Consider the following 57,497-nt stretch of genomic DNA (forward strand, 5'->3'; position numbering starts at 1 on the left):
AGAGTTACGAAAAGTCGTTGGTACAAGGCCGCTTATTCTCGTAGGATCAGCAATTATTATATTAAACGATAATCAAGAAGTATTGCTTCAATATCGTTCAGATACATATGATTGGGGTGTACCTGGTGGGGCGATGGAACTGGGCGAAACGACAGAAGAAACTGCACGTAGAGAGTTATTTGAGGAAACGGGGTTAACTGCAAAAATAATGCAATTTCTTGGTGTTCTATCTGGAAAAGAAGTATATTTCCGTTATCCGAATGGCGATGAAATTTTCAATGTTATTCATCTGTATCAGGCACATCATGTGAGCGGGGAATTAAAGCTCGATCATGAAGGGTTAAAACTTCAATATTTTCCAGTAGATAAGTTGCCAAAATTGAATGAAACGACAGAGAAAATTTTACAAAAGTTTTTATATGCGCTGACAGAATAGAAGGTTAATTCCTTCTATTTTTATTATATTAAATATTTTGATTTTTTAGTATGTTTATAGTATGATAGTTATAGATATACATCTTATGGAATTTCACCTAAAAACTGACTAGGGTACATAAGAGAGGGGCAAGTGCAAAATGCATAATGTTGTTATTACAGCTGCAGTTCGTTCGCCAATTGGAACTTTTGGAGGAGCGCTAAAAAATGTAACGCCAGTAGAATTAGCTGTTCCTGTACTTCAGGAAGCTGTAAAACGAGGCGGGGTAGAACCACATGAAGTTGATGAAGTAATTTTAGGTCATTGTATTCAAAGAACTGATGAAGCAAATACGGCGAGAACAGCTGCATTAGCGGCAGGATTTCCTGACACAGTTACGGGATATACAATCCAACGTCAATGTTCTTCAGGTATGCAAGCAATTATGTCAGCTGCAATGCAAATCCAATTAGGTGTAAGTGATGTTGTTGTTGCAGGTGGGGTAGAAGCGATGAGTTCGAGCCCTTATGCATTGAAACAGCACCGCTGGGGACAACGTCTACAGCACGGAGAAATTCGTGATACGGTGTGGGAAGTGTTAGAAGATCCGATTCACCATATTATGATGGGTGAAACAGCGGAAAATTTAGTTGAACAATATGAAATTACAAGAGAGGAACAAGATGAAGTTGCTCTTCGCAGTCATACATTGGCACTGAAGGCAATCGAGTCTGGATACTTTGACGATCAAATTGTTCCTATTACAATAAAAGAGCGTAGAAAAGAAGTTGTATTTTCGAAGGATGAACATCCACGTGCAGATATTACAGCTGAAAAATTAGCTGGATTGAAGCCGGCATTCCGTAAAGATGGATCAGTGACTGCTGGAAATGCATCTGGCCTTAATGACGGGAGTGCAGTTCTAGTATTAATGAGCGAAGAAAAAGCGAAAGAAAAAGGTTTACAACCGTTAGCTAGAATTGTTGGATATTCAGTAGCTGGAGTAGATCCAAAAATTATGGGTATTGGACCAGCACCAGCAATTCGTAAAGGTTTAGAAAAAGTAGATTGGTCATTGGAAGATGCAGATTTACTTGAAATTAATGAAGCTTTCGCGGCTCAATATTTAGCTGTAGAGAAAGAGTTAGGCTTAGACCGTGAAAAAGTGAACGTAAACGGTAGTGGCGTAGGACTTGGGCATCCAATTGGTTGTACAGGGGCTCGTATTACAGTAAGTTTAATTCACGAATTAAAAAGACGTGGGTTAGAAAAAGGAATTGCCTCTTTATGCGTCGGTGGCGGTATCGGGGTTGCCTTATTTATAGAAGCACTATAAAAAAGAAGCAGCTATTGCTGCTTCTTTTTTTACGACTCAAATAGATGATGGAATAATCGATCGCGATTTTCAAAGAAAAGTTTCGTCGTTTGGTAATGCTCAGTTTCTTCTAATGTGGATTCGTGAATTCCCTCTTGTGTTAAAGAATATATAGTGGATTCAGGATAAGCCATTAAAATAGGAGAATGCGTTGCGATAACAAATTGTGAACCTTGTTCAGCTAGTTCGTGCATTCGAATGAGCATGGAAAGTTGTCTCATTGGTGATAAAGCTGCCTCAGGCTCATCTAAAATGTATAAACCTTGTCCTGAAAAACGGTTCATAAATAATGAGAAGAATGATTCACCGTGTGATTGTTTGTGTAGTGAGATACCACCATAAGAGTTGATAACCGGATTCCCACGTGCTTCTCTATCAGCATCTATTTCATCAATATAAGAAGCAACGTTATAAAATGATTCAGCGCGAAGAAAGAAACCGTCGTTTGGTGTATTGAAACTTTTTGAAATGCGAAGGTATTCATGTAAAGATGAATGGGAATCGTTTGTGCTAAAGCGGAAGTTCTTCGTTCCACCTTCTGCATTAAAACCTAACGCAATTGCAATTCCTTCAAGTAATGTTGATTTACCTGTTCCGTTTTCTCCAATAATGAATGTTACATTTGGATGGAAAGCTAGTGATTGTAATGTTCGAATAGCGGGTAAGCAGTAAGGATATGCGGAAAAACTAGGGATATTTTCTTTTTTTAATGTGACATTTTGTAAAAAGGGTACGTCAATCAATATATAAACCTCAATTCATAACGGATTTTGAATTTAAAAAGGCAGCAAATACAAGTGTTAATGACACCTGAATCCCTTCTTGTTTTCTGAATATTTTATGTGGATTATATCATTTAAACTATCATATTCCAATGTGAAAATAAATATTGCATGAAGATCCATTCTCTCGTTATGATATATGGTATTCTATTGAAAATGTGAGAAGGAGTTAAAGTATGCCGTTTACATTTGCACATCCAGCAGCAGTTCTTCCTTTTGCGAAAAAGCATTCTAAACATATTTCAGTAACGGCTCTTATATTAGGTAGTATGGCGCCTGATTTTGAATATTTTTTGCACTTTAGACCCTATGGTGTTATTGGCCATACATGGCTTGGGTTCTTATATTTAAATTTACCGCTTGTATTTCTAATCGCATACATATATCATTACATTTTAAAAAAGCCGTTTATAACGCATTTGCCTAAACCGTTTGCTGGTTATTATTCATATGCAATAGATGAGAGGTGGGGGCTACATACCTGGAAAGAATTCTTTGTATTTTGCTATTCTGCATTATTCGGTATGCTCACGCATGTTGTTTGGGATGCATTTACTCATAATACAGGCTATTTCGTTATGAAAATAGCATTGTTACAAATTGAATTACGCAGTATTCCATTGTATAAATATATGCAACATGGGAGTACATGTGTTGGCTTATTATTGCTATTATACGTACTATGGAAGTATAAAGATGAAACAGGGAAAGATATGATTGTAGCTTTAGAAAAAAGAAAGTATTGGGTTTCGATAATCATTGTGACAGCTTTTATATTTATCGTGCATGCGTTCCTAGATCCCTATTTTCATATTTTCCAAATTGGAGGTATAATAGTATCTGGATTGACAAGTTCATTTTGTGGAATTGTCATTGTTTCTATAGTTTACAAAGCAAGGGACTAATTTTATATTCATGAATGATAGCGTTAGGAGAAATGAAATGATGAAAGCATGGAAAAGTATTTTTGTTTTATGTAGTTTTCTTCTTATGTTAAGTGGTTGCTTCCATCAAGAAGAAAAGAAAGCTGAACCGAAGAAGAAAGAATCTATTCCTGAAACGAAAGAATATGGTGGGCGTGAGCTGAAAAAAGTAGGACAAAAAGTGAAAGAAACAGGATGGGGTACTTTCAAGTTAGAGCAGATGCATTCTGTGAATCAAACATTTGAAGTAGCGCCAATGAAAATTCACGTACAAGATGTGAAAGTAATCTCTTTATCACAAATGAGTGAAAAGGCAAAAAATACATTGAAAGTATATACGGCACTAACTCCTGAAGAAGTAAAACGTAGATTAGGGGATAAAGTAAGCCAAGAAGATGCAGAATTATATGCATCGCTAAGTGGAACAGAGATTAGTAATACAATTCGTTACGTTGAGATTACATATAAAGTGGAGAATAGCGGAAATAAAAATATGCAATTTTTCTCTATGAATGATGTTATGATTAATGGTAAGCAACATTTTAAAGTAGCCACTCAAAACTTTTTATATGACGAAGATACGTTAGTTGGTACAAAAAATGTATCAAGAGAAGACTATAAGCCTGGTGAAATAAGAGATGGTATTATTGGTTTAATACTTGACGATGGAAAAGACAAGGTAAAGGATATTCAGTTTACAACTGATGATTTACTTGCAGGAGATTCAGAAACACAAGATGTTGTAAAAGAGCCACAAACGTTTAACATCTCACTAAAATAATGTAAGACAAAACAGTCAGCATACAAATATTATGCTGACTGTTTTTTTATTTCTTTTATGTATGAATCTACATTTTGAAAAGGCACCTTAATTTTAAACGCATCTTTTTGTTCATTAAATTGCTTTTCATTGTAGGGACCGAAACGTTTATTGTGCTTTACATCAATAATCCAATAATGTTCACTTTTTTTATTTGCAATTGCTGCGTCAGGGTTATTTGGATCTGATTTTTCCTCAGTTTGTTTTGCAATAATGTATTTATCATCCCAAGCAATGTCTGTAATTTTTGCAGGGATGTATTGTGTGGCATATACAGCATCTTGCGAGGGGAAAAGTTCAAATGCATTTCCAGAAGTACGTATGAGTTCGTATTCATCGTTAACCATATAAGTTAAGTGACTTGTGTTTCCTGCACAACCAGTTAATAGGAAGGCGACGAATAGGATTATCCATTTTTTCAATATGGGAACCTCCTTTATAATGCTATTGTAACAAATTGTACAAGAAAAGTAAGAGAAACGCTAGTTTACAATGTTTTTTAGAAGTGGTACGATGAGACGGGTAAAGAAGGATATGAAGGAGTCGACATAAAATGAAGTTAAAGATGCATCGTCCAGCGCTTGTAATGAATCGCATAGGTGCTTCCCTAATTGACATGTTTTTAATCTCGGTTATGTATGGTGCAGTAGTAGCTATTATGACCGGAAACTATAGTGCTATGTTTAAGCGCTTTAATATAAGCTTAGGTGATTTTAGATATGATTTTGCAGTAGTTTTCATATTAATGGCGATATATTTTATTGTATTACCCTTTCTTTGGAACGGTGTTACACTTGGAAAAAAGATAACGAGAATAAAACTAATTTCATTGAAGAGTGAAAAGCTAACATTGCAAACATTAATTATAAGATTTTTTGTAGTGTTATTACCGAACGTATTGCTATTAGGAATTCCATTAATATGTAATGTATATATGATGTTGTTCCGCAAAGATAATTGTGGTTTTCAGGATTTAATTACAAAAACGAAAGTAATAAGTCTTGTATAATGAAAAAAAGACCTTTTTATATATAAAAGGGTCTTTTTGATTTTATAAGTATATGGGGAATGTTTACAGTAAGGAAAAGCCAAAATGTATTATTTCTATTTGTAATAGATTGAAAATTAAGAAAATGATATAATGATTAAAAATAATATCTTTATTCCGCCATATTGGGGCTGAGTAAAATTTCACTTTATATAATAAGGGGGAAGTTAAAATGACAGGAGGTAGCATAATTTTTTGGGGTATTCTCATTTTTATCGGTCTAGTTTTCGATCAGCGTAATAATAAGAAAAAAGAAGGATAAAAAGTAAACGTTTACAAATTAAATAGCAATTTTTCTTGCTTGCAGATTAATCTTATAAAGGAGTATACTGAATGACGGTAAGACTTATAGAAGGGGTAATGAAAATGAAGCTTGCAGGAAAAGTTGCTATCGTAACTGGCGGTGGCATCGGTATTGGACGTAATACAGCTCTTTTGTTGGCTAAACAAGGCGCAAAAGTTATTGTGACGGACATTGATCAAGAGAGTGGACAAGCAACAGTGGAGGAAATTATGAATCTAGGCGGAGAAGCACTTTTTGTATCCTATGATATGGGAAAGCAAGGAGATTGGCAACGCGTTATTAGCATTACTTTGAATGCATTCAGTCGCATTGATATGCTTTTTCAAAATGCTGGTTTATATAAAATAGATTCTATTTTTTCTCGCCAACAAGAGAACGATTCCAATGTACTTTGTATTAATGACGTTTGGATAGAGATAAAACAATTAACGTCATCTTTTATGAAACAGCAAGAAGAAGTGGTGCTTAGTGATTTACCGATTTTCGGTATTATTAGCACGAAAGGACAATCATTTCATACAGTAGAAGCCCTAGTATAATAATGAAAACCGCCCTCAATATATGTGGACGGTTTTTTGTATGTGTATAGTAAAGATAAATTTTTTAGCGAATACGTTGTTCAGTTTGGTTATCAAAGAAATGCGCTTTATTCATATCAAATGCTAATTTAATTTGGTCACCAGGTGAAAACGTATGTCTTGCATCTACACGTGCCGCAAAATCTTGATTCCCAAGTTTCATATATAAAATGGATTCAGCACCTAATAACTCAGCAACTTCAATTTTTGTTGTGAAGGCAGTAGATTGTGAAGCTTCTAAAAATAGTAGTTCATCATGAATGTCCTCTGGACGAATACCTAAAACAATTTCCTTATTTACATAGCCTTGTTCACGTAGCATCTTCATTTTTCCTTCAGATACTTTAATTTTTATAGTATTGTCTATAACGAAATCGGTTTCAGTCAATTTACCACGGAAGAAGTTCATAGCTGGTGAGCCGATAAATCCACCCACGAAAATGTTTTCTGGTGTTTCATATACTTCTTTTGGAGTTCCAATTTGTTGGATTTTTCCATCCTTCATAACGACAAGACGCGAAGCCATAGTCATTGCTTCTGTTTGATCATGTGTTACATAAATTGTTGTTGTTCCAAGACGATGATGTAGCTTAGAAATTTCTGAGCGCATTGCAACACGGAGTTTAGCATCTAAGTTTGATAATGGTTCATCCATTAAGAAAACTTTTGCATCTCGAACGATTGCTCTACCTAAAGCAACACGTTGGCGCTGTCCACCTGATAATGCTTTCGGTTTTCTATCTAAATATTGTTCAAGTCCTAAAATTTTTGCTGCATCTTTCACACGACGATCGATTTCATCTTTTGGTATTTTTCGAAGTTTTAATCCAAATGCCATATTATCATATACACTCATATGTGGATAAAGAGCGTAGTTTTGGAATACCATAGCGATATCTCGATCTTTTGGAGGAACATCATTCATTAGTTTACCATCAATTGAAAACTCGCCTTTTGAAATATCTTCAAGTCCAGCTACCATTCGTAATGTTGTAGATTTTCCGCATCCAGAAGGACCGACAAATACAATAAATTCTTTATCTTGAATGTGTAAATTAAAATCAGTTACAGCTGTTACGTTATTATCATATATTTTATAAATGTTTTCTAATTTAAGTTCTGCCATGGTATTTCCCCCTAGAAATAATTATGCAAACGTTTTCTTTGAGTTCATTATAAACGAATAGATTCAAAAAATAAATAAAAAAATAAAACGTTTTCATTTATTGGAGATTTATTAGTGGTTTTCATATGTTTTCTTAGAAAAAGAACAATAAAAATTGTAAGCGCTATTTTAAATTGAGATAGAATCTGTTATCATTCATTAATGAAAACGTTTGCGCCTTAAAAAAGAGAAAAATGAATGATGAATGAAATGGGGTAGCATAATGGAAAAACAATGGTGGAAAGAAAGTGTAGTATATCAAATTTATCCTCGTAGCTTTATGGATAGTAATGGTGATGGTATAGGAGATCTTCAAGGGATTATTTCAAAGCTAGATTACTTAAAAGAGTTAGGGATTGATGTGATTTGGTTATCACCAGTCTATGAATCTCCAAATGATGATAATGGTTATGATATAAGCGATTATTGTAAAATTATGAACGAGTTCGGAACAATGGAAGATTGGGATGAGCTATTACATGAAATGCATGAACGTAATATGAAACTTATGATGGACTTAGTTGTTAATCATACTTCGGATGAACATAATTGGTTTATTGAATCACGTAAATCAAAAGATAATAAATATAGAGATTACTATATATGGCGCCCTGGAAAAGAAGGAAAAGAGCCGAATAACTGGGGAGCAGCGTTTAGTGGATCAGCATGGCAGTATGATGAAATGACAGATGAATATTATTTACATCTGTTTTCTAAAAAACAGCCAGATTTAAATTGGGATAATGAAAAGGTAAGACAAGATGTTTATGAAATGATGAAGTTTTGGTTAGAAAAAGGAATTGATGGCTTCCGTATGGATGTTATTAATTTTATTTCTAAAGAAGAGGGATTACCAGCTGTTGAAACAGAAGAAGAGGGGTATGTTTCAGGTCATAAGCATTTTATGAACGGTCCAAACATTCATAAATATTTACATGAAATGAATGAGGAAGTATTATCGCATTATGATATTATGACGGTTGGTGAAATGCCTGGTGTAACGACAGAAGAAGCGAAATTGTATACTGGAGAAGAACGAAAAGAATTGCAAATGGTATTCCAATTTGAACATATGGATTTAGATTCAGGAGAAGGTGGAAAGTGGGATGTAAAACCATGCTCACTTCTTACTTTAAAAGAGAATTTAACAAAGTGGCAAAAAGCATTAGAGCATACCGGATGGAATAGCCTTTATTGGAATAATCATGATCAGCCTCGCGTTGTATCTCGTTTTGGTAATGATGGAATGTATCGCATTGAATCAGCAAAAATGTTAGCGACAGTTCTTCATATGATGAAAGGAACGCCATATATTTATCAAGGAGAGGAAATCGGAATGACGAACGTTCGGTTCCAATCAATTGATGAATATCGAGATATTGAAACGTTAAATATGTATAAAGAAAAAGTGATAGACCATGGTGAAGATATAGAAAAAGTAATGGAATCTATTTATATAAAGGGTCGTGATAATGCTAGAACTCCGATGCAGTGGAATGATCAGAATCACGCTGGATTTACAAAAGGTGAACCTTGGATTACTGTAAATCCTAACTATAAAGAGATTAATGTGAAACAAGCAATCCAAGATGAAGGTTCAATTTTTTATTACTATAAGAAATTAATTGAACTACGCAAAAATAATGAAATAGTTGTGTATGGATCATATGATTTAATATTAGATAATGACCCTTCTATTTTTGCTTATGTAAGAACATATGGAGATGAAAAACTACTTGTCATTGCAAACTTTACTGCGGATGAAAGTGTATTTGAAATGCCTAAGGATATTAGTTATAGTGAATCAGAGTTATTTATACACAATTACGATGTAGAAATCGGATCAATAGATAACATTCCATTACGTCCGTATGAAGCGATAGTGTTCAAATTGAAATAAGAAAAAGCCTTATGCCACTTCAAACTTGGCATAAGGCTTTTTTGGATTACCATTTTAATATGGAGAATCCATATGGAGGAAGTGTAACTTGTAATACACTTGCTTCTGCTGAAAATTCTTCGTTTGTATAAATGTTAATTATTTTCTTACCAGTAACATGAAGAGGGAGTGAAACTGTAACTTCACTATTAGTAGGGTTTAAAACGAAAAAGATAGTTTCATCCTCATATGTTTTCGTATAAGAAATATAATTATGTTCATCATTTGCTTCGATGAATTGAAAAGTACCATGTCCTCCAAATGCTTTATGTTGTTTCCGTAATAAAATCAATGTTTGTATATGGGTAAATAATGCATGATCTTGTTCTTTAGTATCCCAAATCATACATTTACGGCAATCAGGGTCCATGCCGCCATCCATACCAATTTCATCTCCGTAATAAATACAAGGAGAGCCGATGAAAGAAAGATGGAATACATAGAGCAATTTCAACTTATTTTTATCTCCGTTGCATGTTGTTAAAATTCTTGGAGTATCATGGCTGTCTAATAAATGAAATGCTGCTTCATTTACATTCATAGAGTAGGAATGTAGAGATTCTGTAATTTGCTTCATGAATTCACTTGCTTTAATGGAATCGTTAGCAAAGTAAGAAAGTAGAGCGTTTGTAACAGGATAGCTCATGACAGCATCAAATTGATCGCCTTGTAGCCACGGAAGGGCATCGTGCCAAATTTCTCCCAAAATATATACTTCAGGATTTAGTGTCTTTATTTCAGTTCGGAATTCTCTCCAAAAGTTGTGATCGACTTCATTGGCGACATCAAGGCGCCAGCCATCTATATTGAATTCTCGTACCCAATAACGTCCTACTTCAAGTAAGTATTCTTTTACATCTGGATGAGCTGTATTTAATTTTGGCATATACGGTGTAAAGGCGAAAGTATCATAATTTGGAAGTGGTTCTGTTATAATCGGAAATTCATGAATGTGGAACCACTCTTTATATGCGGACTTCTCACCATTCTCTAGTACGTCTTGAAATTTCTCGAAAAAGTATCCACTATGATTAAACACAGCATCGAGCATTACTTTTATACCGTGCTTATGACATTCTTCAACGAGCTCTTTAAAAGTTTCTTTCGTCCCAAATTGTGGGTCAATTTCCATATAGTCAATTGTGTCATATTTATGGTTTGAATGAGCTTTGAAAATAGGTGTGAAATATATTCCGGAAATGCCAAGCTTAACAAGGTAATCAAGGTTTTGAATAACACCAGAAAAATCTCCGCCGAAAAAGTTAGTTGGAGTTGGATTCGCACTTCCCCAAGGGAGGGTGTTTTCTGGATTCAGCGTACTATCGCCATTAGCGAATCGCTCAGGGAAAATCTGATACCAAATGGTGTCTTTAATCCAAGATGGTGCTTTGAATACATCATCTGCATGAATAAATGGAAAACAGAAAAAGTTACCAACATCATCATTTGGAATGCTAGAAAAGAATCCTCGCTCTGCATAAATAAGAGTGTCTGTTTCAGATTTTAATTCAAACCCATAACGTAAGCGCTTAAATTTTGGTTCGATTGAAATGAACCAATAATCAAATAATGCAGTAGAACCCGTTTTTTTCATGGGTGTACTTGCTGATATCCATTTCCCGTCTTTCCATTCGTAAGGATCACCGTAAATAAGATCGGCGCTTTGAATATCATCTCTCTTAGTACGTACTCGGATGTGAATTGTTTGTTCATCATAAGCGTATGCATAATTATCTTTCGGCCTATGATAAATGGCTTCTTTAAACATATAGAAAATCCCCCTTCAATATCTCTATACATAGTATTCCCTTAAGTGTAATAATAAAGCCTATATTGCAAACGATTGCCTTTCTCGTAGCTTTAATATTGCTTATAAGAGTAGTATTCATTTCATATAAAGTCAATGTATAAAGAGTATAATGACATAATTTTTAAATTAATATTTGCAAAATGAATAAAAGAATGTATAATGATAGACAAATAGCGCAAACGTTTTCATAGATTGAGATATTGTTTGCGCTTCAATTAAACTATTAAATGCAAACGTTTTCAGTTACTGAGGTACATAGACAATTTAGGGAGGTTTTTGGGATGAAGAAAGCATTATCATTATTAACGGTTTCAGCATTATCTATTGGTATGTTATCTGCATGTGGGCCGAAAGATTCAGGGAAAAAAGAGGAAAGTAAAGCGAAAAAAGACTATGATCTTCTTGTTTGGGAAGATGATAAAAAAGGTGTTGGTTTAGAACCAGCAGTGAAAAGCTTTGAGGAAAAATATAAAGTAAAAGTAAAAGTTGTTGAAATGCAAATGACAGATCAAGTGAAGAAGTTACGCCTTGATGGGCCAGCGGGGACTGGACCAGATGTTGTAACATTGCCACACGATCAAATCGGAAATGCAGTAACAGAAGGTTTACTTTCTGAAGTGAAAGCAGATGATGCTGTAAAGAGTAAATTTACTAATTCATCAATAGAAGCACAGACATATAATGGGAAATTATATGGTTTACCAAAAGCAATTGAGACACCAGTCTTTATTTACAATAAAAAACTAATGCCAAAAGCGCCAGAAACGATGGACGAGCTGTTTAACTTCTCAAAAGAATTTACGAAAGATGGCAAGTACGGATTTTTAGCATTAGGAGATAACTTCTACTTTGCTAATGCATTCATGGCAGGTATGGGCGGTTATGTATTTGGTGAAAAAGATGGAAAGCCAAATGCAAGTGATGTTGGATTAAATAATAGCGGAGCAGTACAAGGTGCTGAATATCTTCAAAAATGGTACAAGGAAAAATTATTCCCAAAAGGTATTATCGGTGAATCAGGTGGGCCTGCTGCTGATGGACTATTCAATGAAGGAAAAGCAGCTTCTATCATGAATGGCCCATGGGCGTTCCAAGCAATGGAAAAGAACGGGATTGATTATGGCGTTGCTCCAATGCCGAAATTACCAAATGGTCAACCAATGAAAACGTTTGTTGGGGTTAAAGGATGGCATGTAACAAGTTTCTCTAAACAAAATGATTTAGCTACAAAATTCACTGAGTGGGTAACAAATGAAGAAAACGCAAAAATTCGATTTGAGAAAACAAAAGAAATTCCTCCAGTAAAATCAGTAATGGAAGATCCAATTATTAAAGATAACGAAGCTGCAAAAGCAGTTGCAACGCAATCTGAAAATGGAATTCCAATGCCAAACATTCCAGAAATGCAAGAAGTTTGGAAACCAGCTGGAGATGCGCTTCAATTAGTTGTTACAGATAAAGAGGCACCAAAAGCGGCGCTTGATAGTGCAGTGAAACAAATTAAAGGTAATATTGAGGCAAATCATAACAAGAAAAAATAAGGTGAAATTCGTGCCTCGAATATGAGAGGCACGAATTCTCTCCCTTCCATGTAGGAAGAAAAAAGGGGGAAGGAACATGCAAACATCTATGGAACCAGCAAATGGGTTAAACCATTCAAAGCATAGGAAAATGGCAACCATGTTATCAATCATTCCAGGCGTGGGCCAAATGTATAATAAACAATTTGTAAAAGGTCTTATTTTTCTAGTATTAACAGGTTCATTTATTGTAGCCTTTGCTGATTTATTAAATATGGGATTATGGGGTATTGTAACGCTTGGTACAGAAGTTCCACGTGACCATTCTGTTTTTCTATTAGTAGAAGGAATCTTGGCCCTTATCGTTATCGCTTTTGGGCTCGGCATATATGCATTTAACTTATATGATGCATACCAAAATGGAAAGAAACGTGATAGCGGAACACCGTTAAATTCTGTAAAAGAGCAATACCGTAATTTGTTAGATCAAGGTTTTCCTTATTTAATGGTTTCACCAGGTTTTCTACTACTTATCTTTGTGGTTGTATTTCCAATCATCTTCGTAATTTTAATTGGATTTACAAACTATGATTTATATCATTCTCCTCCAGCTAAATTAGTAGATTGGGTGGGCTTTAAAAACTTTATTGATATTTTCACTTTACCGATGTGGAGAGAGACATTTGTAAGTGTATTCTCTTGGACTGTTATTTGGACATTCGTTGCAACAACATTACAAGTTGCACTTGGTATTTTCTTAGCGATTATCGTAAATCAGCCCGGTATTAAAGGAAAGGCGATTATTCGAACAATCTTCATTTTACCGTGGGCGGTTCCAGCATTCGTATCTATTCTTGTTTTCTCTGGTATGTTTAATGAAACATTCGGAGCGATTAACAATCAAGTATTAGCTTTATTCGGAATTGAAAAGATTGCTTGGATGACAGATCCATTTTGGGCGAAGATTGCTTTAATTATGATTCAAACGTGGCTTGGGTTCCCGTTTATCTTTGCGATGACAACAGGTATACTGCAATCGATTCCGGGAGAATTATATGAAGCGGCTACAGTAGATGGAGCGACAGCTTGGCAACAGTTTCGCAAAATTACATTGCCACTTGTGTTATATGCAACAGCACCAATATTAATTACGCAATATACGTTTAACTTTAATAACTTTAGTATCATCTATCTATTTAACGGTGGAGGTCCTGCTGTAGCTGGACAAGACGCAGGTGGAACGGATATTTTAATTTCATGGATTTATAAGTTAACGATGACTTCAGCGCAGTATGGAAAAGCAGCAGCTCTTACAATGATATTATCGTTAATTGTTATTACAGTTGCGTTATGGCAATTTAAGAGAACAAAATCATTCCAAGAAGAGGATATGATGTAAATGAATATTAAAAGACAGAAGATGTTACGTCTCTCATTAAGTTATTTAGTTATTTTCGTAATGTGTGCCATCATTTTCTATCCGTTATTATGGATTATTGGCTCATCGTTTAATCCGGGTGATAGTTTATCTGGATCAAGTATTATTCCACAAAATGCAACGTTAGATCATTATCGTAAGTTATTAGATCTAGAGAATAGTAATTACTTACTATGGTATAAAAACACATTAAAAGTAAGTGTTTTAACGATGATTTTCTCAGTGTTAGCAATTAGCTTTACTGCTTATGCATTTTCGAGATATCGTTTTGTTGGAAGAAAAAATGGTTTATTAACATTTTTAATTCTGCAAATGATTCCAAACTTTGCAGCGTTAATTGCTTTATACGTATTAGCTCAATTAACAGGATTAATTGATACACACCTTGCATTAATTTTAATTTATGTAGGTGGGGCTATTCCGATGAATACATGGCTTATGAAAGGGTATTTTGATACGATTCCGAAAGAACTAGATGAATCAGCTCGAATGGATGGAGCAGGGCATTTTCGTATTTTTTGGCAAATCATTATGCCACTTGCAAAGCCAATCGTAGCGGTTGTAGCGTTATTTACTTTCATTGGTCCATTTACAGATTTCATTTTAGCGAGTATTATTTTGCGAACACCAGAAAATTATACTTTAGCAGTTGGATTATATGAAATGGTTGCGAAGAAATTCGGTAATGAATTTACAACGTTTGCAGCGGGTTCTGTGTTAATTGCGATCCCAATTTCAATTTTATTCCTATCACTACAAAAATACTTTATTTCTGGTTTAACAGCTGGAGGTACAAAAGGATGAAAAATGGGACATTACGTCCCATTTTTCTTTTCATCTCCCTATAAATAAGTTTATAGGGAGATGAAAAGAGATTTGACATCACATGTGAAAAGAAGTGAAATAAATAGTATATTATAGTATAGGAAAAAATAGCTATATCCCTTACAATACATGAAGAGGGAGAATAGGATTAGTTTTGCAAGATATAAGAAATGAAAGTTTATGACTTGCAATGAGTGCGAGATAAAATATATGAAAAATGGCAGAGAAATGAGAGGAGGGGGATTTTTATGACAGTTACAATTAAAGATGTGGCGAAGCAAGCGAATGTGGCACCATCAACAGTTTCTCGTGTAATTGCTGATAATCCAAGTATAAGTGAAAAGACAAAGCGCCGTGTTAGGAAAGTGATGAGTGAATTAGGGTATCATCCCAATTTAAATGCGAGAAATCTTGCGAACCAAACGACGAAAACACTTGGTCTTGTTATGCCAAGTTCTGCAAGTAAAGCTTTTCAAAATCCATTTTTCCCAGAAGTTATAAGAGGGATTAGTTCATTTGCACACGTAGAAGGTTATGCGCTTTACATGTCGACAGGTGAAACGGAAGAGGAAATTTTTAATGGTGTCGTAAAGATGGTACAGGGACGCCAAATTGGTGGCATTATTCTTTTATATTCAAGGGAGAATGATCGGATTATTCAATATTTACATGAACAAAATTTCCCGTTTGTTTTAATAGGAAAACCATATGATCGAAAAGATGAAATTACATATGTAGATAATGACAATTATACAGCTGCAAGAGAAGTGGCAGAATATTTAATTTCATTAGGGCATAAGCAAATCGCGTTCATTGGTGGTGGATCAGATTTACTTGTAACGAGAGATCGTTTAGCTGGTATGAGTGATGCCTTGAAATTAGCAGACATTGTATTACCAAAAGAATATATTTTACATTTTGATTTTTCGAGGGAAAGTGGTCAACAAGCTGTTGAGGAATTAATGGGACTGCAGCAACCGCCAACGGCAATTATGGCAACCGATGACTTAATTGGACTTGGTGTGTTAAGTGCTCTTTCTAAAAAAGGATTCGTTGTACCGAAAGATGTTTCTATTGTAAGCTTTAATAATGCTTTATTATCAGAAATTGCGAGCCCTCCACTTTCGACAGTTGATGTGAATATTTATCAGCTAGGATATGAGGCAGCAAAAGCTTTAGTTGATAAAGTAGAGAATGCAGAATCCACTGCAAAGTGTATCATTATTCCTCATAAATTACTAAAACGTCAAACTTGTGATCATTATGCATAAAAAAGCTAAGAGTTTAACTCTTAGCTTTTTTCATTAGAAAGGCTTCTAATCGGTCGCAGCCTTCTTTTAAAGTTTCGATACTATACGCATAGGACAAGCGAAGGTAGCCTTCACCGTATTCAGAGAATGCTGTTCCAGGAACTACAGCTAGTCCCGCTTCTTTGACAAGATCAAGTGCAAAATCAAATGATGAAGATGTCAAATGACCAACATATGGGAATAAGTAAAATGCACCTGTTGGCTTTTCAACTGTTAATTCCATTTGAGTGAGTCTATTATATACGTAATCACGGCGTTTTTTATATTGGTGGCGCATCATTTTTGGTGCGTCTTTAGCTGCTGTTAATGCTTCAATTGCAGCGTATTGAGCGATTGAAGTAGCACACGTTACATTGTATTGATGAACTTTTAATATGTGTCCTGCTAAATAGCTTGGTGCAAATAAAAGTCCAACACGCCAGCCAGTCATAGAATGTGATTTAGATAAACCGTTAATGACAATTGTCTTTTCACGCATTTCTGGGAAATGTGCGATAGATGTATGCTTTTGTTCATATACAAGCTCACTATAAATTTCATCTGAAAGGACGAAAATATTTTTATCTTTTAAAACATCTACAATATCTTTTAATTCTTCTGTGGATAAAGTTACACCAGTTGGATTAGAAGGATACGGTAGTACGATACATCTTGTTTTTTCTGTAATAGCATTTTTAAGCGCTTCAGCTGTTAAACGAAATCCAGTTTCACGAACATCTACAAAAATAGGCGTTGCACCGCATAATCGAATAATGGGTTCGTAACCTGGATAAATAGGAGCAGGTAAAATTACTTCTGTTCCTGGCTCTAAAATCGTTCGGAATGCAACATCAATTGCTTCGCTAGCACCGATTGTAACGATGGTTTCGTTTTCAGGTGAGTAATGTAAATCGTAGTTATCTTTTACGAAGTTACAAGCTGCCTTACGTAATTCTAGTAAACCAGCGTTATGTGTATAGCTTGTATAGTTTTCTGTAATAGCCCGTTTTGCCGCTTCTTTCACGAGAGAAGGTGTAGGGAAATCGGGTTGTCCAATTGTTAAAGAAATCAAATTATCATAGTTTTGAATCATGTTAGAGAATTGACGGATTCCAGAAATTTGGATATCCTTCACTCTAGGGTTAATGAATTGTTCCATTGTATCTCCCTTTCTTCCGTTTGAAAATTAAGTTCATTTTATCATATTTTCTATGATTACGCTTTGTATATGTTATTTAGAAAGAGAGAGAAAAGAGAAAAAAAGCCGCTATAAGCGACTTTTTAATATCCGTATTCCCAATCTATTTCATCTTCATTCCAGAGTACAGAGGATACCTTGCCAAGGTGAACAACTGATTCGTTCACAGCACATGTGCAGTTTTCTTCTCCCGCTTTATGCTGTAACTCTTCATATACTGATTTTTCAACATTTTCTAGAACAACCAAATTTTCTTCTTTTAAAACAAGCGTAGTACCCGCCATATTTATCTTCCTCCTACTAAAGTAATGATCACTTATTTGTAAACATAGATAGTATGGATTATATGCTGTATTTTGCTATAGTTGTCCGTCTAAAAAAGTATTTTTATATTTTCTTTGTAATCCGTATTCATTGTATACTGCACGAAGGAAATTTGGTACAGGGTTTACAATCATTTCGAAAATCTGTAACAATTATTATGAGTTGTTAACAAAGAATTAACAAATATGTTAAGAAAAATCAAAATTTTAAAACAAATACACCTATAAAATGATATAATCATATCAAAATACATATAGGGGATGAGAGGTTATGGAGCTTATCCGTGATTTATTGATTCAAATTGCCATCATAATTTTGCCACTATTTTTATATGAAGCGATTCGTTTAAATCGCTATCAAGAAATGCCTCCGAAGCCAAATCGTTACTTTATTATGTTTTTATCTAGCGTTACGCTCGTTCTCTCCATGACATACTCTATTTGTTTTGGCAATGTGTGTGGGTATAACTTTCATCCCATTCCAATTGTCAGTGGTTTTTTATATGGTGGGATTGTTGGTTTAATCCCAGCGGTTATTTTTGTTGCATACGAATGGTTACTAAAGGGAATGAGCTTTCTTCCAGTTTTAGAAGTAATATTTTTATTGATAGTTCCGCTATTTTTATCAAAGAAATGGTCTCTTTTTTCAAGGGATAAGAAATTAATTTTAGCATTTATGATTTCATCATTTTATGTGCTTGTTTCTTTAGTATTAGGCATGATTAATGTTCTTTTGGAAACAGGATTTACACCGTATATTTCGCAAATATATAGCGGATTTATATTTGCCTCGCTTATCATGGTCATGACAATGGTATTCCAGGTGTATTTAACTGAATATTTAAATGAAAATGCATTGCTACGTACAGAGATGCAAAAATCAGAAAAGCTTAATATTGTAAGTGAGTTAGCAGCAAGTGTGGCACATGAAGTTCGAAATCCACTAACTGTTGTTCGTGGATTTATCCAATTGCTAGAAAGTACGGAAGATGTGAAGAATAAGGATTATATGCGTCTCGTATTAGCTGAATTGGATCGGGCGGAACAAATTATTTCAGATTACTTAAATTTAGCAAGGCCACAAATTGAGAAAAAAGAACACATTTGTTTATCAGCCCAATTAATAGAAATGACCACTCTTATGTCGTCATTTGCAGCGATGCAAGGTGTATATTTACAAGTTGAAATTTCAGAAAGTCTTTATACGATTGGTGATAAGACAAAATTGAAGCAAGCCATTATGAATGTTGTTAAAAATGGTATTGAAGCAATTCAAGGAAATAAAGGATATTTAAAAGTAACAGCTATTCAAAAAGATGAAACAATCATAATAAGAGTTAAAGATAGTGGTGTTGGTATGACGAAAGAACAGTTAGCAAGGCTTGGGCAACCATATTATTCTTTAAAAGAAAAAGGGACAGGATTAGGACTTATGGTAACATTTATTATTTTACAAGCGCATAATGGTACATTGGAATATAAGAGTGAAAGTGGAAAAGGCACTGAAGCAATTATTATATTACCAGCTGTACAAAATAAGGAATAAAAGTTACCGATGAAAGGTAACTTTTTATTTTATATTGTTTATTCATTTGTTTTTTCTTGTTTTGCTCGGCTAAATAAACTTTTAAATGATTGAAAGAAGCTTTGCTCTTTTGAGGCAGCAACCATTCTTTTTGTTTCTTGAATTTCTCGAATAACTTGCATAAGCTGTGCATCACGGTTACTGTCTTTATTATAAATTTGACTAACAAGTTTATTCATTTTTTCTTCCTGTTTGGATTCTCGTTTATACATATGATTCATTAATAAGTCCATCTTTTCTTTTTGCAGTGCATCTGTTTGAGCGGCGTGATCGACTAACTCTTGAAGCATTTTTTCTTGAGAGCCTTCTTTTACATAAACTTGTTGCATCAATTCGTCTAGTTTCTCATCCTTTAAACGATTTTGTGTAATTAAAGTAGAATTTTGATGAATAATTGCCTCATTTAATTGAGCTAGCATTTCAAGTTTTAACATGAACTCCTCAAAGTTACGCCCATCTTCTTTTTCTTTCGTTTGTATCTCTTGCTTATCTTGTATAACTGGTACAGGTGGGGCCTCTTTTTCTTTTAAAATAATCGGTATCGTTTCTGAAATATCTTCTTGTAATGTAGCAGCTCTTTCGTGTATAGATTTCAATAATTTTAAATCATCAAGTTTATAAATACGAGCATCAGCTGTTTTGGAAATCATATAACCATGTTCCTCTAACAGTTGACTATATTTGCGAACTATATGTTTTGGGATGCCTGTTTTATTCGTGACATCTTTCGTTTTATAGGTAGCTTCCATCATATTTCCTCCCCAAAAAGTATCGTATATATCATTTCAATCTTTTATGAGGACTTCCTTTGAAAAAGAATGTCGGAAGGCTATTAGTTTTCTACAGCATTAGTGAAAAAATGAAAATTTTTGGCGGAATGGCAAGGAATAACTAAAATAATGTCTGAAAACATATACAGGAGAAGTTTGTTATAATAACGGAGGAAAAGAAACTGGTAGAAACATGGAGGTATACATGAAGCAATTAAAAGGTATTATCATTTCAATTATCGCAATTCTGTCTATTTTAGTAGCAGTTTATGAAGTACTTGTGCCAGAGGAAACAAGTGTAAAGAAAACGAATACGTATGATCAAGTGTTAGAATTTCCGAAAGAACGTTATCCAGAGACAGGAAAACATATTACGGATGCTATAAAAGAAGGGCATTCAGAAGTTTGTACAATCGATCGTGGTGGTGCTGCAGATAGAAGGAAATTGTCGTTAGCACCATATCCATCAAAAAAAGGGTATGATCGTGATGAATGGCCAATGGCGATGTGCAAGGAAGGCGGAAAAGGAGCACATATTGAATATATAAGTCCGGCGGATAACCGTGGAGCAGGCTCTTGGGTAGGGAATAAGTTAGATAAATACCCAGATGGTACGCGAGTAAAATTTGAAGTGAAGTAGTAGTTGTATATTTCATAATGAAGGAGAAGGGGAACTATGGAGTTAACGATTTCTTATTCGCAATTAATGTTGATGAACTATGACGGTGAGCAGCCTTATGTAGATTGGACTGATGAAGATTTTGAAAGAGGTTATGCTAAGGCAGATGGAACTGTTATTTTTGAAGCACTTTCTGATTATACTTGTGAAGTGAAAGTGACCCCAGGGAAACATATTGAAAAAGAAGAAGTAGTTAGAACGATTACGGTTCCTTTTACAGTTGAAAATGAAAGTATCGTTATAACGAGTATTCTTTCTAATAAATTTCAAATACCTATTCCAAATGGTGAGTATACAGTTGTATTACAAGCAATTCCTCTTGAAGAGCCAACGGATGATGAATTATATAAAATACAATATGAATTCTTTTTTGAAAGTAAAGAATAAAAAATGGGTTATCCTGAGAAAAGGATAACCCATTTTTGTTATGCGTTTGTTTTTAAAAGGGAACGAGCATCTTTCGCTGCTTGCACCATATGTTCTAAAGCTGGAATAACTTCTTCTGTTCTTCTCGTTTTTAAACCACAATCAGGATTAATCCAGAAATATTTAGGATCACATACTTCTAAAGATTGTTCTACGATTGTATACATTTCATCTTTACTCGGTACACGTGGGCTATGAATATCATATACACCTAGGCCGATGCCTTTTTCATATGTTGTATGTTTTAATGTATCAATAAATTCTCCGTGACTTCTTGATGTTTCGATAGAAATTACATCTGCATCTAATGCGCGAATCGCGTCAACAATATCTTCGAAGTTACTGTAACACATATGAGTATGAATTTGTGTTTCATTTGCTACAGAAGAAGTTGCTAAAAGGAAGGATTGTACTGCCCATGTAATATAAGCATCCCAATCTTTTTCTTTTAGTGGCATTCCTTCACGAAGTGCGGGCTCATCGACTTGGATTACTCTAATTCCGGAAGATTCAAGTAGTTCAATTTCGTGACGAAGAGCTAGTGCAATTTGATACGAAACTTCTTTTCTTGGAATATCATTTCGAACGAAGGACCAATTTAAAATTGTAACAGGTCCGGTTAACATTCCTTTTACAACTTTCTCTGTTAAGCTTTGCGCATAAACTGTTTCCTTAATAGTCATGCCGTTAATAAAGGCTACATCACCATAAATAACAGGTGGTTTTACGCAGCGGGAACCGTATGATTGTACCCAACCGTTTTTAGTGAATGAGAAACCAGCAAGACGCTCACCAAAATATTCGACCATGTCAGTTCTTTCAAATTCACCATGTACAAGGACATCAAGCCCAATTTCTTCTTGGTAACGAATCCATTTTTCTGTCTCTTTTTCAATAAATTGTTCATATTGTTCATTTGAAATAACACCGTTACGCCATTCTTTTCGCGTTTGACGAACTTCAGTTGTTTGCGGGAAGCTACCAATAGTCGTTGTTGGTAATAGCGGTAACTCTAGAGCAACTTGTTGTAATTCGTATCGTTTTTCAAATGGAAGAGGACGTGAAAAATCTTCTTCTTTTAGTGCTGTTCGTGCTGCTTTGACATCTTCTCGGTTACGTGCAGCAGATGAACGAATTGTATGATGTACGTTTCGATATGTTTCCAGCTCATTACTAATGCTTTCTGTACCTTGAGTGAGAGCGGAATGAATAAGAACTAACTCTTCTAATTTTTGATTTGCAAATGCTAACGCATCAAACAGCTCAGTCGATAAGTGAGTTTCTTCTGTTTTATCGATTGGTGTATGCAATAAGCTACAAGAAGGCTGAACGATGATATCTTTCGTTTGGACTTGTTTTTGTAACGTTGTAAATAACTCAAGAACTTCATCAAGGTCAGCTCTCCAAATGTTACGGCCATCTATACAACCGACAGCTAAAGTTTTATCAGCTGGGAATCCATATTTTGAAATAGCATTTAGATTACCTTCTTTACCATGAATGAAATCTAATCCAATACCGGATACCGGGAATGTAATAATTTCTTCATAGTTTTCTTCTACGCTATCAAAATATGTTTGTAAAAGAAGAGTCGCATTTGGAACTTCTTTACGAATAGCTTCATAAATTTCTTTTGCTTGTTGAACTTCTTTTTTAGTTAAAGAAGCGAAAATCGGTTCATCAACTTGAATGGCTGGTGCACCAGCTGTATGTAGTTCTGAAAGCAGTTGTACGTAAGGTGCAACTAACTGTTTTAAAATGGTAGGAAATTGTTCTTGTGTATAGCCTTTAGCTAATTTTAAGAAAGTATATGGTCCTAAAATAACAGGCTTTCCATCTACTCCTAATTCTTGTTTTGCCTCTTCGTATAAGCGAAGGGGACGATTATCTTTTAAAGAGATTTGTAATCCCTCTTCATATTCAGGAACGATATAGTGATAGTTTGTGTTAAACCATTTTGTCATTTCGGAAGCTACGTGATCTTTAGAGCCACGCGCCATTGCGAAATATACATCAAGGTAAGATGTAAACTCAGAAAAACGTGATGGAATAAATCCTAGCATATAGGCAGTATCCAAAACGTGATCATAATATGTAAAGTCGCCAATTGGAATGAGTTCAATCCCTTTTTCTTGCTGTACTTTTACGTGTTGAAGGCGAATTTCTTTCATTGTTGTTAAAAATTGTTCTTCATCGATTTTATTGGACCAAAAAGCTTCCAATGTTTTTTTCCACTCTCGTTGTAGTCCGATACGTGGATAACCTAAGTTACTTGTTTGAATTGCCATTTTAAATTCCTCCCTAATTGAAAGTAAGCATTTCCGTTTACTAGGAAATACCTATAACAAAAAGTACAAAGACATAGAAAATAAGCCTTCCTTTTTGTTTTAACACCTCATCATCATCCGTGAATCTATCAGTGTTGTTAAAACAGGCAGGTCTCCTGACTTATGCTTCATATAATTTCTTTTACCTTCCCGTTTTCACAGTGGCACCAAAAAGAAATCTCAGCATTTACAGTGGCGGGACCGTGTTGGAGTTTCACCAAGCTTCCCTTTTAAACACGAAACAAAACTTTCGTGTACCTATTTTCCTTTTGAAAGGAATTTAACAAGCGATATGATATTGAAACAAATTTTAACATAATTTTTGGAATTTTGTCTACTGTTTTAAAATAAGAAAATTCTAAAGTTTTTATTTCTTAGTATTCTGACTTTTTATATTCTGGAGTAACGAATAATATTACAGTATGAAAAGAGAAATTGAGCTATGAAAGAAGTAGGGATGTCTTCTTTCATAGCTCAATCTTCATCTATAGCAACTTCTGAAAGTCGGCCTGCTATAGCATCTTTAAGGAGGGTGTTTAGCCATTGTAATTCAACTGTAATATGCTCAATTACACTTTGCAAAATATATAGTTGTGCACGTGGAACCTTTCCTTTATTACAATCATATATCGTTTGCATAGTATGTAAATATTGAAGAGTATCGTTTTTCTTTTTTTCTAAAATAGGAACTAATTCGTGATCATTGCTAAAGTGAGCGAAAGATAAGGCTGAATAAATAGGTTTATATATTTGGTTTTTGGCTTCGAATTGTTTTAATAGTAAAGTGTGGAATAGTTTTTTGCCTTCTTCTGTTATATGAAAAATCGTTTTGTCAGGTCGATTTGTGTCTCTAATTACATTTGTAATATGAATTGCCCCTTGCTTTTCTAATTGCTCGAAGGCGTAATAAAGTGATCCTTTAGCATATTTAATGTAACAATCCATTTGTCGTTCTTTCATAATATGCTGCACTTCATATGGATGTTTATCTCCTTCGAGTAGCAAGCCGAGAATGACTAATTTCATGCTCATGCTGTCTCAACTCCTGTATATAAAAACTTTATCCAGTAAGATCCCCACCCAAAAATTCAGCGGAAGCAAAGAAGTTAGGTGGGGATTAACTGCCCGTAAAAGCCCGATTGGTGTGGGCTAATAATCAGTGGGGGATGAACATCCCCCACTGATTAAAGTTTCACTTTATACATATTATAAACGGCATATCCTTTTTCATAAAGGAATATGCCGCTTCTTTTTTATATTAACTAACTTGCTTTTGTTTTTCTTTCTTTTTAGGGCCTGTAAAGAGGCGTTCATTTCCCATAAGTAAAATACAAATAATACTTAGTACAGCCGGGATGAGTGCCCAGAAGAATGTATTCGCAATAGATGTAGCGAGAGCTTCTTTAATACCCGCTAATATTTCAGCAGGAATTTTTGCGGTAGCGCCTGGTGATAATAAGAAACTTGTGTCTCCGCCTTTTGGAGCTAATTTTGCTAGTTCAGGGGGGAATACAGAGTTTAGTTTATCTGTAAAAATATGATTTTGAATTGTACCGAAAATCGTTACACCAAGGGTCATACCGAGTGATCGGAAGAATGAGTTTGTTGATGTCGCCGAACCACGGTCCCGCATTTCCAACTTGTGAATAGAAGACATACTTAATACTGAGAATGAGAAGCCAACACCAAGCCCAGCGAGAATCATAAATAGTGTTACGAGTAAACGAGGTGTGTCCATTGTTAAAGTACTTAATAAATAAATACCAAGAACGAAGAAGACACCAGATACCATCATAATGTTACGATAGCTTGTTCGAGAAGCTAATTGTCCTCCTGTTTGACTTCCAATTACAGAACCAACCATCATTGGTGTTAAAATTAATCCAGCATTAGAGGCGGAACCTCCAAGAACGCCTTGAATGAAGATTGGAATATAAACTGTACAGATAATAAAAGCGGCACCATAGAAAAAGGCAACTCCTTGACTAGCTGCGAATAAAGGTTTTTTAAATAGATGGAACGAAATAATAGGCTCGGTTGCTTTTCGTTCTACAAAGAAGAAAATAATAAGCGTAATAACTACTGTTGTAAATAAGCCAATAATTACAGTAGAATTCCAGGCATATTCCTTACCACCAAGTTCTAATGCGAACATTAAGCAAACGATACTTATGACAAGTGTAATAGCACCAGCCCAATCAATTTTTTGTTTTCTAAATTCTAGAGACTCACTGTAGTATTTAGTAATGAAGAAAAAGGAGATAAGTCCTAATGGAATATTAATATAGAAGACCCAATGCCAACTTATATAGTCTGTAATATAAGCACCTAATAAAGGACCGAATACACTAGATGTCCCGAAAACAGCACCGAATAGTCCTGTCATCTTCCCGCGTTTTTCTGGTGGGAAGATATCGTACATAATTGTGAAGGCGATAGGCATAAGGGCACCACCACCGATCCCTTGAATAGCTCTATAAATACTTAATTGCTCAATACTTGAAGCTGTTCCGCAAAGAGCAGAACCGAATAAGAAAAGAATGAGGCCCCCAATATAAAAACGTTTCCGCCCGTACATATCAGAAAGTTTCCCGAAGATAGGCATCCCTGCCATTGTTGCTACCATATAAGCTGATGTGACCCAAACAAACTTATCAAATCCTCCTAGGTCTCCAACGATTGTTGCCATTGCGGTTGCAACGATTGTATTATCCATTGCGGCCATTAATATACCAAGCAGTAAACCAGCAACAACAAATTTTGTCTTGTTGGCTTCTTTTTTTAATGGTTGAGTTTCCAAATATAACCCTCCTTTAGAAATAAGTAAACTATATTAAGTTTTGAGTGCAGTGGATAAAAAATTTTAATGTATAGTTGATTTTAATTTCTTTTCCATAAGTGCACTGATATGCCATAAAGAATATTATAGTCAAATTTGACTATAAGGCAAACTTTTTCTTACGTCAAAATATTCTTTCGTATGAGTAGAGAACGAGTGAGCCATACTGAATATTGCTATGAAGGGAATGAAGTAAATTGTAAAAAAATTTCATAAAGAACACCTTCTGTTAATAGATGAAAAATGGTTTTTTCTTCATATTGTCGAATAGGATAAAAGGAAGAGAAATATTAAACATTGCTTGTAGCAAGCTTTAGTAATTTGGGGAATTCATTGTGTGTATGTTACATCTGAAATGAGGTGAATATATATTATGAAAATATGGGGACGAATTTCGGATACAGGAAAGTATTCAATACCGCTACAACCAGTATTGTGGATTGACGGATCGAAAAAGGAAAACGAATTTCCTCAAGTAGCCGTTACATTACAAATTGGTAGTATGTATACAGAACAGTTTTCGTATGAATTGACCTACGATGTAAACGACATACTTATTATGCGAATTGAAGTGGAAAATAAAGGGGTAGAAATGATTTCGAGAGTTGTTGTAAGTCATATGATTCGAGATTACTTTGCTTATATTCCTAATTCTTTAAAAGTTGATAAGGGGATAAGTGAGTTTTTATTCCAGCTTGTTAGATGGCGAATTGATGATTTGTTACCGAATGAGAAGGTGGAACTACGTTGTAAAATAAAAGCTAATAAAGATAAAGCTCTTAAACAAACATTCTTTCAGGCTACATATACATTTCAAGATAAAGAGATATCATATGGCCCACTGCAAACAAATGAAGTTGTTGTGCGTCAATGATAAAAAGGAACCTGTACAAAAGGTTCCTTTTTTAGTGAAGGTTGTGTTTTTTGAGTATTTTCTTTTGCTCCATTCCTTTTTTTCCTACATAGTTATTTTTGTAGCCAAAGTATAGAATAAATAAAAATGAAACAACATTAACAATAGCGTCGATTTGATCGTTTGTAATAAAGTGTATCCCGAAAGAGGTAAATAATAATTTTAATGATAATAGAAAACCAGCTAGTAAACGCATAGCATCTGATAGATTCTCTTTTTGTAGCATATAGATTACTCCTTTCTATAAAAGTTATATATTATATATATGAAATAGAGTAGAAAAGGTATACAAGCTTAAGCAGAAATGTACATTGCATATGTACATTTTTTATTTTGTAGAAAAACATTATTGATATAGAAACATATATTGGTATAAAAGGGGGAAAAGTATGAAACATAAAGGGAAAATTAGTGGATTATTGCTTGGCAATACTGTGGCAGTTACAGAATGGATTGCACTTCAGGATGTAATTGCAAAACTGGATTCACGATCATTTTATACCGTCTTTATTATTTATATATTGCAAATGATACTAAGTTATTATTTTGGACATTGGTACGATAAAAGAGCGAACGAGCGTATGGGTATGGAAGTAGGAGGAATGGCAAGCAATGATTTTGTTGTTGATTTTTTTGGGAAAGTAGCTGCTTTATCTGAAAGAGATTCTCGTAATATTACAGTGTACATTCTTTCTGTAAAAGAATGGGAAGGATTAAAAGACACGTTGCAAGAAAAAAAGTTGGGAGTGTTAGTACAAAAATTAGAGAGTACCATTGTAAAGACAATTCGGAAGGGTGATGTTGTTACAAAGTGGGATGAAAATAAGTACGTTATTGTAGCAATTGATAATGGTCATGAAACATCAACAATAACAAAACGATTAATGAAAAATATTGAAAGTGAAATAGAAGGTGATTTACTCAGTGTCACTCTTTTATTTGGAGCAGCTAGCTATCCAGTAGAAGGAAAAACGTTTGAAGAACTGTTGAGAAAGTCGCAAAATCAATTGTACCAGTATAGAAATTTGCAGGAAAATGAGTGAAGCTTTGATTTGAAGATATATGATAGGAAGATGTTTTATTTGTAACATTTTTTTGACTTTTATTACAAAAAAACGCCGCGTTTGTAATAAAAGTCTTTAAAAATATATGAAATAAGCATATAATTATGATGGTAGTGCCAATGCAATTTGCACAGTGTGTTTTATTTTAAAAGTGTAGAGGAAAGCAAGCTCTACACTTTTCCTTTTTAGGAAATGAAAAGAATATTTGTAAGTTGTTGCGAGATATCGATTGTACTGTGTAAAATGAACAAAGAGATTAATTGATAGAAAGCTGGAAAGGGAATGATAGACGTGAGAGCGGAGCGATCACCTTTTATCAGGTGAACTATTATAGTCTTATTAAGACTGAGGTGAAATTCCGTGGATATTAAAGTAATACATAGTGTGAACAGGCCTTAAAAAACACGAAGTAGTATACTTAAAGATGGATATGGAATTGCTAAATAATTCAAAAAGAATAATGTAATATCAAGTAATAATTTGTACAAACAATATTAATGATCTTCGTAAAAAAGATGCGAGTGTATAGAACAATTACATATTTTATAACTTTTTTATATTACACGATGGTCGTTTATAAGTAGGAGGAAGAGATGTTGAAATATAGTAAATTAGCAATTGTAACTACATTATCAATGATTTTATTAGCCGGTTGTTTCGGCCCGAAACCAGAAGAAGAATTATATGTAGCGTTTGAAAACGCTGCTAAACAAGAAAAAACAATGTTTGAAGATGCAAAAAAACTTGAGACTTTAGAGAAAGAAGGACAAGAATTATATAACCAGATTGTTCAAGAAGGAAAAGATAATAATCAAACTGTTAAAGAAAAACTGAATCAAGCAGTGAAAAATACAACTGAACGAGAAAAAGTGCTTACAAAAGAAAAAGAAGTTTTAAATAAAGCGCAAGAAGAAGTGAAGTCAGCTGATAAGTATGTGAAGAAAATTGAAGATAAGAAATTGAAAGATCAAGCTGATAAAGTGAAAAGCACGTATGAGAAACGCCACGATTCATTTAATAAAATGTATGACAGCTATAACAAATCTTTAAAACAAGAAAAAGAGTTATATACAATGTTACAAGATAAAGGTACTAAATTAAAAGATATTAGTGAAAAAGTAAAAGTAGTAAATCAATCTTATAAGGATATTGAGTCAGAAAAAGATAAATTTAATGAATTTACAAAGTCTTATAATACAGAAAAAGTAGCTTTTTATAAACAAGCAAATATTAAAATTAAAGAAGAGAAAAAATAAAACAGTTTGGCCTACACTTGGCCAAACTGTTTTATTTTTTTGTATAAGTACGACTATACCATGGAACAGGCTCACTTAATTTTTTTTCTTGTTTTAATGCTTCAGGACCAATATAATCTTGAAGTGTTTTTTTTGCTACTGTTAAAGATAAGGTTGTTTTCGGATTTCGATAGGAGGATTCAAGATGACCAAGATGCGGTAGAATTCGAAAATCTTCTTTCGTAGGAGGGATGTGGAAAAAATAATCGCCTAAACGTATAAGGACATCAGATTGTTGTTGGCTAAAACGTGGGTTTCTAGAAAAATGCAATCCTTCTTTAATTGCTTTTTTTTCAGCGATCAAACGTTCTAAAGCTGTCTTTTTTAACCAGTATAAATATTTAGGATTAGTAGCTGCTTTAGCATGACGATTCACAACGAAAATAGATTGAGCTAGTCGATTAATAGAATGTTGGTTTTGTAATTGAGATTGTGGTTGTGAAGGTTTCATATTGAATCTCCTTTCAATTTTTCATTATTATACCATAAATAAAATAGGTATTTATTATACGCAAAAAGTGATTGTATATATTTTCAATATTAAAGCAATATTGTTACAAAAAACAACTATTTTGTATAATAGTAATAGAATATGTTTTTGAAATTTGATAATGAAAGAGTGAGAAGTTTGAAAGAAATATTAAAACAACAGTATGCCATTATAGATATTGGATCTAATACAATGCGTTTAGTTATTTATGAAAAGCAAAATGGAGGTTTTTATAAAGAGATTGAAAATACGAAAGTTGTTGCTAGGTTAAGGAATTACTTAATTGATGGTGTATTGAATGAAGAGGGAATAGAAGTATTATTACAGACATTATTTCAATTTCAAGAAAGTACAAGATTCCATCAGTTGCATCATGTACTTTGTGTTGCAACAGCAACAATTAGACAGTCGGAGAATCAAGAGGAAATTAAAAAGCTTGTTGAAGGACAAACGGACTTTACTCTTAGAGTATTATCAGAGTATGAGGAAGCGCGTTACGGATACTTGGCGGTTATGAATTCTACATCGTTTTCAGAAGGAATAACGGTAGATATTGGTGGGGGAAGTACGGAAGTTACATACTTTAGAAATAGAGAGATTTTAGAGTACCATAGTTTTCCTTTTGGGGCACTTTCTTTAAAGCAACAATTTATTAAAGGTGATATTCCTACTAAAGATGAGTTAGAGGGAATGCAACAGTATTTAGAGTTTCAATTTCGAAAGTTACCATGGTTAATCAATAAGAAATTGCCTCTTATTGCAATTGGTGGTAGTGCTAGGAACTTAGTAAAAATCCATCAAAATTTAATATGTTATCCTATAGCAGGATTACATTTATACAAGATGAAAGAAGAAGATATTGAAAGTGTAAAAGAGGAATTGGAAAAATTGTCGTTCATAGAACTTCAGAAATTGGAAGGATTAGCAAAAGATCGAGCAGATACGATTATTCCAGCGGTTGAAGTATTTCATACACTTGTTAATGTTATAGAGGCACCGGCATTTGTATTAAGTAGAAAAGGGTTAAGAGAAGGTGTTTTCTATGAAGAGTTGACAAAAGATTTGGGGATTTCATATTATCCGAACGTAGTTGAAGAAAGTTTGCATTTACTATCACATGAATACGAAATGGACATGGAATTTGTTATTCAACTTATTAAACATGGAAGATTAATTTGCAAACAACTTGAGGAAATAGGGCTTATTTCTATGACAGTAAAAGACTGGGAAGTGTTCCATCAAGCTGCGAAAGTATTTAATATAGGCAAATATATAGACGAAGAAGCGAGCCGTTTACATACGTTTTATTTATTAGCGAATAAGACAATTGATGGCATGATGCATAAAGATCGAGTAAGGCTAGCGCTTATTGCATCGTATAAATCAAAAATGTTATTTAAACAACATTTATCTCCATTTGAAGGTTGGTTTGATAAAAGCGAACAAAAAAAAATCCGCCTGTTAGGAGCTGTTTTACAATTTTCAGCTACTTTAAATGTAAGGCAACGATCGCTTATTGATACCATATCTATAACAGAAAGCGAAGAGGGATTAATGTTTAAAGTTTTATGTGAACAATCGGCATTAGCAGAAAAAGTACAAGCTGAAAAACAAAAAAAACAGTTAGAAAGAGTATTAAAAACGAATATTAATTTATTATTTGAACTAAAACATTAGGTTGTACGGATGTCTTTACGAAAAATTTACACTTTGTAATATTGTAATTTGATAAAATGAAATTAACTAAATTATAGTAAAAAAGTTTCAAGGGGAAGTGTGAAGAGAATGGAATTATTGAAGGGGAATGCAGTAAATTTAAATGATACAGCTTATTACAATAATCGAGAGTTAAGTTGGTTAGCATTTAATGAACGTGTCTTACAAGAAGCGCAAGATGCAAATAATCCACTTTTGGAAAGATTGAAATTTATTAGTATTTTTAGTTCGAATTTAGATGAATTTTTTATGGTACGTGTAGCGGGATTAAAGGATCAAGTGAGTGCTGGATTTAATCAACCAGAAAATAAAGCTGGCTTAACACCGAAAAAGCAATTAAATAAAATTGCGATAAAAGCCCATGCACTAATGACAGTACAATATGATACATTTAAAAATTATGTATTACCAGCACTTGAGTTAGAGGGAATTGAACGTTTAACATTCAATGATTTGACGAAAGAGCAGCGAGAATTTATAGAAGAGTATTTTGACGAGCAAATTTTTCCGGTGTTAACTCCTGTAGCTATTGATGCATATCGCCCATTTCCAATGTTATTAAACAAAAGTTTGAATTTGGCTACTCTTTTATATGATGAGAAGCAAGCGGAAGAAGAAAACAGGACGAAGTTAGGGATTGTACAAGTTCCTTCATTACTTGAGCGCTTCATAATTTTACCGAGCGAAGGGCAAAAGCATAAATTTATTTTATTAGAAGACGTAATTAGTAGCTTTACTCATAAATTATTTACGGGATATACAGTATCATCTGTTACTCGTTTCCGTATTACACGCAATGCAGATTTAACGATTCATGAAGAAGGTGCGAGAGATTTATTAAAGGTAATTGAAAAAGAATTAAAAAAGCGTAAGTGGGGGGCTGCTGTACGTTTAGAAGTTGGGAAAGAACACATTGATGAAAGAGTATTAGCGTTATTATATGAGGTTCTGGAAGTAAAAGATGAAGATGTATATATAATGGATGGCCCATTAGATTTGACATGTTTGTTTTCTTTATATAAAAAACTAGCTCCTTTATATGAACATCTTGTATATCCAGCTCTTATTCCGCAACCGCCTCAAGATTTAGGTGATGAAGAAGATGTATTTGAAAAAGCAATTGAGCATGATATTTTATTACATCATCCTTTTGAATCATTTCAGCCGGTAGTTGATTTTGTCCGTGATGCGGCAGACGATCCGAATGTACTTGCGATTAAACAAACGTTATATCGTGTAAGTGGTGATTCACCGATTATTCAGGCGTTAAAGATAGCGGCTGAAAAGGGAAAACAAGTGACGGTATTAGTTGAATTAAAGGCAAGGTTTGATGAAGAAAACAATGTTCACTGGGCTAAAGAATTGGAACAGGCAGGCTGTCATGTTATTTACGGTGTCAGTCACTTGAAAACACATAGTAAAATTACGCTAGTTGTAAGGAGAAAAAACGGAAAAATCGAAAGGTTCGTACATCTGGGAACTGGGAACTATAATGATGCAACAGCGAAGTTATATACTGATTTTGGATATATTACATCAAGAAAAGATTTTGGGGTCGATGCAACCAATTTCTTTAATTATTTAAGTGGTTATACAACAAAGCCACATTTTCATCATTTATCGGTTGCTCCATTTGATATAAGAGAGCAATTTATGGATTTAATAGATGAAGAAATCCGTTATCATAGGCAATATGGAAATGGATATATTATCGCTAAGATGAATTCATTAACAGATAAACCGTTAATAAAAAAAATGTACGAAGCATCACAAGCTGGAGTAAAGGTAGAGCTCATTGTTCGAGGAACATGTTGCCTACGACCTGGTATTCCAAATGTAAGTGAAAATATTCGTGTAGTTAGTGTTGTTGGAAGATATTTAGAACATAGCCGTATTTATTATTTCCATCATAATGGGGAGGAGAAAATATATTTATCTTCAGCTGATTTGATGACGCGAAATATGGAGAAGCGAGTGGAAATATCTTTCCCGATATTAGATATTGAAATGAAGGCACGAATTAAGGCGATTTTACAGCTTACATTAGCTGATAATGTGAAAACACGTGAACAAAATAAAGATGGTGATTACTATTATGTTATTAATGGTAGTACAGAAGAAATTGATAGCCAAGTGAAGTTGTTTAAGATGGCGTATCAAAATACAGACGCTGAATAATGAAAAAAAGTAAAAACCTCTTATGTCCATAAGAGGTTTTTACTTTTTTCTACTCATATGCTCCAAAAATGGAAGGATGAGTAGAAACAATAGTTTTATTATAAGCGTGTAATGAGATGGCTCGTTGAGAGAATAATATTTGAAAGAATCGTTACTTTAACCTAGTAATAGTATGGTTGCTGACATGGTCCACCGTAACAAGGATAAGGTGCTGGCGGCGGGAAAGGTGGTGGATAAGGTGGATAAAATGGTCGAGGGCCGAAAGCTAATGCTCCGCCGAGCAATCCACCAGCAATTCCAGCTAGAAAGGGAACGCCAAAAAACGGGAAGAAGCGTGAGTCGCCTACTGGACCAATAGGTGCTGAACGGACTGGAATTGGTTGATAATATGGATACATGAACATACCTCCTTTATTGGACTCACTTTTATCATATGGTAAACGAAACATGGATGAGCGCGTACAAGAAAGGATATGTAAGAAAATAGGCGAATTATTACGAATGTTGGAGTGTGAAAATTGTGATTTCAGGTTTTGACATAAAACGAAATGGGACACGTGTTCTTCCAAGACCTCGATTGACATAGAGAGTTAAATCCTGCATCGTATAGAAGCCTTCAATATAGTCTTTGGCGAGTGATGGTGTAATAATAGCACCTAAAAAAGGAATTTGTACTTGTCCGCCATGGCTATGACCAGAAAGTTGCAAGTTGATTGGATATTTGGAAATTTGCGGCGCGATATCTGGCTCGTGAACAAGAACGATGTTATAAGTATTTTGCCGTGCATGTTGTAATGTTTTCTCTATTTTTGGTTTGCCTAGTAGTATATCATCGAGACCGAAAATAGAAATTTCACTATTATCCATTAGACGAATTCTTTTTTCACTATTTAGCAATAGTTCAAATCCTGATTCACGCATGATGTGCTCATAGTATTCAGTTCCATATCCACCGTGATCATGGTTACCATAAATAGCGAATTTACCGAAGGGGGCTTGTATATTTTTTAAAATGGATGCGACAAAAGGAGTGTCAGTATACGTTTGATAATTATCAATGAGATCTCCGGTAAAAAGGACAATATCTGGATTTACAGCATTAATTTTAGAAACAACTTGAGATAAATGTTGAAGCGAGAAATAGTATCCGAGATGTAAATCGCTGAATTGAAGAATTTTCATACCATGAAAACTTTTTGGGATGAGTTGTGATTTTAATGTGTGCTGTGTAAAAGAAATGAAATGGGGTTCTATATATTTAGCATAGTAGTATCCGATGCCACTGGTTATAAATGAATAGAGACAAGTACGCATACCAATTTTCAAAAAATTTCTTCTTGTAATGTGCGTCATAAAAATATGAGTATACCTCAATGTTTTTATTCCATTTACAGGCTACTCAAATCTCCTTTCAGTTTATTTAAAAATATATTTTACATAATAAAAAATTAGTATAGATTACGAAAAAAATGAATAAAAAGAAAGTTCTTTACATTAAAATATCAGAAAAGTTTAAAAATATAAAGATTTCTATTAAATAAAGTGATAAAATGAATGTGTATTCATTTTTTGGAGGGGATGTATGTGAAAGAAAAGGTAGTTATTATAACAGGTGGATCGAGTGGAATGGGAAAAGGAATGGCGACTCGCTTTGCAAAAGAAGGGGCACGAGTTGTTATTACAGGACGTACAAAAGAAAAACTAGAGGAAACAAAGTTGGAAATTGAACAATTTCCAGGGCAAGTATTACCTGTACAAATGGATGTAAGAAATACGGATGACATTCAGAAAATGATTGAACAGATTGATGAGAAGTTTGGTCGAATTGATGTTTTAATAAATAATGCAGCTGGAAACTTTATTTGTCCAGCAGAAGATTTATCCGTGAATGGCTGGAATTCGGTCATTAATATTGTATTAAACGGTACATTTTACTGTAGCCATGCTGTCGGAAAATATTGGATTGAAAAAGGTATAAAAGGGAATATCATTAATATGGTAGCAACATATGCATGGGATGCAGGTCCAGGAGTTATTCATTCGGCTGCAGCGAAGGCAGGAGTATTAGCGATGACGAAGACGCTCGCTGTTGAGTGGGGACGTAAATATGGAATACGAGTTAACGCTATCGCTCCAGGACCAATTGAACGTACGGGTGGTGCTGATAAATTATGGATTTCAGAAGAAATGGCTAAGCGTACGATACAAAGTGTTCCGCTTGGAAGGCTGGGTACGCCAGAAGAAATCGCTGGTCTAGCTTATTATTTATGCTCAGATGAAGCTGCGTACATAAATGGAACTTGCATGACAATGGATGGAGGACAACATTTACATCAATATCCATTTTAAAAGGGATAAAAAAATGAATGTTTGATTCATTTTTTCACGGTTAAATGTGACGGAATTGTGACATATGAAAGAAAAGTGTTTACAAGAGGTCATATATACGTTATATTTAAGACCTCTTTTTTCTTCATAGTAGAATTGCTAATTCCCCTTAGCATTTTACCCCTCTAATCCCTTCAGGAAAACTGAAGGGATTTTTTATTATTTTTCCGTAAATATCATGTTATAATTTTTGAAAAGTAAAGGGAGGGAAGCACGTTGATAGATGCATTAGATGTAATGAGTAACTTGGATAAAGTCCTTCCTTATTATCAAGCTATTTTTAGTGCTGATGAGCATACTGTAATTGGATATGAAGTAGTAGGACGTATTCAAACAGAAGAGGGCATACAAAGTTTAGCTTCTTTCTTTCACGATGATTCGATTCCAAGTGAATTTCAACTGGAAGCGGATAATATTATAGTAGAAAAAGCTTTAAATCGTTATTTAGAAAGCGATCAAAAATTATTATTATTTATACATCGGAATGCTAATGTATTAATGAATGATGATGATGAAAGCTTGCTTCAACTTTTATTGAGGTATGAAGAACAAGGTTTAAATTTAAAACAAATTGTTTTAGAGATTACAGAGCATGAATGTAAAGAAGATATAGAGCAATTTAATCATTTGCTTATGTATTATCGTACATATGGTATTCAAATTTCGATTAATAAAGTCGGAACGGGTACAAGTAATTTAGAGCGTATTAGCGTGTTAGCACCTGATATTTTAAAAGTAGATTTAACGAACTTAAGGCAAACAGCACTTTTACAATCTTATCAAGATATTTTATATTCTTTATCATTACTTGCTAGAAGAATTGGTGCAACTTTATTATATGAAGAAATAGATGCTTTTTATCAACTGCAATATGCTTGGAAGAACGGCGGAAGATATTATCAAGGTAATTATTTAAAAGAATGTTTACCTGATTTTATTGAAACGAATGTTTTGAAAGAGCGACTAGGTAATGAATGTCATCAGTTTATTCAGCATGAAAAGAAGAAGTTACAAAAAATTTATAATTTAACAGAGATGTTACGCGATCGCATTGGCGATGTTTTATCAAAACAAAAAAAGAATGAAGATATAAATGATTGGTTATTACAATTTAGTCAAAGTGTATCACAGTGTAGTTTTCGTATATTTATTTGTAATGAAGATGGTTTCCAACAATCAGGAAATGTTATGAAAAAAGATGGAGAATGGATTGTGATGCCGGATTATTATATGAAGAACTGGAGCTGGCGCCCGTATTTTCTCGAGAATATAATGAAAATGCGTTTTGAGAATAAGGCGAGGCTTTCAGATTTATATGCAGATATTGAAACGGGAGAAATGGTACGAACATTTTCTTTCCCGATTGATGATGACAACTTTTTATTTATAGATTTATCTTATGAATATTTATATGAAGAAGATGTTTTATTTTAATGCACGAAGAGATTCGTGCATTTTTTGTTTGTTTTTATCATAAATTGGTAATAGTGAAAATGGTGATGAAAATGCTGTCTATCGTTGTAAAGATTTTACGAACGAAATCTGTCCTTTCTTTGCATAATCATTGTTACAATGAATACTACAAAGACAAGTTCTTTTAAAAGGAAGGTGAAAAAATGAGGAAATATGGAATATGGCTTGTTCTATTTGTATGTGTTGCCTTTCTAGTTGGTTATAGTGTTACGACTGTTTTAGGAAAAGAGGAAGTGGAAGTCGATCGGAAAGAAGTATTTACAACGATACAAAAAGGCTATGAAACCCAGTTTTCAATTCGTGGGAAGCATTTGCCGATGAATAAGATGATAGAGACGTTATCACCGTATTTTACAGATAATTTCCTTCAAGTATTTACAGATGAAAATAGCAGAAGTGATAAACAAAGTGGTGAATATTTACTTCCGGCAAAAGAAGCACCGTTTTCTTTTAATTCAGAAACGAAAATGTCGTATGATGAAGAACATAAAAATTTATATGTATATGAGCGGACAAAAAGTGGACAATATCAAATTGTAACATTGAAAAGGGATCAAGATAAATGGAAGTTAGCAGGATATCATGAAAGTCAGGAACTTTTAACTGAAATAAAAAGGTTGCAACAATTATAAAGTGAAACTTTTAATCAGTGGGTGGGAGTTTTACTACCTACAAATAGCGGGATAAGAATAGGAATAGGTATTTACCTATTCCTATTCTATATTGAGTAGTTGTTGTAACTTTTCAATTTGAAAACCTGCAACTACTTCGCCATCAATTACGACTGTTGGAGTTGAATAAGAATCATAGTCGTATAAAAGACGATTGCGAGCAGCAGCGTCTTTTTTTACGTCAAATTCTTCATATGCAACGTTATTATGCTTCAAAAATTCTTTTACAATAACACATGGCGGACAATCGGGTTGTGTATAAACCTCAATTTTTTTCATTGTAATTCCTCCTTTTTTCTGTTTTTTATTATATTCTTCCAGTATAAAAACCGCAATAATGAAGGAGAAATATGTTCTTTCTGTTTTTTCCTTCGTATTTCGACAAATTTTTAGTTGAGTTTCTGGCCAATAACCTTTATCCTAGAGTGTGGAACATTTTTTCTGTTATGACGGATAGAATGAGTATAGCTGTAAAACCTATTGGTAGGAAGATCAGAGAAAGGAGAGATTTCATGTCTCTACTCCAAGGAATTTTAACTCGACTTGTTAGTCTACAAGAACAAGCTGAAAGCGGTGAAGTAGCACAACGCTATTTTGAAGTGAACGGTGAGCGCAAATGTAGCGTGAAATTTTTCGATAAAAGTGAAATGTATGAGTTAGAAGTGTATCAACAAGGTGAAAAACCTCAAGTATATCAATTCGATAATATCGACATGGTTGCAATTGAGATTTACGATATCATTTCTTGATACATATAAAAAAGGTACTGCCACATGGCAGTACCTTTTTTAGTTCTATTACTTTCTAGCATAATGTATAGAAGTTTTTTATTTTTCCTACAATGGTATTAAAATGAAAATTTAATCCGTGCAAGTTTGCTTATCCATGTGGATAATTAGTCCCGTCAACCGGGTGAATATGTGAAGCTAAACTTCTCACTATCGCTGGGTTTTGCAAATAGCGGGAGAAATATAACTAGGAGGTTATCGTATGGAACGTTTACCAGTTGTGATTTGTCCTAATTGTCAAAGTTCTGCTGAGATTATTCATGTATTAACGGCTCAATCTAATCAAAATGTAATTTATACGTGCCAAGTTTGTCACTTTGTAATTCGAAATATTGAAACGAATAAAGGATAGGAAGTTATAATTTTAGTTTTTGTCCCATACAATGAGAATACGAAAAGTCTGTCTAATTGAAAGGACGTGACTCTGTGGACGGTGCACATAAATTTTACAATGTTTCAGAGAGACATTTAAATTTTGATATGGTCTTTAACCGTATTTGTAGTTTCATTGAAAAGGATCCGCGAAATTTGTATCGATTATCCATTGGGACAGACTCGCAAGCGCATCAAAAGGATACGAGGTTTATTACAGCAATCCATATTCATCGTATTGGAAAAGGTGCCTGGGGTTGTTTACACCATAGATCAGTAAAAGATAAGCCAGCGACCTTACGTGAGAAAATATATTTAGAAACGCAGTTTAGTCAAGAAATCGCATGTCTATTTACGCCTACTCATATACAAACAATATGGGAGTTATTGCATCCTTATGCTCAAGATGGGGCTGGATTCATAATGGAAATTCATTTAGACATTGGGAATGATGGCTTAACAAAAGAATTTATTTTAGATATGACAGAAAAAATTCGAGCGATGGGATTAACTGCAAAAATTAAGCCGGATGCTTATGCGGCGTTTAGCTATGCAAATCGATATACGAAATGATTTTTTTGTATGTGTACGATTGTTACATATCTTTTAATAAAAACTGAATATTACATCTATTAAATAGGTTGAATTTTTTATATAATAAGAGTAACGATGCGAGTGTAAGGAGAGGGGTATATGCAAAGGGAAGTTGTTTTAACGAAGGAAGAAGAAAGTTTACTACTAGATATTTTATTTCAGCAAAATTACGCAAGTGAAATTTTAGCTGTGGAACTTACAGATATTGAGAATGGTTTGAAACAGACAGATGTGATGCAATATAAAAAAATCACAAGGTTATTTTACAGATTAAAAAATAAAGGGTATTAAGCGCTACCGGAATGGTAGTCTTTTTTTTGTGCGGTATGCTAAAATAGCTGTGTGATTGTATTTTTATTGAAATAAATTTAGGACAAAATAATAATATGAAAACGCTGTCATAAAATGTGAATAGAGTTGTGAACATAAGCAGGAAAAAGGGAAAATGGGGGATGTAATATGATTAGTATTCCGAAAGACGAATTTCAACAAATTCTTGTGAAGGATTTAATGATTTCATCGGAAAAAGTAGCTCATGTCCAAATTGGAAATAGTTTAGAACATGCTTTACTTGTTCTTGTAAAATCTGGATATTCAGCGATACCTGTCTTAGATCCAATGTATAAACTACATGGTTTGATTAGTACTGCCATGATATTAGATGGTATGTTAGGATTAGAACGTATTGAGTTTGAAAGGCTCGATGATATGAAAGTAGAGCAGGTGATGAAAGAAGATATACCTGTTCTTAAATTAGACGATTCATTTGCAAAAGCTTTAGAAATGACAATTGATCATCCTTTTATTTGCGCTGTTAATGAAGAAGGCTATTTTGAGGGGATTTTAACACGTCGGGCTATTTTAAAATTGTTGAATAAGAAAGTAAGGCAACATAATCGATAAAGTGAAAAAAGTGACTTCATAGAAACGAAGAAGTCACTTTTTTTCGTGCATATCACTTGTGTATGTATTATATTTAAAAAGACATAAAACATAAGGAAAGTTTGCGCTGGACAATTGTATTTTCTGAATGAAAGCATTCGGATAAATTAAGGATGAAAAGCTTATTGAAATAAGGTGTATGGAAGCTAAGGAAAGAGGGAGAAAGTTGCAAATTGATGATTTTCAAATGATGGTTGTGTTAGCTCAGGAATCAAATATGAGAAAAGCGGCGGAACGTTTATTTGTTTCCCAACCTGCGCTGAGTCAACGATTACAATCTATGGAGAAACAATGGGGAATGAAGTTTTTTATTCGCTCACAAAAAGGATTGACAATTACACCTGAAGGGGAAAAAGTTGCAAATTATGCCAAAGAAATGTTGCAAAGGGAAGAAGATATAAAAAGTGAGCTGGCTGTTTTCAGAACGGAAACTCATGGAACGTTAAAAATAGCTGTTGCATCAGTTATTGGTCAATATTGGCTCCCTCCTGTTTTGAAAAAGTTTGTGCATAAATATCCTTCTGTAAAGATATCGCTGTTTACTGGATGGAGTAGTGAAGTGCAAAAGCAGTTTTATGAAGGAGACGTGCATGTTGCTATACTGAGGGGAACACAAGAATATAAAGGTCAGAAGCAACAATTATTTGAAGATGAACTGTATTTAGTTGATAAAGAAATAAAAGATATTTCGATGTTAAAAGAAACAAATAGGCCGTTCATTCAATTTAAAAGTGACTCGACTTATTATGGACAAATACAAAATTGGTGGTATGGTTTATTTTCTAATCCGCCTAAGCGAACGATTGTAGTTGACCAAATTGAAACATGTAAACAACTTGTTTTAAATGGTATAGGTTATGCCCTTTTACCTTCTACTGTTTTAAAGGAAGTACAGGAAAATATGTATAAAACACCTGTTCAACTGACGAGAGAAACATGGTTGTTAACAAGTGACTCGGCAAGGCAGTTGAAGCAAGTACAAGCATTTTTAGAAATTATAGAAGAAATTCAAAGGGAAAAATAAGATTATTATCTTGCTACTCGCTCTTTCGTTTGGTAGAGTAACATTATAAATGGATTTAGGAGGCAACAAGAATGAAAATGATGGACGCTAACGAAATTATTTCGTTTATTCAAAAAAGTGAAAAGAAAACTCCTGTAAAGGTATACATAAAAGGGGATTTAAAAGAAGTAACATTCCCTGAAACAGTACAAGCATTTGTGAATAAAAAATCAGGTGTATTATTCGGAGAATGGTCTGAAATTAAGACAATTCTTGATGAGAATAATAAGCACATCGTTGACTACGTTGTAGAAAACGATCGTCGTAATTCTGCAATCCCAATGCTTGATTTAAAAGGTATTAAAGCTCGCATCGAGCCAGGTGCTATTATTCGTGACCATGTTGAAATTGGTGACAACGCTGTAATTATGATGAATGCAACAATTAACATTGGTGCTGTAATTGGTGAAGGTTCTATGATCGACATGAACGCAGTACTTGGTGGACGTGCAACAGTCGGTAAAAACTGTCACGTAGGTGCAGGTGCTGTACTTGCAGGTGTTATTGAGCCACCTTCTGCAAAACCAGTTATCGTTGAAGATGATGTAGTAATCGGTGCAAATGTAGTTGTTTTAGAGGGTGTTACAGTAGGTAAAGGTGCAGTTGTAGCAGCGGGAGCTGTTGTAACAGAAGATGTACCTCCATACACAGTTGTTGCAGGTACTCCAGCACGTGTAATCAAAGAAATTGATGAGAAGACAAAAGCAAAAACAGAAATTAAACAAGAGCTTCGTCAATTAAACCCAGAGAAATAAAAAGTAAAAAAAGCGTAAGAGCGTAAATGGGCTCTTACGCTTTTTATAGATAGAGGTGCAAAAATGACAGTAAGCAAATTTGTCCAAATTCGTAGAGATCTACATAGAATTCCAGAAATCGGATTTAAGGAATGGAAAACACAACAGTATATTTTAGATTATATAGGAACACTTTCTCATGAATTTGTGGAAGTGAAGACATGGAAAACGGGTGTAATCGTTAAAGTAAATGGAAAAAATCCCGAAAAAATAATAGGTTATCGTGCAGATATAGACGGTTTACCAATTACAGAGGAAACTGGATACGAGTTTGCTTCTATTCATGAAGGAATGATGCATGCATGTGGCCATGATGTACATACAACAATCGGTTTAGGCCTTCTAACGAAAGCTGTGAGCGAAAGAATAGATGATGACCTTGTATTTCTATTCCAGCCAGCAGAAGAAGGACCAGGCGGTGCTCTTCCTATGTTAGAAAGTGAAGAGTTAAAAGAATGGAAACCGAATATAATTCTTGGTCTTCATATTGCACCAGAATACGCTGTGGGGACAATTGCAACGAAAGAAGGACTGTTATTTGCCAATACTTCAGAATTATATATTGATTTAAAAGGGAAAGGTGGCCATGCTGCCTATCCGCATACTGCAAATGACATGATTGTTGCAGCGAGTCATCTTGTTACACAGCTTCAATCCGTTATTAGTCGCAATGTAAATCCTCTTGATAGTGCAGTAATTACAATCGGGAAAATTACTGGTGGTACGGTTCAAAATATTATTGCAGAAAAATCTCGTTTAGAAGGAACGATTCGAACATTATCAGTGGAATCAATGAAGCGTGTGAAAAGCAGAATTGAGTCAATTGTTGCAGGTATCGAAGCTTCTTTCCAGTGTGAGGCGATTATAGATTACGGAGCAATGTATCATCAAGTATATAACCATGAAGAGTTAACGAGAGAGTTTATGGAATTTGTACATAAACAAACTGATATGAATGTTATTACATGTACTGAGGCAATGACGGGTGAAGATTTTGGTTATATGCTTCGAGAAATCCCTGGATTTATGTTTTGGCTTGGAGTAAATTCAGAATATGGTTTACATCATGCAAAATTAAAACCAGACGAAGAAGTGATTGAAAAGGCAATTACATTTTTAAGCCAATATGTAAAGTGGAAAGGGAATAGAAAATAAAACTTCCACTTTCTTGAAGGTTCCAAAAAACTTTTTGTTCTGAGGTGTAAGTAACGCTCGTATAGATTGATTTTAGACATTTATATACAAATGGAAGAATTAAAGTTAATTGTACTGTTTTAATAATGAGCAGGGGGTTTAGCCACTGCTCATTATTAATTATTTGACTAACTTATATATGTTTACTTTTAGTATGAAAAGTGTGTAAAATCAATGTGAAACATAGAAAAAAGGGTGGGGAATTACGTGCAAATTAGCAGTGCGATTTTATGTTTCGTCTTATATGCGTATGTTATTATTGCGGCGGTTTATTTTGGGATAAGTTTTTATGCCTATCGTCTAGTAGATAATAATGAATATGACGAAACATACAAATGGGTGAAGAGATATTTATCACCTGTACTAGAAATTATGAATGGGTTTGTGCTCTTTTTATTTATTGGATTAATTGCTTTTTCAACGAGTTTAGTAGGGAATAAAACTACGTTATTTGTATTGGGTATCATTATTTTTATGTTGTTAGGAATAAGGATTGGTAATACGGTCTTTTGGAATGAAAGAAAAGTAGATGGTTGGACGGGAATGTTAATTCCGTGCATGTTAGCTGCAATCGTGACAAATATAGAGCATGAATATTATCAATTACATTTTTGGCTTATTATCGTTTTAACAATTCTTTCTGTTTTGTATATAAGCACAGTAGTACTAACATATATTGCACATGAAAAAGGAGATGTTAAAGGCACTCGTTTCTTTAGAGGACGGGCATTATTTTGGAGTGTGCCGACGATGGTAGTTATCGCGCTTATTGCGATATTAGTAAATGGATATCAATTTTCTAATTGGCAACTATTTTTAGAAAATTGGTGGATCTTTATCTTTTCGTTTATTGCTTTTTTAGGTGCAACGCATTATTTATTCCATCAACATCATTACATATGGGCGTTGTTATTTGCATTCACACAGCTTCTATTTGCCTTTTTTGGTCAAGAAACATTATTATTCGTTTTTGAAACATTTAGTTCTTTTGGAAATATATTTGTATTTGCTATGCTACTTGTTGGTATCGCTTTTTACTTGCAACAATATTTTTATATACAAAAACAAAAATAAGAGCTAATTACAGTTTTTGTGACGCATATAAAGTGTGTTACACTGAAAATAAATAGTACTTGAAGTTATTGGAGGAATTCCCGTGGGTGAGAAAGAAAAAGAATTTGCTGTCATTGGACTTGGTCGCTTTGGTGGAAGTATTTGCCGAGAACTAGCTCAATTAGGAATGGAAGTAATGGCAATCGATTCAGATGAGGATAAAATTAATGAATTTGCAAATATAGCTTCGCATGCTGTAATTGCAGATTCAACAGATGAGATGGTATTAAAAAGCCTTGGTATTCGAAATTTTGATCACGTAGTCGTTGCTATTGGAGATAATTTAAATTCAAGTATTTTAACGACCTTGATTTTGAAAGAGTTGGGTGTAAAAAATATTACTGTAAAAGCTCAAAATGATTATCATGAAAAAGTGTTAAGTAAAATAGGTGCAGATCATATTGTGCATCCAGAACGTGATATGGGAAAAAGGATTGCTAATAATATTGCATCAAGCAATGTGCTAGACTACCTTGAGCTTTCAGATGAGCATAGTATTGTAGAGATTATTGCGAATAAAAAAATTGATGGGCACTCTTTAATTGAATTAGATATTCGTGCGAAGTTTGGATTGAATATTGTAGCAATTAAACGAGGCAAAGAAGTTATCGTATCCCCTCGAGCTACGGAGAATATTCAAGCAGGAGATATATTAATTGTCATTGGTCATGACGATGAAGTGGATCGATTTAAACACTTTTTAAGATAAGAGAAAAGAAAAGGACAATGCCTTCATGGCATTGTCCTTTTTCTTATATTTCCATAATGATTGGTAAAATCATTGGACGGCGTTTCGTTTTCTCATATAGGAATGGAGCTAATGTGTCTGTAATTTCATTTTTAATTTCAGACCATTGTGTTGTTTTACGCTCCATTACTTTTTCTAAATGAGTTGTAATTAATGTTTGTGCATCATTGATTAAATCGCTACTTTCACGCATGTAAACGAAACCGCGTGAGATGATATCAGGTCCTGCTGCAACTTTAAATTCTTTCATATCAATGCTTACAACTACAATTACAAGTCCTTCTTCAGAAAGGATACGACGATCGCGTAATACGATATTGCCAATATCTCCAATACCGTTTCCATCAATGTAGACCGAACCAGATGGGATTTTTCCAGCTACGCTAGCTTCATCCGAACGTAAAGCAAGAACATCGCCATTATCCATAATGAAGCAATTTTCTTCAGGGATGCCACAATCATTTGCTATGTTCATGTGCATACGCTGCATACGATATTCACCATGAATTGGCATGAAGTACTTCGGTTTAATTAGACGTAACATTAATTTTTGTTCTTCTTGTCCACCGTGTCCACTTGTATGGATATTTGAAAGTTTCCCATGAATTACATCAGCGCCAGCGCGGTACAACATGTTAATTGTACGACTTACGCTAATTGTATTTCCTGGAATTGGTGAAGAAGAGAAAACAACTGTATCTCCAGGAATAATTTGAATTTGGCGGTGTGTACCGTTTGCAATACGTGAAAGTGCTGCCATCGGTTCACCTTGACTACCTGTACATAAAATAACAACTTTATTAGCTGGTAAGCGGTTTAGTTGAGATGCATCTATGAATGTATCTTTCGGGCAACGAATATAACCAAGGTTTTGTCCAATTTCAATCGCTGCTTCCATACTTCGACCAAACACAGCTACTTTACGGTTGTTTTCAACAGCAGCTTCAACAACTTGTTGTAAGCGGTGAATATTTGATGCAAAGGTTGCGAATATAATCCGTCCTTCTACTTTACGGAAAATGTCTTGAATGCTATCACCAACGCGACGCTCAGACATAGTAAAGTTTGGAACTTCACTGTTCGTACTATCAGATAATAGACATAGTACGCCATCTTTACCGATTTCAGCCATTTTTGTTAAATCAGCTGGTTCACCAACTGGTGTGAAGTCAAATTTGAAGTCACCTGTATGAACAACTTGACCTTGAGGTGTTTTCACAACAACGCCGTACGAATCTGGAATACTGTGAGTTGTACGGAAGAAGGATACAGACGTTTTTTTGAATTTAATAACGTCATCTTCTTGAATCTCGTAAAGTTTTGCTTTACGAAGTAAGCCGTGTTCTTCTAATTTGTTTTTGATGAGTGCAATTGCTAATTTTCCGCCGTAAATTGGAATGTTCACTTGACGTAATAGGTAAGGGATTCCGCCGATATGATCTTCGTGACCATGTGTAATGAATAACCCTTTAATTTTATCTTCGTTTCGCACAAAATAAGTGTAGTCTGGTATTACATAATCGATTCCGAGAAGTTCGTCCTCTGGAAATTTAATTCCAGCATCAATTATAATAATTTCATCTTGAAATTGAACAGCGTATGTATTTTTACCGATTTCACCAAGCCCACCGAGAGCAAATACAGCAACTTGGTCGTTTTTTAGAAATTTCATATCGCTATACGATTTCCGCTAATGTTAAATCAGCGTTTTCTTTTTCATATTCAAGATGAGCGCCAGTAACAGACTGAACAAACTCGATATTATATGCGAACTTATTTAATTTTGTACGAACATCCTTTTCAGACGTAGCCTCTAAATATAAAACTTTTGTATTTTCACGTACTGGAACCTCAGTTAATTTTTCTTGATAAAATACTTTAAAAATCATTTGGAAAACCTCTCCTTGTCTATGTTTTGCATTATCTGTTACTTATTATAAAGCAAACAGTCACGATTTTCATGTTTTTTCGAATGAGAATGAAGAAAAAGCCCGAAATGGGCACAATTTAAGCGACTGTCTTTTTACGGACTAGACCATTTAAATAACGCTTGAGCTTTTTCTTCAGCTTCTTCAGCATGATTACTCCTTCCTTTCCTTATTTTAAACATGCCTATTACTAGTGAAAACTCTATCTCTGATATAAGAGATAGGACAAAAGTGAATGGTGAATCTTGTCCTTTCCCATACAGTGAAAGTTATTCTATAGTAACGATCAGTAGCCGTTAGTTATAGGTATAGTATGAGGAAGAATGGAAAAGAAAATTCATCCGAACAAGTATCTACATGTTTTACTAATATATATATGCAAAGTTTACAAATAAGGTCAGAAAGGGAACGCTTTCTTCACAGATGTTTAATATGTTATACTTTTTTTTAGAATTTGAAAAGTGATATTCAAAATAGGAATATAGAGTCTCAGAAAGGATTTTGACAAATGAATGATAAAATTGTCTTTTTTGATATTGATGGAACATTATTAGATCATGATAAAAAAATTCCGCAATCTACACGAGATGCAGTAAAACAGTTACAAGAAAAAGGTGTACATGTAGCAATTGCGACAGGGCGCGCGCCATTTATGTTCGAAGATATTCGTAAGGAACTTAATATACATAATTATGTTAGTTTTAATGGACAATATGTTGTCTTTGAAGATGAGGTAATATTTAATAATCCGTTACATCCAGATGCTTTACATAAGTTTACTCAGTTTGCAAAACAAGAAGGATATCCACTTGTATATCTTGACCATCAAGATATGAGAGCATCAGTGGAATATCATGATTATGTGAAAGAAGGCTTTGGAAGCTTAAACTTTGAGCATCCAGCATATGAGCCTAATTTTTATGAGGAACGTAATATTTATCAAACACTACTTTTTTGTGAAGTAAATGAAGAGGAAAAGTTTATTAATCATTATCCAGATTTCCATTTTATTCGTTGGCATGCATATTCAATGGATATCATTCCGAATGGTGGTTCTAAGGCAAAAGGAATTGAGAAATACATTGAAAAGTTAGGTTTTAATCGTGATCAAGTGTATGCATTTGGAGATGGCTTAAATGATTTAGAAATGATCGAAGCCGTTGGCACAGGTATTGTGATGGGAAATGGCCATGAAGACTTGAAAAAACTTGCAAATCATGTGACAAAGGATGTTAATGAAGACGGTATATATCATGGACTAAAGTGGGCTGGATTGCTATAAGTGAATATGGAACCCATTTCATAATAAAAAGGCGGAAGATTAACTTCCGCCTTTTTATTATTATCGCTCTAGAGGTTTGGAATCATCAGGAGCGGCAAAAGGATTTTCTTTATTGATATGGTCATAGAACATAACGCCATTTAAATGATCAATCTCGTGTTGGAATACGATTGCTGGTAAACCTTTTAAACGTAATTTTACTTCTTCTCCGTTAATAGAAGTTGCTTTTACTGTAATTCTTGTATAACGAGGAACATAACCAGGTACTTCGCGGTCTACAGATAGACAGCCTTCACCACCCTGTAAATATGTACGTTCAACAGAATGGCTAATGATTTTTGGATTGAATAATGCATGGCTATATAATGTACCATCCGCATCGGTTACATGAACTGCAATCATTTTTTTTGAAACACCGATTTGCGGAGCCGCTAATCCGATTCCAGGGCGTAAACTATATTTTTCAGCCATTTCAGGATCTTGGCTATTTATTACGAATTCAATCATTTCTTTTAAGGTAGTTGTATCTTCTTCGCTTGCCGGTAAGGACACATCTTCTGCAACGTTGCGCAAAATAGGATCTCCTTCGCGAATAACATCTTTCATTGTAAGCATATGTAATCTCTCCTTTCCTCTTTAGTCTACCAAAGGAGATGGAAAAAGTCATCGGCAAGAAAGGGAAGGCATTTTGGAAATCGTTCTATTATAGAGTAGTTATGTATGTGATAAACAGAAAAAGACGGCAAAGCCGTCTTTTTCTTTCCATAGTTGTTTCGTTTTACAATTAGCGAATGCAAGCAGCACCAACGATAATTAAAAGAATAAACAACACAACGATTAAGGCGAAGCCGCGTCCAGACCCGCCACAAGAACCGCCATAACCGTAGGAAGGATATGAACAAGTTGGATAGCAATATGAGTATCCGTACATGAGATGACCTCCTTTATCATTTCCCGCTAATACTGCGGTTACTATAATGTATGGAAGAGAGGGTAGAAATGTATAGGTATTTACCTAAAAAAGGAAGAGTAGTTTGTATATTTTTGTTACGAAGAGAGAAAAACTAAAGAGAATTAAATCGTTTACATATTATTCTAAGAGAAAAAATAAGTGAAAAAGGGAATAATATAACAGTAGGTCAATGCTTACTAATACAGATGTAAAAAATAAAAACACGTTTGTGTAGTAGAAACCTGCATATTATTTATAAAAAAACGTATTCAAAGTAATTGACATCGTAATTAGAATAGTTGTAAACTAAAAAACGTGATCAAGATTGTATTAATATGTTTCTGAAAAAACATTAGTACAGATTGTTAGGTACACAAAATTATTCTCAACCGACATACAAACATGTTGGTTTACATCGTTGCGCTTTTTAAACTGGAAAATAGCCAGTGAAAGCGTTTCAGAATATGGTTCAAGAGAGGAAGAGGTGAACGGAATGGGTACTAAAACAAAAAAGACCCTATTTAATGTTGATGAGCAAATGAAAGCTATCGCAGCTCAATTTGAAACATTACAAATTTTAAATGAAAACGGTGAAGTTGTGAATGAAGCAGCTATGCCTGAATTATCTGATGATCAATTAAAAGAATTAATGCGTCGTATGGTGTATACTCGCGTATTAGATCAACGTTCTATTTCTTTAAACCGTCAAGGACGTTTAGGTTTCTACGCACCTACAGCTGGACAAGAAGCTTCTCAATTAGCAAGTCATTTCGCACTTGAAGCAGAAGACTTCATCTTACCAGGATACCGTGATGTACCACAATTAGTATGGCACGGATTACCATTATACCAAGCATTCTTATTCTCTCGTGGACACTTCATGGGTAACCAAATGCCTGAGAATGTAAATGCATTAGCTCCACAGATCATTATCGGTGCGCAAATCATCCAAACTGCTGGTGTTGCGTTAGGTATGAAACTACGTGGTAAAAAATCTGTTGCAATTACTTACACTGGTGACGGTGGTGCTTCACAAGGTGACTTCTACGAAGGTATGAACTTTGCAGGTGCATTCAAAGCTCCAGCAATCTTCGTTGTTCAAAACAACCGTTATGCAATCTCTACTCCAGTAGAAAAGCAATCTGCAGCTAAAACTGTAGCACAAAAAGCAGTAGCAGCAGGTATTTACGGAATTCAAGTAGACGGTATGGATCCATTAGCTGTATACGCAGCAACTGCTTTCGCTCGTGAGCGCGCAGTAAATGGCGAAGGCCCTACTTTAATCGAGACTTTAACATTCCGTTACGGTCCACATACAATGGCTGGTGATGACCCAACTCGTTACCGTACAAAAGATATCGAAAACGAATGGGAACAAAAAGACCCAATCGTACGCTTCCGTAAGTTCTTAGAAGCTAAAGGCCTATGGTCTCAAGAAGTTGAAGAGACAGTAATCGAAGAAGCAAAAGAAGATATCAAACAAGCAATTGCTAAGGCTGACCAAGCTCCAAAACAAAAAGTAACTGATTTAATGGAAATCATGTACGAAAAAATGCCTTACAACTTAGCTGAACAATATGAAATCTACAAAGAAAAGGAGTCGAAGTAAGCCATGGCTCAAATGACAATGATTCAAGCAATCACTGATGCTTTACGCGTTGAAATGAAAAATGACCCTAACGTACTTGTATTTGGTGAAGACGTTGGTGTAAACGGCGGTGTATTCCGTGCTACTGAAGGTTTACAAGCTGAATTTGGTGAAGATCGTGTAATGGATACTCCACTTGCAGAGTCTGGTATTGGTGGACTTGCAGTTGGTCTTGCACTTGAAGGATTCCGTCCAGTTCCAGAAATCCAATTCTTCGGTTTCGTTTATGAAGTAATGGATTCAATTTCTGGTCAATTAGCTCGTATGCGTTACCGTTCTGGTGGACGTTGGACTGCTCCAGTAACAGTTCGTTCTCCATTCGGTGGTGGTGTTCATACTCCTGAACTTCATGCTGATAGCTTAGAAGGATTAGTGGCTCAACAACCTGGTCTAAAAGTTGTTATTCCATCTACTCCATACGATGCTAAAGGTCTTTTAATCTCTGCGATTCGTGACAACGATCCAGTTATCTACTTAGAGCATATGAAATTGTACCGTTCATTCCGTCAAGAGGTACCAGAAGGTGATTACACAATTGATTTAGGTAAAGCTGATATCAAACGTGAAGGTACAGATGTATCTGTTATCGCTTACGGTGCTATGGTTCACGCTGCATTAAAAGCTGCTGAAGAACTTGAAAAAGAAGGTATCTCTTTAGAGGTTGTTGACTTACGTACAGTTCAACCATTAGATATCGAAACAATCATCGCTTCTGTTGAAAAAACAGGTCGCGTAGTTGTAGTTCAAGAAGCTCAAAAACAAGCTGGTATTGCAGCTAACGTTGTAGCGGAAATTAACGACCGTGCAATCTTAAACTTAGAAGCTCCAGTTGTACGTGTTGCAGCTGCTGATACAGTATTCCCATTCTCTCAAGCAGAGAGCGTATGGTTACCAAACCACAAAGATATTGTTGAAGCTGTAAACAAAGTAATGAACTTCTAATTTTTAGCTTTTCATGTGCAAAAGAAATCAGCACATGCTGGTTTCTTTTGTACATATTCCATAATAATGAAATGAATCAGGGGGCTGAATTCCGTGGCATTTGAATTTAAACTACCAGATATCGGTGAAGGTATCCACGAAGGTGAAATCGTAAAATGGTTTATTAAACCAGGCGATGAAGTAAACGAAGACGATGTACTTCTTGAAGTACAAAATGATAAAGCAGTAGTAGAAATCCCTTCTCCTGTTAAAGGTAAAGTACTTGAAGTACTTGTAGAAGAAGGAACAGTTGCAATCGTAGGAGATACATTAATTAAATTTGATGCTCCTGGATACGAAAACCTTAAATTTAAAGGTGACGATCATGATGAAGCTCCAAAAGCTGAAGAAGCAGCAGTAGAAGCTCCAGCAGCGGAAGCTACTCCAGCAGCAACTGCAGAAGTAGTAAATGAGCGCGTAATCGCTATGCCATCTGTTCGTAAATACGCTCGTGAAAAAGGTGTAGACATTCATAAAGTAGCTGGTACTGGTAAGAATGGCCGTATCGTAAAAGCTGACATCGATGCATTTGCAAATGGTGGACAAACTGTAGCAGCAACTGAGGATCCAGCAGCAGTAGAAGCTACTCCAGCAGCAGCGAAAGAAGAAGCACCAAAAGCACAACCAATCCCAGCTGGTGAATATCCAGAAACTCGTGAGAAAATGAGTGGTATCCGTAAAGCGATTGCGAAAGCAATGGTTAACTCTAAACACACAGCTCCTCACGTAACATTAATGGACGAAGTAGATGTAACAGAACTTGTTGCTCACCGTAAGAAGTTCAAAGCAGTAGCAGCTGACAAAGGTATTAAATTAACTTACCTTCCGTACGTTGTTAAAGCTTTAACATCTGCATTACGTGAATACCCAATGTTAAACACTTCTTTAGACGATGCATCTCAAGAAGTAGTTCATAAACATTACTTCAATATCGGTATCGCAGCTGATACAGACAAAGGTCTATTAGTACCAGTTGTTAAAGATACAGATCGTAAGTCTATCTTCACAATCTCTAACGAGATCAATGATCTTGCTGGTAAAGCACGTGAAGGTCGTCTAGCTCCAGCTGAAATGAAAGGTGCTTCTTGCACAATTACAAACATTGGTTCTGCAGGTGGACAATGGTTCACTCCAGTTATCAACCACCCAGAAGTAGCAATCCTTGGTATCGGCCGTATCGCTGAAAAACCAGTTGTGAAAAACGGTGAGATCGTTGCAGCTCCAGTATTAGCATTATCTCTAAGCTTTGACCATCGTTTAATTGACGGTGCAACTGCTCAAAAAGCGTTAAACCAAATTAAACGTCTATTGAATGACCCACAATTATTAGTAATGGAGGCGTAATAACAATGGTAGTAGGAGATTTCCCAATTGAATTAGATACAGTCGTTGTTGGTGCAGGTCCTGGTGGATACGTTGCGGCAATTCGTGCAGCACAATTAGGTCAAAAGGTAGCAATCATTGAAAAAGCTAACCTTGGTGGCGTATGCTTAAACGTTGGATGTATTCCTTCAAAAGCGTTAATCAATGCAGGTCATCGTTATGAGAATGCAATGCATTCTGATGACATGGGTATTACTGCAGAAAACGTAAAAGTTGACTTTACAAAAGTTCAAGAATGGAAAAACGGCGTAGTTAAGAAATTAACTGGCGGTGTTGAAGGCCTTCTTAAAGGTAACAAAGTTGAAATCATTCGCGGTGAAGCTTACTTCGTAGATGCTAATACATTACGCGTTATGACTGAAGATGCAGCTCAAACTTATACGTTTAAAAATGCTGTTCTTGCAACTGGTTCTACACCAATCGAAATTCCAGGATTCAAATACTCTAAACGTGTTATCAACTCTACAGGTGCTTTAAGCTTACCTGAAATTCCTAAAAAACTTGTTGTAATCGGCGGCGGTTACATCGGTATGGAATTAGGTACTGCATATGCTAACTTCGGTACAGAAGTTACTGTAGTAGAAGCTGGCGACGAAATCTTAGCTGGTTTCGAAAAAGCTATGAGCTCTGTTGTTAAACGCGCTCTACAGAAAAAAGGTAACGTAAATATCCATACAAAAGCTATGGCTAAAGGCGTTGAAGAGACAGAAACTGGCGTAAAAGTTAGCTTTGAGGTTAAAGGTGAAATCCAAACTGTAGAAGCAGATTACGTATTAGTAACTGTAGGTCGTCGTCCAAACACTCAAGAAATCGGTCTTGAGCAAGTTGGAGTTAAAATGACTGACCGCGGCATCATCGAAATCGATGAGCAATGTCGTACAAATGTACCAAACATCTATGCAATCGGTGATATCGTTCCTGGACCACCATTAGCTCACAAAGCTTCTTACGAAGGTAAAGTAGCTGTAGAAGCAATTAGTGGCCATGCATCAGCTATCGATTACATCGGAATTCCTGCAGTATGCTTCACTGATCCAGAATTAGCATCTGTTGGTTACACTAAAAAACAAGCTGAAGAAGCTGGAATGACTGTGACTGTATCTAAGTTCCCATTCGCTGCTAACGGTCGTGCATTATCATTAAACAGCACTGACGGTTTCTTACAACTTGTAACACGTAAAGAAGATGGTCTTCTTGTAGGTGCTCAAGTTGCAGGTGCAGGTGCTTCTGATATTATCTCTGAGATTGGTTTAGCTATCGAAGCTGGAATGACAGCTGAAGATATCGCTCAAACAATCCATGCTCACCCAACATTAGGTGAAATCACAATGGAAGCAGCTGAAGTTGCTCTTGGAATGCCAATTCACATTGTAAAATAATTTAAGTAATGTAAATAGCCCTTCTCTTATTGTAAGAGAGGGGCTATTTTTATTTTCATCAAATGACTTGCAAGGTCTTTAAACGTACTTGTCGAATGAATATATAATACTTTAACAAATGATTCCGGCTTAACTTACTTCAAAGGTAATATATATCATCCTATAATATGTAATTGATTCAAACGTAACCCCATATATTAATAAAATAGAGCATGTCAAAGGAGAAGGTTCCATGAAAATATTACATGTTATATTTTATCATTTACTACTATGGAGTGGCTTTTCCACTGTATTAACATTATCGAATGGTGATAAGTTTCATTATAAAGTTATTCTTTTTTTCGTATTTCTATATTTAGCCTATGTAATAGCATATTTTGTATTGCACGTAAGAAAGCAAGCTTTATTTCTTACATGTTCGAATTGTATATTATTTTTAATCATATTATCTATTTTTTAAATTAGCGTTTATAAAAATACATTGTTCTTCCATTAAATAATTGTAACTCTCCTTCTAATTTCTTCGCTAAAAAACGGCAAAATTCATTTGCTTTCCCTTTGTCACCAAATGTTGCATTAGGTGGTAAAGAAACTTGGATGAAAGATTGTTCATTTTCTATACCAACACCAATATAAATTGAGTCATACCGGTCGTGATTGGATTGAAGTTTTAATGTTGTTGTAGATGTATCTAAAATTTCATAAGGAAAAGCGGTATTTGTATACGTGTAATTAATTTGGGCACCAGTTTTAGAAGTAACCGTTTTATAATAATGAAAAAGTTGTTTTATATCATCTATTGAAACTGATTGTTGGTTGGATTTCGGTACAAGCGTAATAAAGGCGTGTTGCATATAAGTTCCCCCTAACTTAGTAGAATACTATCATTCTACATCCTACTGAATTTTTTGACAATTAAAAGGAGTATTACATGTTTTGTTTAATATACTATTAATGAAACGTGATGTAGAAAGGTGGAAACCAATGTTTGAAAAATTGTATGATGAGCATGAAAGTGTGAAGGTACGATTTTTAGGGTTTATGACACATGATACACGTTATGATTTTGGTGTTATTTATACAAATATGTTTTTTGGAAAGCCGCTCATTGTTTGTATGCAAACAGGAAGGTCTACTTTACTCGGACGAGATGATGTAGAGAATGTTCAATATATACAGGAGATTTTTAAATTAGGATCAGAAGAGGAAGCAAAGGAGTTAGCTCAGTTTTTCAAATTTCTAGTTCCGTCAACTTCTTTACATGCGGAATATGAAGAATAATTAATGTGAAACAGTCGTACTTATAAATATGGCTGTTTTTTATTTGAATATCGCATACTAATTTAAATTTAAAATATTTAATGTGTTATACTAAAAACCTATTGACGTAAAAAGTATAACATATTAAAATAAAGACAGAAAGTTAAGCGGTTACAAAAAGTTTTTGGGATTATAAACTTAGGGGGAAATGAAAAATGGGAACAATCGTATGTCAAGATTGTGAAGGTACAATTGCACACTTCGAAGATGAGAAAGTAACGGTACTTTACGGGAAATGTGGATCTTGCGGATGTGATCACACAGAGCATACAAAAGCCCAATAATTGATAGGAAATGGACAGCTAAAAGTTTTTAGGACCATAAACTTAGGGGGAAATGAAAAATGGGAACAATCGTATGCCAAGTATGTGAAGGAACAATCGGACATTTTGAAGATGAGAAAACGACGGTACTTTACGGAAAATGCGGAACAAATTGTGACTGTGCTAG

The 57,497-nt window shown here is 34.6% G+C and carries 63 protein-coding genes and 1 riboswitch (2 of these 64 only partly in view); of the genes, 43 read left to right on the top strand and 20 right to left on the bottom strand.

The genetic code is table 11. The annotated features are described in order from the left end of the window. A protein-coding gene (locus HMAS_RS04405; RefSeq protein WP_000540529.1) for an NUDIX hydrolase crosses the window boundary here: on the top strand, positions 1–436 show its 3' portion. It extends 14 nt beyond the left edge of the window; 436 of the gene's 450 nt are visible here — the last part of the coding sequence; its start codon lies beyond the left edge, outside the window; the stop codon is at positions 434–436. Between the two features lie 139 nt (positions 437–575). Then, on the top strand, positions 576–1,751 hold the full coding sequence (locus tag HMAS_RS04410) for an acetyl-CoA C-acetyltransferase (protein ID WP_000552078.1): 1,176 nt from the start codon (positions 576–578) through the stop codon (positions 1,749–1,751). Positions 1,752–1,780: 29 nt separating this feature from the next. On the opposite strand, the gene HMAS_RS04415 is transcribed toward HMAS_RS04410, so the two are convergent. Then, positions 1,781–2,533 (bottom strand): AAA family ATPase, encoded by a 753-nt coding sequence (locus tag HMAS_RS04415; RefSeq protein WP_000567998.1) that lies wholly within the window; start codon positions 2,531–2,533, stop codon positions 1,781–1,783. A 215-nt stretch (positions 2,534–2,748) separates the two neighbouring features. Between HMAS_RS04415 and HMAS_RS04420 the strand changes: the two genes are divergently transcribed. Beyond that, on the top strand, positions 2,749–3,477 hold the full coding sequence (locus HMAS_RS04420) for a DUF4184 family protein (protein ID WP_001116855.1): 729 nt from the start codon (positions 2,749–2,751) through the stop codon (positions 3,475–3,477). Between the two features lie 37 nt (positions 3,478–3,514). Continuing rightward, entirely contained in the window at positions 3,515–4,276 is a 762-nt protein-coding gene (locus tag HMAS_RS04425) for a hypothetical protein (protein WP_000973899.1), read from the top strand. Between the two features lie 29 nt (positions 4,277–4,305). Here the strand turns inward: HMAS_RS04425 and HMAS_RS04430 are convergent, their stop codons facing one another. After that, positions 4,306–4,737, bottom strand: a complete 432-nt coding sequence (locus HMAS_RS04430) for a DUF3997 domain-containing protein (RefSeq protein WP_000758787.1) — start codon at positions 4,735–4,737, stop codon at positions 4,306–4,308. A 131-nt stretch (positions 4,738–4,868) separates the two neighbouring features. Here HMAS_RS04430 and HMAS_RS04435 point away from each other — a divergent pair, with 131 nt between their 5' ends. The 3 genes from HMAS_RS04435 (at position 4,869) to HMAS_RS04445 (ending at position 6,206) form a co-directional block, all read left to right on the top strand. Further along, the gene (locus HMAS_RS04435; RefSeq protein WP_000769082.1) at positions 4,869–5,324 is read left to right on the top strand and encodes an RDD family protein; all 456 of its coding nucleotides are present in this window, start codon (positions 4,869–4,871) and stop codon (positions 5,322–5,324) included. Between the two features lie 211 nt (positions 5,325–5,535). Next, positions 5,536–5,625, top strand: coding sequence for a hypothetical protein (locus HMAS_RS04440; RefSeq protein ID WP_000145636.1), 90 nt, complete (start codon positions 5,536–5,538; stop codon positions 5,623–5,625). A 71-nt stretch (positions 5,626–5,696) separates the two neighbouring features. After that, on the top strand, positions 5,697–6,206 hold the full coding sequence (locus HMAS_RS04445; RefSeq protein WP_000218410.1) for an SDR family NAD(P)-dependent oxidoreductase: 510 nt from the start codon (positions 5,697–5,699) through the stop codon (positions 6,204–6,206). Positions 6,207–6,270: 64 nt separating this feature from the next. On the opposite strand, the gene HMAS_RS04450 is transcribed toward HMAS_RS04445, so the two are convergent. Continuing rightward, positions 6,271–7,371 (bottom strand): ABC transporter ATP-binding protein, encoded by a 1,101-nt coding sequence (locus tag HMAS_RS04450; protein WP_000818931.1) that lies wholly within the window; start codon positions 7,369–7,371, stop codon positions 6,271–6,273. A 262-nt stretch (positions 7,372–7,633) separates the two neighbouring features. Between HMAS_RS04450 and malL the strand changes: the two genes are divergently transcribed. Continuing rightward, entirely contained in the window at positions 7,634–9,310 is a 1,677-nt protein-coding gene (gene malL / locus HMAS_RS04455) for an oligo-1,6-glucosidase (RefSeq protein WP_000415178.1), read from the top strand. Positions 9,311–9,356: 46 nt separating this feature from the next. Here the strand turns inward: malL and HMAS_RS04460 are convergent, their stop codons facing one another. Next, positions 9,357–11,117, bottom strand: a complete 1,761-nt coding sequence (locus tag HMAS_RS04460) for an alpha-glycosidase (RefSeq protein ID WP_000471775.1) — start codon at positions 11,115–11,117, stop codon at positions 9,357–9,359. A gap of 323 nt (positions 11,118–11,440) precedes the next feature. Between HMAS_RS04460 and HMAS_RS04465 the strand changes: the two genes are divergently transcribed. The 4 genes from HMAS_RS04465 (at position 11,441) to malR (ending at position 16,213) form a co-directional block, all read left to right on the top strand. After that, on the top strand, positions 11,441–12,700 hold the full coding sequence (locus tag HMAS_RS04465; RefSeq protein ID WP_000709923.1) for an extracellular solute-binding protein: 1,260 nt from the start codon (positions 11,441–11,443) through the stop codon (positions 12,698–12,700). Positions 12,701–12,776: 76 nt separating this feature from the next. Next, complete coding sequence (gene malC / locus HMAS_RS04470; protein ID WP_001194996.1) at positions 12,777–14,078, top strand: maltosaccharide ABC transporter permease MalC; 1,302 nt, start codon at positions 12,777–12,779, stop codon at positions 14,076–14,078. Then, positions 14,079–14,921, top strand: coding sequence for a maltosaccharide ABC transporter permease MalD (malD, locus tag HMAS_RS04475; protein WP_001022608.1), 843 nt, complete (start codon positions 14,079–14,081; stop codon positions 14,919–14,921). 269 nt (positions 14,922–15,190) lie between these two features. Beyond that, entirely contained in the window at positions 15,191–16,213 is a 1,023-nt protein-coding gene (gene malR, locus HMAS_RS04480; RefSeq protein ID WP_000219053.1) for a maltose operon transcriptional repressor MalR, read from the top strand. Between the two features lie 13 nt (positions 16,214–16,226). On the opposite strand, the gene HMAS_RS04485 is transcribed toward malR, so the two are convergent. Together HMAS_RS04485 and HMAS_RS04490 are read right to left on the bottom strand one after the other, a co-directional pair. Further along, positions 16,227–17,390 (bottom strand): aminotransferase A, encoded by a 1,164-nt coding sequence (locus tag HMAS_RS04485; RefSeq protein WP_000434577.1) that lies wholly within the window; start codon positions 17,388–17,390, stop codon positions 16,227–16,229. Between the two features lie 122 nt (positions 17,391–17,512). Continuing rightward, positions 17,513–17,713, bottom strand: a complete 201-nt coding sequence (locus HMAS_RS04490) for a hypothetical protein (protein WP_000929280.1) — start codon at positions 17,711–17,713, stop codon at positions 17,513–17,515. Positions 17,714–18,023: 310 nt separating this feature from the next. Between HMAS_RS04490 and kinB the strand changes: the two genes are divergently transcribed. Continuing rightward, the gene (gene kinB, locus HMAS_RS04495; protein ID WP_025709085.1) at positions 18,024–19,298 is read left to right on the top strand and encodes a sporulation sensor histidine kinase KinB; all 1,275 of its coding nucleotides are present in this window, start codon (positions 18,024–18,026) and stop codon (positions 19,296–19,298) included. Positions 19,299–19,336: 38 nt separating this feature from the next. Here kinB and HMAS_RS04500 read toward each other — a convergent pair whose 3' ends face one another. Next, positions 19,337–20,086, bottom strand: coding sequence for a DUF3967 domain-containing protein (locus HMAS_RS04500; protein ID WP_000388471.1), 750 nt, complete (start codon positions 20,084–20,086; stop codon positions 19,337–19,339). A 226-nt stretch (positions 20,087–20,312) separates the two neighbouring features. Between HMAS_RS04500 and nucA the strand changes: the two genes are divergently transcribed. Together nucA and comJ are read left to right on the top strand one after the other, a co-directional pair. Further along, positions 20,313–20,747: a DNA-entry nuclease gene (gene nucA, locus HMAS_RS04505; RefSeq protein WP_000811494.1), complete on the top strand. Its 435-nt coding sequence runs from the start codon at positions 20,313–20,315 to the stop codon at positions 20,745–20,747. A 36-nt stretch (positions 20,748–20,783) separates the two neighbouring features. Next, a complete protein-coding gene (comJ, locus tag HMAS_RS04510; protein ID WP_000424030.1) occupies positions 20,784–21,173 on the top strand; it encodes a competence protein ComJ in 390 nt (129 codons plus the stop codon). Between the two features lie 38 nt (positions 21,174–21,211). Here comJ and metE read toward each other — a convergent pair whose 3' ends face one another. From metE to HMAS_RS04530, 3 genes are all read right to left on the bottom strand, one after another. Beyond that, entirely contained in the window at positions 21,212–23,500 is a 2,289-nt protein-coding gene (gene metE / locus HMAS_RS04515) for a 5-methyltetrahydropteroyltriglutamate--homocysteine S-methyltransferase (RefSeq protein ID WP_001007610.1), read from the bottom strand. 128 nt (positions 23,501–23,628) lie between these two features. Then, a riboswitch (cobalamin riboswitch) is annotated at positions 23,629–23,816 on the bottom strand. A 197-nt stretch (positions 23,817–24,013) separates the two neighbouring features. Continuing rightward, positions 24,014–24,571 carry a PadR family transcriptional regulator gene (locus HMAS_RS04520; RefSeq protein WP_000062062.1) on the bottom strand — a complete coding sequence of 186 codons (558 nt, stop codon included), beginning with the start codon at positions 24,569–24,571 and terminating at the stop codon, positions 24,014–24,016. Positions 24,572–24,797: 226 nt separating this feature from the next. After that, on the bottom strand, positions 24,798–26,339 hold the full coding sequence (locus HMAS_RS04530) for an MDR family MFS transporter (RefSeq protein ID WP_000449912.1): 1,542 nt from the start codon (positions 26,337–26,339) through the stop codon (positions 24,798–24,800). 412 nt (positions 26,340–26,751) lie between these two features. Here HMAS_RS04530 and HMAS_RS04535 point away from each other — a divergent pair, with 412 nt between their 5' ends. Continuing rightward, on the top strand, positions 26,752–27,252 hold the full coding sequence (locus HMAS_RS04535; RefSeq protein ID WP_000708120.1) for a hypothetical protein: 501 nt from the start codon (positions 26,752–26,754) through the stop codon (positions 27,250–27,252). A gap of 31 nt (positions 27,253–27,283) precedes the next feature. On the opposite strand, the gene HMAS_RS04540 is transcribed toward HMAS_RS04535, so the two are convergent. Next, positions 27,284–27,517 carry an SPP1 phage holin family protein gene (locus tag HMAS_RS04540; protein WP_000939448.1) on the bottom strand — a complete coding sequence of 78 codons (234 nt, stop codon included), beginning with the start codon at positions 27,515–27,517 and terminating at the stop codon, positions 27,284–27,286. Positions 27,518–27,680: 163 nt separating this feature from the next. Between HMAS_RS04540 and HMAS_RS04545 the strand changes: the two genes are divergently transcribed. Both HMAS_RS04545 and HMAS_RS04550 read left to right on the top strand, forming a co-directional pair. Beyond that, positions 27,681–28,334, top strand: a complete 654-nt coding sequence (locus tag HMAS_RS04545; RefSeq protein WP_000680811.1) for a diguanylate cyclase domain-containing protein — start codon at positions 27,681–27,683, stop codon at positions 28,332–28,334. Between the two features lie 614 nt (positions 28,335–28,948). Continuing rightward, complete coding sequence (locus HMAS_RS04550; protein ID WP_000922498.1) at positions 28,949–29,611, top strand: YkyA family protein; 663 nt, start codon at positions 28,949–28,951, stop codon at positions 29,609–29,611. Between the two features lie 31 nt (positions 29,612–29,642). Here the strand turns inward: HMAS_RS04550 and HMAS_RS04555 are convergent, their stop codons facing one another. Next, on the bottom strand, positions 29,643–30,101 hold the full coding sequence (locus HMAS_RS04555) for a YkyB family protein (RefSeq protein ID WP_000804864.1): 459 nt from the start codon (positions 30,099–30,101) through the stop codon (positions 29,643–29,645). Positions 30,102–30,242: 141 nt separating this feature from the next. Between HMAS_RS04555 and ppx the strand changes: the two genes are divergently transcribed. Then, the gene (gene ppx, locus HMAS_RS04560; RefSeq protein WP_116344706.1) at positions 30,243–31,817 is read left to right on the top strand and encodes an exopolyphosphatase; all 1,575 of its coding nucleotides are present in this window, start codon (positions 30,243–30,245) and stop codon (positions 31,815–31,817) included. A gap of 108 nt (positions 31,818–31,925) precedes the next feature. Beyond that, on the top strand, positions 31,926–34,034 hold the full coding sequence (locus tag HMAS_RS04565; protein ID WP_000421680.1) for a polyphosphate kinase: 2,109 nt from the start codon (positions 31,926–31,928) through the stop codon (positions 34,032–34,034). 161 nt (positions 34,035–34,195) lie between these two features. On the opposite strand, the gene HMAS_RS04570 is transcribed toward HMAS_RS04565, so the two are convergent. Both HMAS_RS04570 and HMAS_RS04575 read right to left on the bottom strand, forming a co-directional pair. Then, the gene (locus HMAS_RS04570; protein WP_000283738.1) at positions 34,196–34,432 is read right to left on the bottom strand and encodes a hypothetical protein; all 237 of its coding nucleotides are present in this window, start codon (positions 34,430–34,432) and stop codon (positions 34,196–34,198) included. Between the two features lie 97 nt (positions 34,433–34,529). Continuing rightward, complete coding sequence (locus HMAS_RS04575) at positions 34,530–35,387, bottom strand: metallophosphoesterase (RefSeq protein WP_002024756.1); 858 nt, start codon at positions 35,385–35,387, stop codon at positions 34,530–34,532. Positions 35,388–35,618: 231 nt separating this feature from the next. On the opposite strand from HMAS_RS04575, the gene fadH reads away from it, so the two are divergent. The 4 genes from fadH to HMAS_RS04590 all read left to right on the top strand — a co-directional run bounded on the left by fadH (position 35,619) and on the right by HMAS_RS04590 (position 38,527). Beyond that, the gene (gene fadH / locus HMAS_RS04580) at positions 35,619–36,383 is read left to right on the top strand and encodes a 2,4-dienoyl-CoA reductase (RefSeq protein WP_000660913.1); all 765 of its coding nucleotides are present in this window, start codon (positions 35,619–35,621) and stop codon (positions 36,381–36,383) included. A 255-nt stretch (positions 36,384–36,638) separates the two neighbouring features. Then, a complete protein-coding gene (locus tag HMAS_RS04585) occupies positions 36,639–37,856 on the top strand; it encodes an EAL domain-containing protein (protein WP_000564306.1) in 1,218 nt (405 codons plus the stop codon). Next, positions 37,856–38,023: a hypothetical protein gene (locus HMAS_RS27895; protein ID WP_003279784.1), complete on the top strand. Its 168-nt coding sequence runs from the start codon at positions 37,856–37,858 to the stop codon at positions 38,021–38,023. The genes HMAS_RS04585 and HMAS_RS27895 overlap by 1 nt, the downstream gene beginning before the upstream one ends. Positions 38,024–38,038: 15 nt before the next feature. Next, complete coding sequence (locus HMAS_RS04590; RefSeq protein WP_001233804.1) at positions 38,039–38,527, top strand: DUF3993 domain-containing protein; 489 nt, start codon at positions 38,039–38,041, stop codon at positions 38,525–38,527. An 81-nt stretch (positions 38,528–38,608) separates the two neighbouring features. On the opposite strand, the gene HMAS_RS04595 is transcribed toward HMAS_RS04590, so the two are convergent. After that, positions 38,609–38,845: a glutaredoxin family protein gene (locus HMAS_RS04595; protein WP_000717875.1), complete on the bottom strand. Its 237-nt coding sequence runs from the start codon at positions 38,843–38,845 to the stop codon at positions 38,609–38,611. Between the two features lie 233 nt (positions 38,846–39,078). Between HMAS_RS04595 and HMAS_RS04600 the strand changes: the two genes are divergently transcribed. The 10 genes from HMAS_RS04600 (at position 39,079) to HMAS_RS04640 (ending at position 46,135) form a co-directional block, all read left to right on the top strand. After that, entirely contained in the window at positions 39,079–39,315 is a 237-nt protein-coding gene (locus HMAS_RS04600; RefSeq protein ID WP_000055151.1) for a YkuJ family protein, read from the top strand. Between the two features lie 241 nt (positions 39,316–39,556). Then, a complete protein-coding gene (locus HMAS_RS27610; RefSeq protein ID WP_000440540.1) occupies positions 39,557–39,706 on the top strand; it encodes a hypothetical protein in 150 nt (49 codons plus the stop codon). A 74-nt stretch (positions 39,707–39,780) separates the two neighbouring features. Next, positions 39,781–40,299 (top strand): ribonuclease H-like YkuK family protein, encoded by a 519-nt coding sequence (locus HMAS_RS04605; RefSeq protein ID WP_000348487.1) that lies wholly within the window; start codon positions 39,781–39,783, stop codon positions 40,297–40,299. Positions 40,300–40,419: 120 nt separating this feature from the next. After that, positions 40,420–40,611 (top strand): antirepressor AbbA, encoded by a 192-nt coding sequence (gene abbA, locus HMAS_RS04610; protein WP_001188692.1) that lies wholly within the window; start codon positions 40,420–40,422, stop codon positions 40,609–40,611. A 168-nt stretch (positions 40,612–40,779) separates the two neighbouring features. Next, a complete protein-coding gene (gene cbpB, locus HMAS_RS04615; protein ID WP_000623579.1) occupies positions 40,780–41,223 on the top strand; it encodes a cyclic-di-AMP-binding protein CbpB in 444 nt (147 codons plus the stop codon). A gap of 178 nt (positions 41,224–41,401) precedes the next feature. Beyond that, positions 41,402–42,286, top strand: a complete 885-nt coding sequence (locus HMAS_RS04620) for a LysR family transcriptional regulator (protein ID WP_001987174.1) — start codon at positions 41,402–41,404, stop codon at positions 42,284–42,286. A gap of 71 nt (positions 42,287–42,357) precedes the next feature. Beyond that, a complete protein-coding gene (gene dapD / locus HMAS_RS04625) occupies positions 42,358–43,080 on the top strand; it encodes a 2,3,4,5-tetrahydropyridine-2,6-dicarboxylate N-acetyltransferase (protein WP_000783241.1) in 723 nt (240 codons plus the stop codon). Between the two features lie 63 nt (positions 43,081–43,143). Continuing rightward, positions 43,144–44,274 carry an N-acetyldiaminopimelate deacetylase gene (locus tag HMAS_RS04630; RefSeq protein WP_000218672.1) on the top strand — a complete coding sequence of 377 codons (1,131 nt, stop codon included), beginning with the start codon at positions 43,144–43,146 and terminating at the stop codon, positions 44,272–44,274. A gap of 246 nt (positions 44,275–44,520) precedes the next feature. Further along, entirely contained in the window at positions 44,521–45,387 is an 867-nt protein-coding gene (locus HMAS_RS04635) for a cytochrome c oxidase assembly protein (RefSeq protein ID WP_001167324.1), read from the top strand. 82 nt (positions 45,388–45,469) lie between these two features. After that, positions 45,470–46,135, top strand: a complete 666-nt coding sequence (locus tag HMAS_RS04640; RefSeq protein ID WP_000504032.1) for a potassium channel family protein — start codon at positions 45,470–45,472, stop codon at positions 46,133–46,135. A gap of 43 nt (positions 46,136–46,178) precedes the next feature. On the opposite strand, the gene rnjA is transcribed toward HMAS_RS04640, so the two are convergent. Together rnjA and HMAS_RS04650 are read right to left on the bottom strand one after the other, a co-directional pair. Beyond that, positions 46,179–47,846 (bottom strand): ribonuclease J1, encoded by a 1,668-nt coding sequence (gene rnjA, locus HMAS_RS04645; RefSeq protein ID WP_000670377.1) that lies wholly within the window; start codon positions 47,844–47,846, stop codon positions 46,179–46,181. A gap of 4 nt (positions 47,847–47,850) precedes the next feature. Next, a complete protein-coding gene (locus HMAS_RS04650) occupies positions 47,851–48,063 on the bottom strand; it encodes a DNA-dependent RNA polymerase subunit epsilon (protein ID WP_000576435.1) in 213 nt (70 codons plus the stop codon). Positions 48,064–48,610: 547 nt separating this feature from the next. Here HMAS_RS04650 and HMAS_RS04660 point away from each other — a divergent pair. Continuing rightward, entirely contained in the window at positions 48,611–49,384 is a 774-nt protein-coding gene (locus HMAS_RS04660) for a Cof-type HAD-IIB family hydrolase (protein ID WP_000998275.1), read from the top strand. A gap of 60 nt (positions 49,385–49,444) precedes the next feature. On the opposite strand, the gene def is transcribed toward HMAS_RS04660, so the two are convergent. After that, positions 49,445–49,999: a peptide deformylase gene (def, locus tag HMAS_RS04665; RefSeq protein ID WP_000957042.1), complete on the bottom strand. Its 555-nt coding sequence runs from the start codon at positions 49,997–49,999 to the stop codon at positions 49,445–49,447. Positions 50,000–50,168: 169 nt separating this feature from the next. Continuing rightward, positions 50,169–50,315, bottom strand: a complete 147-nt coding sequence (locus HMAS_RS04670) for a YjcZ family sporulation protein (protein ID WP_000274562.1) — start codon at positions 50,313–50,315, stop codon at positions 50,169–50,171. 514 nt (positions 50,316–50,829) lie between these two features. Between HMAS_RS04670 and pdhA the strand changes: the two genes are divergently transcribed. The 5 genes from pdhA to HMAS_RS04695 all read left to right on the top strand — a co-directional run bounded on the left by pdhA (position 50,830) and on the right by HMAS_RS04695 (position 56,187). After that, complete coding sequence (gene pdhA / locus HMAS_RS04675; RefSeq protein ID WP_000536895.1) at positions 50,830–51,945, top strand: pyruvate dehydrogenase E1 component subunit alpha; 1,116 nt, start codon at positions 50,830–50,832, stop codon at positions 51,943–51,945. Positions 51,946–51,948: 3 nt separating this feature from the next. Beyond that, on the top strand, positions 51,949–52,926 hold the full coding sequence (pdhB, locus tag HMAS_RS04680) for a pyruvate dehydrogenase complex E1 component subunit beta (protein ID WP_000068168.1): 978 nt from the start codon (positions 51,949–51,951) through the stop codon (positions 52,924–52,926). Positions 52,927–53,019: 93 nt separating this feature from the next. Then, on the top strand, positions 53,020–54,309 hold the full coding sequence (gene pdhC / locus HMAS_RS04685) for a pyruvate dehydrogenase complex dihydrolipoyllysine-residue acetyltransferase (RefSeq protein WP_116344707.1): 1,290 nt from the start codon (positions 53,020–53,022) through the stop codon (positions 54,307–54,309). Positions 54,310–54,314: 5 nt separating this feature from the next. Continuing rightward, positions 54,315–55,727 (top strand): dihydrolipoyl dehydrogenase, encoded by a 1,413-nt coding sequence (gene lpdA, locus HMAS_RS04690; protein ID WP_000260104.1) that lies wholly within the window; start codon positions 54,315–54,317, stop codon positions 55,725–55,727. A 232-nt stretch (positions 55,728–55,959) separates the two neighbouring features. Next, complete coding sequence (locus HMAS_RS04695; RefSeq protein WP_000697469.1) at positions 55,960–56,187, top strand: hypothetical protein; 228 nt, start codon at positions 55,960–55,962, stop codon at positions 56,185–56,187. Position 56,188: 1 nt separating this feature from the next. On the opposite strand, the gene HMAS_RS04700 is transcribed toward HMAS_RS04695, so the two are convergent. After that, positions 56,189–56,581 (bottom strand): DUF1885 family protein, encoded by a 393-nt coding sequence (locus HMAS_RS04700; RefSeq protein ID WP_001163299.1) that lies wholly within the window; start codon positions 56,579–56,581, stop codon positions 56,189–56,191. A gap of 130 nt (positions 56,582–56,711) precedes the next feature. Between HMAS_RS04700 and HMAS_RS04705 the strand changes: the two genes are divergently transcribed. From HMAS_RS04705 to HMAS_RS04715, 3 genes are all read left to right on the top strand, one after another. Further along, positions 56,712–57,008 (top strand): DUF3055 domain-containing protein, encoded by a 297-nt coding sequence (locus tag HMAS_RS04705; protein ID WP_000462038.1) that lies wholly within the window; start codon positions 56,712–56,714, stop codon positions 57,006–57,008. Positions 57,009–57,202: 194 nt separating this feature from the next. Next, positions 57,203–57,331 carry a GapA-binding peptide SR1P gene (locus HMAS_RS04710; RefSeq protein WP_000536778.1) on the top strand — a complete coding sequence of 43 codons (129 nt, stop codon included), beginning with the start codon at positions 57,203–57,205 and terminating at the stop codon, positions 57,329–57,331. A 59-nt stretch (positions 57,332–57,390) separates the two neighbouring features. Then, a protein-coding gene (locus HMAS_RS04715; protein WP_000536803.1) for a GapA-binding peptide SR1P crosses the window boundary here: on the top strand, positions 57,391–57,497 show its 5' portion. Its footprint extends 22 nt past the window's final position; the window shows 107 of its 129 coding nt (coding positions 1–107); the start codon lies at positions 57,391–57,393; its stop codon lies off the right edge, out of view.

This window comes from Bacillus sp. HMA207 (assembly GCF_003402455.1).
GTDB classification, from domain to species: domain Bacteria; phylum Bacillota; class Bacilli; order Bacillales; family Bacillaceae_G; genus Bacillus_A; species Bacillus_A cereus.

Bases quoted from the DNA above. Each gene is read 5' to 3' on its own strand.
- HMAS_RS04410 (WP_000552078.1), top strand. From the start codon at position 576: ATGCATAATGTTGTTATTACAGCTGCAGTTCGTTCGCCAATTGGAACT.
- HMAS_RS04420 (WP_001116855.1), top strand. From the start codon at position 2,749: ATGCCGTTTACATTTGCACATCCAGCAGCAGTTCTTCCTTTTGCGAAA.
- HMAS_RS04425 (WP_000973899.1), top strand. From the start codon at position 3,515: ATGATGAAAGCATGGAAAAGTATTTTTGTTTTATGTAGTTTTCTTCTT.
- HMAS_RS04435 (WP_000769082.1), top strand. From the start codon at position 4,869: ATGAAGTTAAAGATGCATCGTCCAGCGCTTGTAATGAATCGCATAGGT.
- HMAS_RS04440 (WP_000145636.1), top strand. From the start codon at position 5,536: ATGACAGGAGGTAGCATAATTTTTTGGGGTATTCTCATTTTTATCGGT.
- HMAS_RS04445 (WP_000218410.1), top strand. From the start codon at position 5,697: ATGACGGTAAGACTTATAGAAGGGGTAATGAAAATGAAGCTTGCAGGA.
- HMAS_RS04450 (WP_000818931.1), bottom strand. From the start codon at position 7,371: ATGGCAGAACTTAAATTAGAAAACATTTATAAAATATATGATAATAAC.
- malL (WP_000415178.1), top strand. From the start codon at position 7,634: ATGGAAAAACAATGGTGGAAAGAAAGTGTAGTATATCAAATTTATCCT.
- HMAS_RS04460 (WP_000471775.1), bottom strand. From the start codon at position 11,117: ATGTTTAAAGAAGCCATTTATCATAGGCCGAAAGATAATTATGCATAC.
- HMAS_RS04465 (WP_000709923.1), top strand. From the start codon at position 11,441: ATGAAGAAAGCATTATCATTATTAACGGTTTCAGCATTATCTATTGGT.
- malC (WP_001194996.1), top strand. From the start codon at position 12,777: ATGCAAACATCTATGGAACCAGCAAATGGGTTAAACCATTCAAAGCAT.
- malD (WP_001022608.1), top strand. From the start codon at position 14,079: ATGAATATTAAAAGACAGAAGATGTTACGTCTCTCATTAAGTTATTTA.
- malR (WP_000219053.1), top strand. From the start codon at position 15,191: ATGACAGTTACAATTAAAGATGTGGCGAAGCAAGCGAATGTGGCACCA.
- HMAS_RS04485 (WP_000434577.1), bottom strand. From the start codon at position 17,390: ATGGAACAATTCATTAACCCTAGAGTGAAGGATATCCAAATTTCTGGA.
- HMAS_RS04490 (WP_000929280.1), bottom strand. From the start codon at position 17,713: ATGGCGGGTACTACGCTTGTTTTAAAAGAAGAAAATTTGGTTGTTCTA.
- kinB (WP_025709085.1), top strand. From the start codon at position 18,024: ATGGAGCTTATCCGTGATTTATTGATTCAAATTGCCATCATAATTTTG.
- HMAS_RS04500 (WP_000388471.1), bottom strand. From the start codon at position 20,086: ATGGAAGCTACCTATAAAACGAAAGATGTCACGAATAAAACAGGCATC.
- nucA (WP_000811494.1), top strand. From the start codon at position 20,313: ATGAAGCAATTAAAAGGTATTATCATTTCAATTATCGCAATTCTGTCT.
- comJ (WP_000424030.1), top strand. From the start codon at position 20,784: ATGGAGTTAACGATTTCTTATTCGCAATTAATGTTGATGAACTATGAC.
- metE (WP_001007610.1), bottom strand. From the start codon at position 23,500: ATGGCAATTCAAACAAGTAACTTAGGTTATCCACGTATCGGACTACAA.
- HMAS_RS04520 (WP_000062062.1), bottom strand. From the start codon at position 24,571: ATGAGCATGAAATTAGTCATTCTCGGCTTGCTACTCGAAGGAGATAAA.
- HMAS_RS04535 (WP_000708120.1), top strand. From the start codon at position 26,752: ATGAAAATATGGGGACGAATTTCGGATACAGGAAAGTATTCAATACCG.
- HMAS_RS04540 (WP_000939448.1), bottom strand. From the start codon at position 27,517: ATGCTACAAAAAGAGAATCTATCAGATGCTATGCGTTTACTAGCTGGT.
- HMAS_RS04545 (WP_000680811.1), top strand. From the start codon at position 27,681: ATGAAACATAAAGGGAAAATTAGTGGATTATTGCTTGGCAATACTGTG.
- HMAS_RS04550 (WP_000922498.1), top strand. From the start codon at position 28,949: ATGTTGAAATATAGTAAATTAGCAATTGTAACTACATTATCAATGATT.
- HMAS_RS04555 (WP_000804864.1), bottom strand. From the start codon at position 30,101: ATGAAACCTTCACAACCACAATCTCAATTACAAAACCAACATTCTATT.
- ppx (WP_116344706.1), top strand. From the start codon at position 30,243: ATGTTTTTGAAATTTGATAATGAAAGAGTGAGAAGTTTGAAAGAAATA.
- HMAS_RS04565 (WP_000421680.1), top strand. From the start codon at position 31,926: ATGGAATTATTGAAGGGGAATGCAGTAAATTTAAATGATACAGCTTAT.
- HMAS_RS04570 (WP_000283738.1), bottom strand. From the start codon at position 34,432: ATGTATCCATATTATCAACCAATTCCAGTCCGTTCAGCACCTATTGGT.
- HMAS_RS04575 (WP_002024756.1), bottom strand. From the start codon at position 35,387: ATGACGCACATTACAAGAAGAAATTTTTTGAAAATTGGTATGCGTACT.
- HMAS_RS27895 (WP_003279784.1), top strand. From the start codon at position 37,856: ATGCACGAAGAGATTCGTGCATTTTTTGTTTGTTTTTATCATAAATTG.
- HMAS_RS04590 (WP_001233804.1), top strand. From the start codon at position 38,039: ATGAGGAAATATGGAATATGGCTTGTTCTATTTGTATGTGTTGCCTTT.
- HMAS_RS04595 (WP_000717875.1), bottom strand. From the start codon at position 38,845: ATGAAAAAAATTGAGGTTTATACACAACCCGATTGTCCGCCATGTGTT.
- HMAS_RS04600 (WP_000055151.1), top strand. From the start codon at position 39,079: ATGTCTCTACTCCAAGGAATTTTAACTCGACTTGTTAGTCTACAAGAA.
- HMAS_RS27610 (WP_000440540.1), top strand. From the start codon at position 39,557: ATGGAACGTTTACCAGTTGTGATTTGTCCTAATTGTCAAAGTTCTGCT.
- abbA (WP_001188692.1), top strand. From the start codon at position 40,420: ATGCAAAGGGAAGTTGTTTTAACGAAGGAAGAAGAAAGTTTACTACTA.
- cbpB (WP_000623579.1), top strand. From the start codon at position 40,780: ATGATTAGTATTCCGAAAGACGAATTTCAACAAATTCTTGTGAAGGAT.
- HMAS_RS04620 (WP_001987174.1), top strand. From the start codon at position 41,402: ATGGAAGCTAAGGAAAGAGGGAGAAAGTTGCAAATTGATGATTTTCAA.
- dapD (WP_000783241.1), top strand. From the start codon at position 42,358: ATGAAAATGATGGACGCTAACGAAATTATTTCGTTTATTCAAAAAAGT.
- HMAS_RS04630 (WP_000218672.1), top strand. From the start codon at position 43,144: ATGACAGTAAGCAAATTTGTCCAAATTCGTAGAGATCTACATAGAATT.
- rnjA (WP_000670377.1), bottom strand. From the start codon at position 47,846: ATGAAATTTCTAAAAAACGACCAAGTTGCTGTATTTGCTCTCGGTGGG.
- HMAS_RS04650 (WP_000576435.1), bottom strand. From the start codon at position 48,063: ATGATTTTTAAAGTATTTTATCAAGAAAAATTAACTGAGGTTCCAGTA.
- HMAS_RS04660 (WP_000998275.1), top strand. From the start codon at position 48,611: ATGAATGATAAAATTGTCTTTTTTGATATTGATGGAACATTATTAGAT.
- def (WP_000957042.1), bottom strand. From the start codon at position 49,999: ATGCTTACAATGAAAGATGTTATTCGCGAAGGAGATCCTATTTTGCGC.
- HMAS_RS04670 (WP_000274562.1), bottom strand. From the start codon at position 50,315: ATGTACGGATACTCATATTGCTATCCAACTTGTTCATATCCTTCCTAC.
- pdhA (WP_000536895.1), top strand. From the start codon at position 50,830: ATGGGTACTAAAACAAAAAAGACCCTATTTAATGTTGATGAGCAAATG.
- pdhB (WP_000068168.1), top strand. From the start codon at position 51,949: ATGGCTCAAATGACAATGATTCAAGCAATCACTGATGCTTTACGCGTT.
- lpdA (WP_000260104.1), top strand. From the start codon at position 54,315: ATGGTAGTAGGAGATTTCCCAATTGAATTAGATACAGTCGTTGTTGGT.
- HMAS_RS04695 (WP_000697469.1), top strand. From the start codon at position 55,960: ATGAAAATATTACATGTTATATTTTATCATTTACTACTATGGAGTGGC.
- HMAS_RS04700 (WP_001163299.1), bottom strand. From the start codon at position 56,581: ATGCAACACGCCTTTATTACGCTTGTACCGAAATCCAACCAACAATCA.
- HMAS_RS04705 (WP_000462038.1), top strand. From the start codon at position 56,712: ATGTTTGAAAAATTGTATGATGAGCATGAAAGTGTGAAGGTACGATTT.
- HMAS_RS04710 (WP_000536778.1), top strand. From the start codon at position 57,203: ATGGGAACAATCGTATGTCAAGATTGTGAAGGTACAATTGCACACTTC.